General features: G+C 60.1%; 44 protein-coding genes and 1 pseudogene (1 of these 45 only partly in view). 19 read left to right on the top strand and 26 right to left on the bottom strand.

All coding sequences use genetic code 11. The annotated features are described in order from the left end of the window. Nucleotides 1-77: 77 nt before the first annotated feature. The gene (locus ABWQ00_RS04220) at nt 78-455 is read right to left on the bottom strand and encodes a hypothetical protein (RefSeq protein ID WP_353237420.1); all 378 of its coding nucleotides are present in this window, start codon (nt 453-455) and stop codon (nt 78-80) included. A gap of 538 nt (nt 456-993) precedes the next feature. Here ABWQ00_RS04220 and ABWQ00_RS04215 point away from each other — a divergent pair. After that, nucleotides 994-1,122, top strand: a pseudogene (locus tag ABWQ00_RS04215) (cyclic pyranopterin monophosphate synthase MoaC); the annotation flags it as partial. Nucleotides 1,123-1,159: 37 nt separating this feature from the next. Here the strand turns inward: ABWQ00_RS04215 and ABWQ00_RS04210 are convergent. From ABWQ00_RS04210 to ABWQ00_RS04200, 3 genes are all read right to left on the bottom strand, one after another. Further along, nucleotides 1,160-2,416, bottom strand: coding sequence for a serine hydrolase domain-containing protein (locus tag ABWQ00_RS04210; RefSeq protein ID WP_353237419.1), 1,257 nt, complete (start codon nt 2,414-2,416; stop codon nt 1,160-1,162). Nucleotides 2,417-2,485: 69 nt separating this feature from the next. Then, nucleotides 2,486-3,505, bottom strand: coding sequence for a Bug family tripartite tricarboxylate transporter substrate binding protein (locus tag ABWQ00_RS04205; protein WP_502908066.1), 1,020 nt, complete (start codon nt 3,503-3,505; stop codon nt 2,486-2,488). Nucleotides 3,506-3,534: 29 nt separating this feature from the next. Next, nucleotides 3,535-4,407, bottom strand: coding sequence for an isocitrate lyase/PEP mutase family protein (locus tag ABWQ00_RS04200; RefSeq protein ID WP_353237418.1), 873 nt, complete (start codon nt 4,405-4,407; stop codon nt 3,535-3,537). Nucleotides 4,408-4,478: 71 nt separating this feature from the next. Between ABWQ00_RS04200 and ABWQ00_RS04195 the strand changes: the two genes are divergently transcribed. Both ABWQ00_RS04195 and ABWQ00_RS04190 read left to right on the top strand, forming a co-directional pair. After that, complete coding sequence (locus tag ABWQ00_RS04195) at nt 4,479-5,273, top strand: SDR family oxidoreductase (RefSeq protein ID WP_353237417.1); 795 nt, start codon at nt 4,479-4,481, stop codon at nt 5,271-5,273. Beyond that, the gene (locus ABWQ00_RS04190) at nt 5,270-5,818 is read left to right on the top strand and encodes a lipocalin family protein (RefSeq protein WP_353237416.1); all 549 of its coding nucleotides are present in this window, start codon (nt 5,270-5,272) and stop codon (nt 5,816-5,818) included. The genes ABWQ00_RS04195 and ABWQ00_RS04190 overlap by 4 nt, the downstream gene beginning before the upstream one ends. Nucleotides 5,819-5,821: 3 nt before the next feature. Here the strand turns inward: ABWQ00_RS04190 and ABWQ00_RS04185 are convergent, their stop codons facing one another. Next, on the bottom strand, nt 5,822-6,439 hold the full coding sequence (locus ABWQ00_RS04185; RefSeq protein WP_353237415.1) for a hypothetical protein: 618 nt from the start codon (nt 6,437-6,439) through the stop codon (nt 5,822-5,824). A gap of 203 nt (nt 6,440-6,642) precedes the next feature. Between ABWQ00_RS04185 and ABWQ00_RS04180 the strand changes: the two genes are divergently transcribed. After that, nucleotides 6,643-7,656, top strand: coding sequence for an oxygenase MpaB family protein (locus ABWQ00_RS04180; protein WP_353237414.1), 1,014 nt, complete (start codon nt 6,643-6,645; stop codon nt 7,654-7,656). 31 nt (nt 7,657-7,687) lie between these two features. Here ABWQ00_RS04180 and ABWQ00_RS04175 read toward each other — a convergent pair whose 3' ends face one another. The 3 genes from ABWQ00_RS04175 to ABWQ00_RS04165 form a co-directional block, all read right to left on the bottom strand. Beyond that, on the bottom strand, nt 7,688-8,116 hold the full coding sequence (locus ABWQ00_RS04175) for a c-type cytochrome (protein ID WP_353237413.1): 429 nt from the start codon (nt 8,114-8,116) through the stop codon (nt 7,688-7,690). Between the two features lie 156 nt (nt 8,117-8,272). Then, nucleotides 8,273-8,929 carry a pyroglutamyl-peptidase I gene (pcp, locus tag ABWQ00_RS04170; RefSeq protein ID WP_353237412.1) on the bottom strand — a complete coding sequence of 219 codons (657 nt, stop codon included), beginning with the start codon at nt 8,927-8,929 and terminating at the stop codon, nt 8,273-8,275. A gap of 14 nt (nt 8,930-8,943) precedes the next feature. Continuing rightward, nucleotides 8,944-10,380, bottom strand: coding sequence for an NAD-dependent succinate-semialdehyde dehydrogenase (locus ABWQ00_RS04165; RefSeq protein ID WP_353237411.1), 1,437 nt, complete (start codon nt 10,378-10,380; stop codon nt 8,944-8,946). A 162-nt stretch (nt 10,381-10,542) separates the two neighbouring features. Between ABWQ00_RS04165 and ABWQ00_RS04160 the strand changes: the two genes are divergently transcribed. Further along, on the top strand, nt 10,543-11,064 hold the full coding sequence (locus ABWQ00_RS04160; RefSeq protein ID WP_353237410.1) for a dioxygenase family protein: 522 nt from the start codon (nt 10,543-10,545) through the stop codon (nt 11,062-11,064). A 26-nt stretch (nt 11,065-11,090) separates the two neighbouring features. Here the strand turns inward: ABWQ00_RS04160 and argE are convergent, their stop codons facing one another. Next, on the bottom strand, nt 11,091-12,311 hold the full coding sequence (gene argE / locus ABWQ00_RS04155) for an acetylornithine deacetylase (protein WP_353237409.1): 1,221 nt from the start codon (nt 12,309-12,311) through the stop codon (nt 11,091-11,093). Nucleotides 12,312-12,450: 139 nt separating this feature from the next. On the opposite strand from argE, the gene ABWQ00_RS04150 reads away from it, so the two are divergent. Next, nucleotides 12,451-12,768: an NIPSNAP family protein gene (locus tag ABWQ00_RS04150; protein WP_353237408.1), complete on the top strand. Its 318-nt coding sequence runs from the start codon at nt 12,451-12,453 to the stop codon at nt 12,766-12,768. 46 nt (nt 12,769-12,814) lie between these two features. Here ABWQ00_RS04150 and ABWQ00_RS04145 read toward each other — a convergent pair whose 3' ends face one another. The 3 genes from ABWQ00_RS04145 to ABWQ00_RS04135 all read right to left on the bottom strand — a co-directional run bounded on the left by ABWQ00_RS04145 (nt 12,815) and on the right by ABWQ00_RS04135 (nt 15,529). Then, nucleotides 12,815-13,684, bottom strand: coding sequence for a methyltransferase domain-containing protein (locus ABWQ00_RS04145; RefSeq protein ID WP_353237427.1), 870 nt, complete (start codon nt 13,682-13,684; stop codon nt 12,815-12,817). Nucleotides 13,685-13,777: 93 nt separating this feature from the next. Beyond that, nucleotides 13,778-14,767 carry a tripartite tricarboxylate transporter substrate binding protein gene (locus ABWQ00_RS04140; protein WP_353237407.1) on the bottom strand — a complete coding sequence of 330 codons (990 nt, stop codon included), beginning with the start codon at nt 14,765-14,767 and terminating at the stop codon, nt 13,778-13,780. Nucleotides 14,768-14,788: 21 nt separating this feature from the next. Further along, on the bottom strand, nt 14,789-15,529 hold the full coding sequence (locus ABWQ00_RS04135) for a GntR family transcriptional regulator (RefSeq protein WP_353237406.1): 741 nt from the start codon (nt 15,527-15,529) through the stop codon (nt 14,789-14,791). 51 nt (nt 15,530-15,580) lie between these two features. On the opposite strand from ABWQ00_RS04135, the gene ABWQ00_RS04130 reads away from it, so the two are divergent. The 4 genes from ABWQ00_RS04130 (at nt 15,581) to otnK (ending at nt 19,657) form a co-directional block, all read left to right on the top strand. After that, the gene (locus ABWQ00_RS04130) at nt 15,581-16,396 is read left to right on the top strand and encodes an amidohydrolase family protein (protein WP_353237405.1); all 816 of its coding nucleotides are present in this window, start codon (nt 15,581-15,583) and stop codon (nt 16,394-16,396) included. Between the two features lie 69 nt (nt 16,397-16,465). Next, the gene (locus tag ABWQ00_RS04125) at nt 16,466-17,440 is read left to right on the top strand and encodes a Bug family tripartite tricarboxylate transporter substrate binding protein (protein WP_353237404.1); all 975 of its coding nucleotides are present in this window, start codon (nt 16,466-16,468) and stop codon (nt 17,438-17,440) included. Between the two features lie 52 nt (nt 17,441-17,492). Further along, nucleotides 17,493-18,392, top strand: a complete 900-nt coding sequence (ltnD, locus tag ABWQ00_RS04120; protein ID WP_353237403.1) for an L-threonate dehydrogenase — start codon at nt 17,493-17,495, stop codon at nt 18,390-18,392. Further along, complete coding sequence (otnK, locus tag ABWQ00_RS04115) at nt 18,389-19,657, top strand: 3-oxo-tetronate kinase (RefSeq protein WP_353237402.1); 1,269 nt, start codon at nt 18,389-18,391, stop codon at nt 19,655-19,657. Before ltnD ends, otnK begins: the two co-directional genes overlap by 4 nt. 42 nt (nt 19,658-19,699) lie before the next feature. Here otnK and ABWQ00_RS04110 read toward each other — a convergent pair whose 3' ends face one another. The 4 genes from ABWQ00_RS04110 to queC all read right to left on the bottom strand — a co-directional run bounded on the left by ABWQ00_RS04110 (nt 19,700) and on the right by queC (nt 24,554). Next, nucleotides 19,700-20,746 carry a homocysteine S-methyltransferase family protein gene (locus tag ABWQ00_RS04110; protein ID WP_353237401.1) on the bottom strand — a complete coding sequence of 349 codons (1,047 nt, stop codon included), beginning with the start codon at nt 20,744-20,746 and terminating at the stop codon, nt 19,700-19,702. After that, nucleotides 20,743-21,291, bottom strand: coding sequence for a hypothetical protein (locus ABWQ00_RS04105; RefSeq protein ID WP_353237400.1), 549 nt, complete (start codon nt 21,289-21,291; stop codon nt 20,743-20,745). Before ABWQ00_RS04105 ends, ABWQ00_RS04110 begins: the two co-directional genes overlap by 4 nt. Before the next feature lie 86 nt (nt 21,292-21,377). Then, nucleotides 21,378-23,588 carry a catalase/peroxidase HPI gene (gene katG / locus ABWQ00_RS04100; RefSeq protein ID WP_353237399.1) on the bottom strand — a complete coding sequence of 737 codons (2,211 nt, stop codon included), beginning with the start codon at nt 23,586-23,588 and terminating at the stop codon, nt 21,378-21,380. A gap of 228 nt (nt 23,589-23,816) precedes the next feature. Then, entirely contained in the window at nt 23,817-24,554 is a 738-nt protein-coding gene (queC, locus tag ABWQ00_RS04095) for a 7-cyano-7-deazaguanine synthase QueC (protein WP_353237398.1), read from the bottom strand. Nucleotides 24,555-24,949: 395 nt separating this feature from the next. Between queC and recQ the strand changes: the two genes are divergently transcribed. From recQ to ABWQ00_RS04065, 6 genes are all read left to right on the top strand, one after another. After that, the gene (gene recQ / locus ABWQ00_RS04090) at nt 24,950-26,833 is read left to right on the top strand and encodes a DNA helicase RecQ (RefSeq protein ID WP_353237397.1); all 1,884 of its coding nucleotides are present in this window, start codon (nt 24,950-24,952) and stop codon (nt 26,831-26,833) included. A gap of 183 nt (nt 26,834-27,016) precedes the next feature. Further along, the gene (locus ABWQ00_RS04085; RefSeq protein WP_353237396.1) at nt 27,017-27,355 is read left to right on the top strand and encodes an antibiotic biosynthesis monooxygenase family protein; all 339 of its coding nucleotides are present in this window, start codon (nt 27,017-27,019) and stop codon (nt 27,353-27,355) included. A 41-nt stretch (nt 27,356-27,396) separates the two neighbouring features. Continuing rightward, the gene (locus ABWQ00_RS04080; RefSeq protein ID WP_353237395.1) at nt 27,397-27,678 is read left to right on the top strand and encodes a BrnT family toxin; all 282 of its coding nucleotides are present in this window, start codon (nt 27,397-27,399) and stop codon (nt 27,676-27,678) included. After that, nucleotides 27,632-27,931 (top strand): BrnA antitoxin family protein, encoded by a 300-nt coding sequence (locus ABWQ00_RS04075; protein ID WP_353237394.1) that lies wholly within the window; start codon nt 27,632-27,634, stop codon nt 27,929-27,931. Before ABWQ00_RS04080 ends, ABWQ00_RS04075 begins: the two co-directional genes overlap by 47 nt. Nucleotides 27,932-28,316: 385 nt before the next feature. Further along, nucleotides 28,317-29,006, top strand: a complete 690-nt coding sequence (locus ABWQ00_RS04070) for a hypothetical protein (RefSeq protein ID WP_353237393.1) — start codon at nt 28,317-28,319, stop codon at nt 29,004-29,006. Between the two features lie 3 nt (nt 29,007-29,009). Further along, nucleotides 29,010-29,579, top strand: a complete 570-nt coding sequence (locus ABWQ00_RS04065) for a DinB family protein (RefSeq protein ID WP_353237392.1) — start codon at nt 29,010-29,012, stop codon at nt 29,577-29,579. Between the two features lie 337 nt (nt 29,580-29,916). Here ABWQ00_RS04065 and soxA read toward each other — a convergent pair whose 3' ends face one another. Genes soxA through ABWQ00_RS04035 form a run of 6 tightly spaced genes read right to left on the bottom strand, consistent with a single transcriptional unit; the run spans nt 29,917 to nt 34,635 of the window. Next, a complete protein-coding gene (soxA, locus tag ABWQ00_RS04060; protein WP_353237391.1) occupies nt 29,917-30,774 on the bottom strand; it encodes a sulfur oxidation c-type cytochrome SoxA in 858 nt (285 codons plus the stop codon). A 4-nt stretch (nt 30,775-30,778) separates the two neighbouring features. Next, entirely contained in the window at nt 30,779-31,120 is a 342-nt protein-coding gene (soxZ, locus tag ABWQ00_RS04055; protein WP_353237390.1) for a thiosulfate oxidation carrier complex protein SoxZ, read from the bottom strand. Continuing rightward, nucleotides 31,117-31,602 (bottom strand): thiosulfate oxidation carrier protein SoxY, encoded by a 486-nt coding sequence (locus ABWQ00_RS04050; RefSeq protein ID WP_353237389.1) that lies wholly within the window; start codon nt 31,600-31,602, stop codon nt 31,117-31,119. Before ABWQ00_RS04050 ends, soxZ begins: the two co-directional genes overlap by 4 nt. Then, nucleotides 31,599-32,015 carry a sulfur oxidation c-type cytochrome SoxX gene (gene soxX, locus ABWQ00_RS04045; RefSeq protein WP_353237388.1) on the bottom strand — a complete coding sequence of 139 codons (417 nt, stop codon included), beginning with the start codon at nt 32,013-32,015 and terminating at the stop codon, nt 31,599-31,601. Before soxX ends, ABWQ00_RS04050 begins: the two co-directional genes overlap by 4 nt. Further along, nucleotides 32,012-34,180 (bottom strand): xanthine dehydrogenase family protein molybdopterin-binding subunit, encoded by a 2,169-nt coding sequence (locus ABWQ00_RS04040; RefSeq protein ID WP_353237387.1) that lies wholly within the window; start codon nt 34,178-34,180, stop codon nt 32,012-32,014. The genes soxX and ABWQ00_RS04040 overlap by 4 nt, the downstream gene beginning before the upstream one ends. Beyond that, complete coding sequence (locus ABWQ00_RS04035; protein WP_353237386.1) at nt 34,177-34,635, bottom strand: (2Fe-2S)-binding protein; 459 nt, start codon at nt 34,633-34,635, stop codon at nt 34,177-34,179. Before ABWQ00_RS04035 ends, ABWQ00_RS04040 begins: the two co-directional genes overlap by 4 nt. A 378-nt stretch (nt 34,636-35,013) precedes the next feature. On the opposite strand from ABWQ00_RS04035, the gene ABWQ00_RS04030 reads away from it, so the two are divergent. Beyond that, on the top strand, nt 35,014-35,418 hold the full coding sequence (locus ABWQ00_RS04030) for an RcnB family protein (RefSeq protein WP_353237385.1): 405 nt from the start codon (nt 35,014-35,016) through the stop codon (nt 35,416-35,418). Nucleotides 35,419-35,436: 18 nt separating this feature from the next. Here the strand turns inward: ABWQ00_RS04030 and hppD are convergent, their stop codons facing one another. The 4 genes from hppD to ABWQ00_RS04010 all read right to left on the bottom strand — a co-directional run bounded on the left by hppD (nt 35,437) and on the right by ABWQ00_RS04010 (nt 39,918). Beyond that, nucleotides 35,437-36,528: a 4-hydroxyphenylpyruvate dioxygenase gene (hppD, locus tag ABWQ00_RS04025; protein ID WP_353237384.1), complete on the bottom strand. Its 1,092-nt coding sequence runs from the start codon at nt 36,526-36,528 to the stop codon at nt 35,437-35,439. Nucleotides 36,529-36,753: 225 nt separating this feature from the next. Next, nucleotides 36,754-37,734, bottom strand: a complete 981-nt coding sequence (locus tag ABWQ00_RS04020) for a Bug family tripartite tricarboxylate transporter substrate binding protein (protein ID WP_353237383.1) — start codon at nt 37,732-37,734, stop codon at nt 36,754-36,756. 43 nt (nt 37,735-37,777) lie between these two features. Next, on the bottom strand, nt 37,778-38,977 hold the full coding sequence (locus ABWQ00_RS04015) for a CaiB/BaiF CoA transferase family protein (RefSeq protein ID WP_353237382.1): 1,200 nt from the start codon (nt 38,975-38,977) through the stop codon (nt 37,778-37,780). Next, complete coding sequence (locus tag ABWQ00_RS04010; protein WP_353237381.1) at nt 38,974-39,918, bottom strand: hydroxymethylglutaryl-CoA lyase; 945 nt, start codon at nt 39,916-39,918, stop codon at nt 38,974-38,976. Before ABWQ00_RS04010 ends, ABWQ00_RS04015 begins: the two co-directional genes overlap by 4 nt. Before the next feature lie 99 nt (nt 39,919-40,017). Here ABWQ00_RS04010 and ABWQ00_RS04005 point away from each other — a divergent pair, with 99 nt between their 5' ends. Both ABWQ00_RS04005 and ABWQ00_RS04000 read left to right on the top strand, forming a co-directional pair. Further along, nucleotides 40,018-40,923: a LysR family transcriptional regulator gene (locus tag ABWQ00_RS04005; RefSeq protein ID WP_353237380.1), complete on the top strand. Its 906-nt coding sequence runs from the start codon at nt 40,018-40,020 to the stop codon at nt 40,921-40,923. A 9-nt stretch (nt 40,924-40,932) separates the two neighbouring features. Then, on the top strand, nt 40,933-41,613 hold the start of the coding sequence (locus ABWQ00_RS04000) for an aconitase family protein (RefSeq protein ID WP_353237379.1). The gene runs 1,389 nt beyond the window's last position; 681 of the gene's 2,070 nt are visible here — the first part of the coding sequence; it begins with the start codon at nt 40,933-40,935; its stop codon lies off the right edge, out of view.

The following is a 41,613-nucleotide window of genomic DNA, read 5'->3' as shown; positions in this document are numbered from 1 at the left end:
CAGTGGCTCAATATTCGATGCAAACACTGGCTCAGTTTGTCTGGCTAATCAACAAGCAGGCCAATGTCCATGGCCCCTCACTGTTTTTCCAAAGATATGTTGTGTTGCTCTGGGTACTTCCACATAGCCCCTGTCATCAAATCCACAATGCCCAAATCTATGAAAACCGCTCCGGCTACCCCGGCCCCCGTTGCGGAACTCGCAATTTTCAAAGCGAATGTTTTATAGCCTTCTGCCCTACAGTTCACGACGATGTCGTCCTTATCCTTCGAGACTTGAAGAGTATTTTGTGACTGTGAAACTACGCCAAGCTGGCCATCTCCATCGCGCGTGACTACGCAACGCGCTTCCTTTGGCTCAATATTGAAGATCAAAGTCTGAGATGTGCCTTGTGTAATTGATGCACACCCGGTTAAGAAGGTGGCGCCAGTAAGGATTGTCAGGAACGTACGCACGATCACTCCAGTTAATGTTGAGTTAAAAGATCACCATAACTGCAAGAAATGTTTCCGTCAAGTTACGACTCGCCGTTTGAGCAGTTCAAGGTGCAAGGGCAGCGTGTGGGTCCCATCTGCTGGATTCGGGGGGTGGGGGTACGGTGGGGGTCCTGATCGGGAAAAGTCCTAAGGGGGTACGGGGGCCGCTACCGGCATGCCCATCGGCAAAGACCCACGATGCCGCACATCACGTGCACACTACCCTGATGTCCAGCGTTAGACAAAGACCCCCAGATTTTTTGATGATCTGTGCAAAACAGTGATTAGGCTGGTGGGCAGGCTATGCCCTGAAGTTGGCGGGTGGGGGTGCGGTGGGGTGGCCGGTCTAGCGCATTGCTGACCCAGCATCGACCTCGTGTGCGGCTTAGACAGAGTGAATTGAGTACCGTACACTGCCATCGGGCAAGAAATTCCTTGTCCAAATTTTGTCCAACTAAACATGCAGGATGAGGTCGATTGACGGCCTTCAATGCGCGCTAAATTGTTGATTTGTATCGGCCCCCCAATCGCCCTGCTCACCATCTACGACATGTGCAAGGCGGTGGACCGGGGCATGGTCATCACCGATGTGAAGCTGCTGGAAAAGCACGGTGGCAAAAGCGGCAGTTGGACTGCATCACATTGAAACTGCACACGCGCACCCTTGTGTCGCATCTGCCGCATCAGTCGACCTTGCCACCCAGGCTCTTGAGCACACCCTCCCACATCGCCTGTCGGAACTGGTAGGGCCTGGGGTCCTGACGGCCGCTGGGCGCGGTGTGCACCGCCGTCTGCACCATCACGATCTTGGTTTCAGGCTGCACATAAATCGTCTGGCCGTGGATGCCCTGCAAAGCAAAAGTGCGTGTTTTGTAGGGCAACAACCACGTCTGGTATCCATAGCCCATGAACGACGTAGCAACGCGTGGCCTGAAAGCCGGTGGCTGACGTTGCACATCGGTCGCGTCCAGCAGGTATTCGCGCGGAATGATGACATGACCGTCTCGCACCCCATCGTTGGCCAGCAACATGCCAAAGCGGCCATAGTCGCGCAGCGATGCATTGAAGCTCCCCGCAGTACCTTCGGCGCCATCGGTGGTGCTCAAAAGCCAGTGCGCGGGATCCTCTGCACCCATAGGTTGCCACAGCCACTCTTGCGTGAGCTGGGCGATCGACTGCCCGGTCGCGCGCCGCAGTACTCGACCCAGGATTTCAGTCTCAATGGAGGCGTAGTGAAAGCGCTGGCCCTGGTCAATTTCCCGTTGCGTACGAGTCAGCAGGTGTTGCTCAATGCGCCGGGGCTGCCTGGCATTGCTCGGGTGGTAAAGCACCATGCCCCAGACCCAGTTGTCATCGTCTTGTGTCCAGGTGTAGAGCTCGCGAAATGGCACGCCAGAGGACATGCGCAGCAGATTCCGGATGCTGGTCTGGCCATAGGCCGAGACCGCAATTTCGGGCCAGTAATCGGCTGCGCGGTCGTCCAAGGATCTGATCAAACCCTTTTCATGGGCAATCCCCACCAACATGGCGGTAAAGGTCTTGGCCATCGAAAACGAGCGCATGGGCATGCCGGGCTGGCGGCCATACTGGTAGCGCTCGGCCACGACCTGACCCTCCTTGATGATCAGTAATCCGGTGGTCTGGGTGGCGTCCATGTAGTCGTCGACCGACTGACCCCAACGCCATTGGATAGATGGTGGCTCGGGGTGGTCGGGCAGGGGCCAAGGGATATTGGCCGGCTTCACCGCATTGCGCGGCTGGGTGCTCAGCCCCCCGGACCAGGTACCGACACGGCAGCTGGCCTGCTGTAAGGCGGCGATGCAACTGGGATAGTCCTGACTCAGGCCGAGCGCCTGGGCGTTGGGGCCATCCGCACGCATTTTGCGCACGGGTGTATGCGCCTGTGCCAAGGCCATGCACAGACCGCAGGCCAGCGCCATGAGTGGCCATCGGCCCCACAACACCCTCGGCAGGGTCAGCGGAAATCGAAGGGCGCATCGCACAGGGGCTTACTCGGCTTTGATGTTGGCCGATTTGACGACTCCCGCGTAACGCGACAAATCACGCGCCATGTCGCGGCCAAACTTTTCAGGACCGCCGGGGCTGGCGGTGATGCCCAAGGTGTTCAGGCGCTCGCGCACGGCCGGGTCATTGAGCACGGCGTTCAACTCGGTGTTGAGCCTCTCAACGATGGCGCGCGGTGTTTTGGCAGGCGCCAGCAAGCCCACCCAGGAGTTGATGTCGAAATCGTTCAGGCCCGCCTCAATGAAGGTGGGCACATCTGGTAAAGAAGGCGCGCGTTGGGCACTCGAGACCGCCACCGCGTGCAGCTTGCCCGATTTGACGTGAGGGAAAGCACCCGCCACAGCGGTGTACACCAAGGGGATATTGCCGCCCAGCACATCGGTCAAAGCCTGACCACCGCCTTTGTAGGGAATGTGGGTGAGGTTGGCACCGGTGCGCTGCTTGAGCAGTTCACCCGCCAGGTGGGGCGTGCCACCCGTGCCCGAGGTGCCGTACGACAGACCACCCGACTGGGTTTTGGACAGGGCGATCACTTGCTGCAGTGTCTTGGCGGGCACGCCGGGGTGCGACACCAAAATCAGAATGGCGTCGCCGATCTTGCCAATCGGGGCGAAGTCCTTGACGGTGTCAAAACCGACTTTGGGAAACACATGCGGGTTGATCACCATGGTGCCGTCAAAGCCCAACAGCAGGGTGTAACCATCCGGCTCGGCCGTGGCCACCATTTGCGTGCCGATGTTGCCTGAGGCGCCGGGTTTGTTGTCCACGACCACCTGTTGTCCGAGGCGCCTGGACAGCTGCTCGGCGATCAATCGCCCGCTGGTGTCGGTCACGCCGCCAACCGCAAAGGGCACCACCAAACGAATCGGTTTGGCGGGGTAAGCGGCTTGCGCTGCGGCGGTGCTGGCGCTCAGGGTCAGGCCAGCGCCAGTAGCAGCCATCAGGCCGGTGCTCAGAGCCGTCTTGAGCCATTGGCGGCGGGGTGTTGTGCTTTTGTTTTGCATCGTTGTCTCCTGGTGGTTTCTATTGGTCATCAGTCGGTTTCGGCGTAGCGCTTTTCAAACGCCCAAACATCTTCAAAACCCATGAGGCGGGTCAGGTCGGCGAAGTCGTACAGCGGCGTTGGGCCATTGGCCGACGAGCCGGTGTCTTTGAACTGCTGGTACACCTGGGTCATGGCCTGCACACCGGCCAGCAAGGCGGTGACGGGGAAGATGGCGATCTTGTAACCCAGCGCTTCCAGCTCGGGGCGGGTCAACACGGGCGTGCGACCTTTCTCCACCATGTTGGCCACCAGTGGCACGTCAAAGCTCTGGCCGATGCGGCGCATTTCTTCTTCGGACTCGGGCGACTCGACAAACAAAATGTCGGCCCCCGCCTTGGCATAGGCCTCAGCCCGGCGCAGCGCCTCGTCCAGGCCCAGCGTGGTGCGGGCGTCGGTGCGGGCGATGATCAAGAAGTCTTTGGACTCCCGCGAATCCACCGCCACCTGGATCTTGCGCACCATGTCGGCCATGGGGATGACACGGCGGCCCGGCGTGTGGCCGCATTTCTTGGGGAACTCCTGGTCTTCGAGTTGGATGGCGCAAGCGCCTGCGGCTTCGTAGCCCCGGATGGTGTGGCGCATGTTGAGCAAACCGCCATAGCCGGTATCGGCATCGGCCATCAGCGGCGTGCGGGCCATGCCCGCCATGGCCGTGACGCGCCCCACCATGTCGCTGTAGGTGGCCAGACCCGCATCAGGCAAGCCCATGTGCGAAGCCACGGTGCCGTAGCCCGTCATGTACAGCGCATCAAAGCCAAAACTGTCAGCCAAGCGCAGCGACACCATGTCGAACACGCCAGGGGCGACGACCAGGCCGGGTTGGTTCAAACGCGCACGCAGCGCAGAGGTTTTGGAAGTCATGGCGCGAAGTTCTTACAAGAGTGATTAAATCGACAAGATCAGAGTTTTTCATTTCAGCAGAAGAGCGACCCATGGACCTTCACCTTCGCGACACGCACATCCTCATCACCGGCGGCAGCAAAGGCATTGGTCTGGCTTGTGCACAGGGTTTTTTGGCCGAAGGTGCCCGCGTGAGCTTGGTCTCGCGTGACAGAGCCAACCTGGCGCGGGCACAGCAGCAACTGTTGGCCGCCTGCCCCGGCGCACGCATCCACACCGTGGCCGCCAATTTGCGCGATGCATCGGCGGCGCTCGCGGCCCTGGACTCGGCCGAAGCAGCGTTCGGCCCGGTCGACGTGTTGGTCAACTCGGCAGGCGCGGCCAAGCGCACGCCCGCACCCGAACTCACGCCCGAAGCCTTTGCCGATGCGATGCAGGCCAAGTACTTCACCTATGTCCACATGATCACCCCTACCATCCACCGCATGGCTGCACGCGGTCAGGGCGCGGTGGTCAACGTGGTGGGCAATGGCGGCAAAGTCGCCAGCCCCATCCACCTGCCCGGTGGCGCGGCCAATGCGGCGCTGATGCTGGTGAGCGCCGGTCTGGCCGCAGCCTATGGCGCACAAGGCATCCGCGTCAACGCGGTCAACCCTGGCCTGACTTTGACCGACAGACTGCACGAAGGCTTTGCGGCCGATGCCCGCTTGAAGGGCCTGAGCCCCGACGAAGTCATGGCGCAATCGGTGGCCAAAATACCGCTGGGCCGCATGGCCGATCCCGAAGAAATCGCCAACGCGGTGCTGTTTTTGGCCTCGTCCAAAGCCAGCTATGTCACCGGCATTTGCATGAGCATGGACGGGGCTTTGAACCCGATGGTTGTATGAAAGTTTTGACCGCAAGCCGCAGCCTGGCTCTGGCATGGGCCTGTGTGCTCAGCATGCCGGCGCAAGCCGAGTTGGCCCCCCTGAAAACCGTGGCGGCGGTGGATGTGCCCCGCTACATGGGCACCTGGCATGAAATCGCCAAATACCCCAACTGGTTTCAAAAGAAATGCGCCAGCAGCACCCAGGCCACCTACACGCTGCAAACCGACGGCGGGGTGCAGGTGCTGAACCGCTGCAAAACGGCCAAGGGCGAGTGGACCGAAGCCTTGGGGGCCGCACGGCAAATAGGCGGGCCGACATCGGCCCAGCTGAAGGTGCGTTTTGCCCCCGCCTGGCTGTCCTTCATCCCCATAGTGTGGGGGGATTACTGGATCATCGATCTGGACAGCGATTACCAATGGGTGGTCGTGAGCGAACCCAAGCGCGAGTATTTGTGGATCTTGTCACGCACACCCCAAATGCCTGCAGTCACCTACCAAGCCTTGCTGGCCAAGCTGGACCAACTGGGCTTTGACCTGAAACGGATCGAAGCCAGCCAGCCTTGAGCTTCAGTGCGCCGCTTCGGCAACGCGCACCTGCTTGGCCTCGCTGACTTGCAGCCAGCCTTGGCTGGCAGCGTCTTGGGCCAGTTGAGCGATCAAGGCGCGGGCGTCCGCGTTGACCATGGCCACAGGTTGCAAGCGCAAAGCCGCATCCGAAAAGTGGTGCACCACTTCGGCCACGTCATCGGCATCCAGCGCCGTAGGCTTGTAGACCGGCGTGCAACGCACCTTTTGGCCCAGCGCCCGATAAAACACCGCTGCCAAATGGGCCGATGCACCGTACACGCTGCGCAGCTGGCCTGCTGCCGTCACACGCAGGGTGTAACCGTATTTGCCCTTAACGCATTCGGCCTCGGTGATGTCTTTCAAAGCAAAGTGATGCACCACGTTGCCCGTGTCGTTTTCTGAGACCAACAACTGCTGGTCGGTCAACAACCACAGGCCACGCCCTGCCAAGACCACACGGCCCAGCACATACGCCAAGACCCGCTCGGTGGGCTGGATGTGGTCGCGCATTTGGTCCACATCGGATTGCTTGAGCAATTGCGATCCATAAGGGTTTTGGCCCTCGATCAAGAGTTCGCTCAGTTCGTTGCCATTTTTCAAAAAATCCAGCCAAGCCATGGGGTGTCTCCAATTTGAGCTGCGCATGTTCGGGCATGACCCCACATCCAAGCCGGGATCGCCCTGAATGGTCCTGATGGACACATGGTTATTGGTCACCGCCAAGGGCCCAAACCCAGCCTGCGCCAACGGCCTTTCAGGGTGGCCGTGCAACCCATCGAGCGGTGTCACACACTGGCACCTCTTTGAATACCCACGGGCCCATGACACCCCCTTCTTTGATTCAGGCGCTCTTGACTGCCGTACAGCCCCCGCCCCAAAACGCCAGCCCCGCGCCAACGCTCTGCAGCTTGGGCGCACACATGGCCGAGCGGGTGCGCGCGCACCTGTCGTCGCAGCTCAAAGAGCAGCTGGGTCAGCGCGTGCGGGCCATGACCGGAGCCACAGGAGATGCACGGGACTTTTTAGAGCCCGCAGGCGACCCCGGCTTGTTCGGTCCGGACTCGGCCGCATGGCAGGTGCACGCGCACTTTGTGGCGATGATGACCGGGGGCTTGTCCTCGCTGATGCTGCAAGCGCTGCACCCTCAGGCTTTGGGGGCCGTGTGGGACCACTCGCGTTTTCGCACCCAACTGCAGGCGCGGCTGGGGCGCACCGCCTTGTTTGTGGCCACCACCACCTATGGCGGCACGGCTGCGGCTCTGCAAAGCATCGAGCGGGTCAACCGCATCCACGCCCAAATTCGTGGCCACTTGCCAGACGGCACGCCCTACGTGGCCAACGACCCCGAACTGATCCGCTGGGTGCACCTGGGCGAAACCACCAGTTTTTTGCGGGCCTACCAAGACCTGTCGCTGCAGCCCCTGAGCGCATCCCGGCAGGACCAATACTTTGCCGAAATGGCTCAGGTGGGCCACCGCTTGGGCGCACACGGGCTGCCCATGAGCCGGCACCAAGCCTTGACGCAGCTGCAAGCCTTTCGGCCGCAATTGCGGGTCGACGAACGCACACGCGAAACACTGCACCTGATTGAGAACTACCCCTGCGAGCCCCTGGATCGCCCTTTGGTCACAATGATCGTGCGCGCCGCCTTGCAGATGCTGCCCGATTGGGCTCTCGACATGCTGGAGCGCGAACGCCGCTGTGCGCTGGAACAAGCCGCTGTGCGCACAGCCCTGCAAGGCATGGGCGCCTCGCTGGCATGGGCCTTTGCCGACACCGGCGTGGCCGCGCGCGCTCACCAGCGCATGCAGGCACCACCAAAGACCATGGTTTGAGCCACTTGGACAGCCGCAGCCGACGCAGCCGTCACGGGCGCTGAATCGTCTCCAGGTATTTGAGCAAAGACACAATGCGGTTGCGCGCCGACCACTCGGCGATGGTGGCCGAATCGCCCGGCTGCGTCATGGCGCGGGCCTTGAACTCTTGGCCCCACACCGGCATTTCGCGCGATCCGTGGGGCCCGCCATCGCCGGACCAACGGCCGTCGATCACCTCCCACATCAGCTCTTGCGGGAACTTGCCACCATGCCTTTGGGTGATGGTCGTCAAATCGGAAGGCGGCTTCACCAAAAACGACTGCACCGGACCATCGCCTCGACCCGAAGGGCCATGGCAACTGGCACAGTTGTCGCGGTAGTCGGCACGCCCCAAACCCACCGATGTTTGAGCCCAAGCCGTGGCGGTAACACTCAGGACGCTGGCGATGACTGCGCGATGAATGGTGTTGTTTTTCATGAAGGCTCCTGACCTGATGCAAAAGCAACATCATCCGAAAAACAGCACCCAGAGTCTGTGCGTTGGCGCGCCAAACCAGCCGATTAGGTTGCGGTATTTGCAGGCGCTCGACTGCGTTATTGGTGGAGCCCACCCCGTTGGCGAAACGGTGGCGACTCAGTTCAGCGTGCCACCACCGATGGCCGCGTCTGCCAAGCTTAGTTGGCGCTGCGCCAACAGCAAAGCCAGAGCCTGCTGCACCCCGGCCACTTGCAAGTCCAGAGGCCAGCTGGGCAAACTGGGGCCAGGCCAGTGGGCGGCTTGCTCTGGCAACAGGGGCAGGTGCATGAAACCGCTGTGCACGTCCAGGCCCACCAAAGCGTGTTGCAAACCATAAAAGACCTGGTTGCAGACAAAAGTGCCCGCCGTTTGCGACACCGAAGCCGGAAAGCCACTCGCACGCAAACCGGCCACCAAAGACTTGATGGGCAAGGTGCTGAAGTACGCCGCAGGGCCACCCGCGATCACCGGCACGTCAATGGGCTGCGCCCCGGCGTTGTCGGGGATGCGCGCGTCCATCACATTGATGGCCACACGCTCCACCGACAAATCACACCGTCCCTCCGCCTGGCCCAGCGCCAGTACGATGTCAGGGGTGTGCTGCGTCAGCGCTTGCTGCAAAGCGGGCAGCGCCTGTGCAAACACGCAAGGCAGCTGCACCGCCACGACCTGGGCGCCAGGCAAAGGATGACCGTGCAAGGCACGCGCCACCTCCCAGGACGGGTTGAGGCTTTGACCGCCAAAGGGCTCGAAGCCGGTGAGCAGGATGCGCATCAAAGATGCGCCTGTCAGGCGTTGAAGATAGACACCGTCTTGGTGTTGAGGTAAGCCTCCAGCGCCTCGGGGCCACCTTCAGAGCCGTAGCCGGAATCTTTCACGCCGCCAAAGGGCAACTCAGGCCAGGGCGCAGCAGGCTGGTTGACCCAGAGCATGCCCACCTCCAGACGCTGGCTGAGCTGGTGCATGGTTTTCATGGAGTTGGTGAAGGCGTAAGCGGCCAAGCCAAAAGGCAGGCGGTTGGCTTCGGCAATGGCGTCTTCGATCTTCTCGAAGCTGCGGATCGCGGCGATCGGGCCGAAGGGCTCGTTGACCACCACATCCGCGTCGAGCGGCACATGCGACAGCACCGTGGGCGCAAAGAAGTTGCCTTGTGTGCCGATGCGCTCACCACCGGTGAGCACCTTGGCGCCTTTGGCGCGGGCATCTTGCACGATGGACTGCATGGCCGCCAAGCGCCGCTCGTTGGCCAAAGGCCCCATTTGCGTGCCTGCGGCCAGGCCATCGCCCACCTTCAGCGCTTGCGCCTGCGCGGCAAACGCTTCGGCAAAGGCGTCGGCAATGCTGTGGTGCACCAAAAAGCGGGTGGGCGAGATGCAGACCTGGCCCGCATTGCGGAACTTGGCCGCACCGGCGGTCTTCAGGGCCAAGGCGATGTCCGCGTCTTCGGCCAGGATGACCGGGGCGTGGCCGCCCAGCTCCATGGTCACGCGCTTCATGTGCTGGCCAGCCATGGCCGCCAGTTGCTTGCCCACAGGTGTGGAGCCGGTGAAGGTGATCTTGCGGATCAGCGGATGCGCGATCAGGTAATTCGAAATCTCAGCAGGTGTGCCATACACCAGACCAATCACCCCTGCGGGCACACCCGCGTCATGGAAAGCGCGAATCAACTCAGCCGGCGCGGCAGGCGTTTCTTCGGGCGCTTTGACGATGATGGAGCAGCCGGTGGCGAGCGCCGCCGACATTTTGCGCACCGCTTGGTTGACGGGAAAGTTCCAGGGCGTGAACGCAGCGACCGGGCCCAAGGGCTGCTTCAAGACTTGCTGCTGGACCTGAATGTTGCGTGGCGGCACGATGCGGCCATACACGCGGCGGCCTTCTTCGGCAAACCACTCGATGATGTCGGCCGCCGACATGGCTTCGACCTTGGCTTCGGCCAGTGGCTTGCCTTGTTCTTGCGTCAGCAGTTCGGCGATTTGCGGGGCACGCTCACGCATCAGGGCCGCGGCCTTGCGCAAAATGGCGCTGCGCTCGTTGGCCGGCGTATCGCGCCAAATCTCGAAACCCTTTTGAGCGGCTTGCGCAGCACGCTCCAGATCCGGAATGCCGGCATGGGCCAAGCGGCCGATTTCGGTGCCGTTGGCGGGGTTGAACACGGGCAGGGTGCGACCGCCCTCGGCGTCGCACCATTGGCCGTTGATGAAGAGTTGGGTGTTAGGGTAAGTCATGGCGGGTTCCAGAAGTCGCTAGGGTAAGGAAGAAAAAGTGAGGGCTATTGGCCGTAAGCAAATTGTGGACGCATTTCGCGACAATCTGGTCAAACCCGTGACACAAGGGGCTTTGTCCGACCTTTGCCCTACAGTCAAACCCTCTGAAGTCCTCATAAACCCATGCACGCCCACTCATCTGTCTTGTTTGTGCCCCACGGCTCGCCCATGTTTGCCCTGCACCCCGGTGCGGCTGGCGCTGCCATGAGCGCGCTGGTGCCTCAATTGGGCACACCCCGCGCCATCGTGGTGATCAGCCCGCACTGGGAAACGGCCCTACCCAACGTGGGCTTTGCCACCCAACCCGAAACCATCCACGACTTTGGCGGCTTTGACCCTCGCCTTTATGAGATGCAATACCCTGCGGCGGGCAGCCCCGAAGTAGCTGCCATGCACGGCGGCGCCACACCCAGCTATGTGCAGACCTTTGCCGACTGGGTTCACAAGCATTTGGTGGCGCGCGATGTGGCCGGTTTGCTGGACTACCGCCAGCAGCTTTCCGGTCAGCGCGCCCACCCCACAGACGAACACTTGTTGCCGCTGTTCACCGCCTGGGGCGCAGCAGGCGCTGATGCACAGCCTTGCGCTTTTTTCAGGGGCATCAGCGACCATGTGATCGCCATGGATGGCTACGTGTTTCACTGAGGCGCACTGTTGAGCGCCGCACATCGTCAGCCGACACAAACCCGGTCGGCCAAGCGCCGCATGAAGCGCTCGCACCAAGCCAATTGGTCCAACGTGACCCACTCGTTGGGCTGGTGCGCCTGCGCGATGTGGCCGGGGCCGCACACGATGGTGGGCACACCCGCTTGGTGAAACAGCGCTGCTTCGGTGCCAAACGACACCTTGCCTGCGCCACTGGCAGGGTCCAATTCGGCACAGTCAAAACACAACTGGGCAATTTCACTGTCGGCTGCCGTGGCAAAACCAGGAAGGACAGATTTGAGCTCGTGGGTGATGCCGGTGTCTGGGGCCACTGCCTGCATGGCAGGCACCAAGCTCTCGCCAAAAGCCTTGGCCCGTGCAAACAACTCTTCGGGCGTGTTCATGTGGTGATGGCGGATTTCCCAGCTCACCTCGCACTGGCGGGGGATGATGTTGAGCGCGGTGCCACCCGCGATCACGCCGGTGTGGATGGTGGTGTGGGGCACGTCGTAAATCGGGTCAAACGGCCCGTTTTGCACCAACTCGCGGTGCATGCTTTTGAGATTGGCGACAAATTCACAAGCGATCTCGACCGCGTTCACACCCAGCGGTGTGAGCGAAGAATGCGCCTCAAAACCGTGCACCGTGGTTTTGTAAGAATGCTTGCCCTTGTGCGCAATGACCACCTGCATGCCGGTGGGTTCGCCCACGATGCAGCCGGCAGGCTTGAAACCCTGCGCCTGAATGTCGGCAATCATGCGGCGCACACCGATGCAGCCCACTTCTTCGTCGTAACTGAAGGCCAGGTGAATCGGGCGCTTGAGTTTTCTTTTCAGCAACTCGGGCACCATCATCAAACAAATGGCGCCAAAACTCTTCATGTCGGTCACGCCCCGGCCGTACATCTTGTCGCCTTGGATCATGACCTTGAACGGGTCGGTGTCCCAGGGTTGGCCGTCCACAGGCACCACATCGGTGTGGCCGGACAGCACCAAGCCGCCCACTTTGGTTTCGCCGTCGTGTGCAGGCAGTGTGGCCCAGAGGTTGGCCTTCTGGCCGCTGTCGTCATAGGTACGGCTGCAGCTGATGCCCAAATCCTTCAAATAAGCTTCGGTCCAGTCCAGCAAGGCCAGGTTGCTGTCGCGCGAGACGGTGGCAAAGGCGATCCATTTTTCGATCAAGGGCAAAGCGGCAAGGTCTGCGGCTTGCACGTGCGACAAGGCAGCTTGAGAAAGAGGGGCGTTCATAAGATTCCGTCTAAAAAAGCCCCAACAGGGCGTTTTTGATCTTACAGGGGCCATGGCGCACCGGCGTCACCTTGCCGACAGCAAGGCCGATCTTAAGACTCTAAAGTGAATCGTCTTTTCTCAAACCTTTGGAGTTCTCATGGCCATCTATGAACTGCGCACCTACAACGCCATCGTCGGAAAAATGTCCGAGCTTGTCACCTTGTACAAAACCGAAGGCTGGCCCGTGCTGTCCAAGCACCCGCCCAAGCTGGTGGGCTATTTCACAGGGGATGTGGGAGCCTTGAACCAGCTGATCCACATCTGGAAGTTTGACGACGATGCCGACCGCCGTGCGTTTTGGGCCGGGGTTTACGGCGATGCGAACTTCATGGCCTTTGCCGCCAAAATCCGTCCGCTGATTGCCGAGCAGCAAAACAAGCTGATGCTGTCGGCACCCTGGGGACCGCAGCCCTGAAGACGGAAGGGCGTGTATCACCTGCGCATCGAGTGCCAAGCGCAGGTCAGTTGCCCAAGCGCTGGGCGCTGACTTTCACCACCTCGGGCTGTCCCTCCAGCATGCCGTAAGGCGCCACCCACTCGCCCGACATCGTGCCCCCTTGCACCCGGACTTGAACCGCTTGCAATTGCCCGTCTTCTTTGACGAAGCTGAAATGCAAGTCGGCACCGTCGATGCGGACGCCCAGCAAAGGCTGAGCCATATGGCCCAAGGCAGAGCCTCCAGCCAGCGTGCCGCCCACACGCTGGTATCGCTGGGTCAAGGCCAACCGCACCGGACCACGGCGGTCCAGTCCGTGCACCGACCACTGACCCGCCACTTGCGCGGGCACTTTCCAGAAATACCCGGTGTTGCTGCCCACCCGGATCACCTGATCGGGCTCCCAGTCGCCCATGCCAAAGGTGTTGGACACCACGCGCGTGCCTGGCCGCATGCCCAGCAAGGTGGGGCGCAGTTGTTCGTTCAACTCCTCTAATAAATAGAGCGTGACCACACTGGCTCTGGAAAAGTCTTCTTTGAAGATGTCACCCTGCACGATGCGGACCCGGCCTGCCACACCCGCCTTTTCGGCATTGCGCTGCGCCAAGGCGGCCAAGTCTTTGTTGTACTCAATGCCCCAAGCCCGCGCCCCAAATTGCCGTGCCGCCGCGATCGCGATCTTGCCGTCACCGGCGCCCAGGTCCACCACCTCGTCTTCGGGTGAGACCTGCGCCACCGTGAGCATTTGAGTCACCAACTCGTCGCGCGTGGGCAACCACATCACGTCTTTGCCCGATTGACCCAGCTTGGGGGCGTAAGTTGAAGTGGGGGCACTGCTGCAAGCCGACAACAGCAACAAGCCAAAAAGGCTGAACCAGCGGGCCAAAAACTGCATCACGAAGAACCATCCCTAAAAAAGGCGAGCATGCCACGATTTAGGACAGGCCCGTGGCTTGTGGGCAGTTGTGGCCCAAGCCCTGTCACTCACTTATTCAATGGTGATTTTGCGTTCTTTGACCACGCGACCCCAGAGGTTGATTTGTTGCTCAATGAATGCTCTGGCCTGTTCGGGAGAGCCTTTTTGCAACTCACCACCCAGTTGGGCAACGCGAGCTTTCACCTCAGGCGCATCTAAAGCCTGTTGAAACGCTGCTGCCAGCCTTTTCATCACGGGCTCAGGGGTATTGGCAGGGGCAAATACAGCATTCCACTCATAAACTTCTGTGCCTTTCAGGCCAGATTCACTCAGGGTGGGGACATCGGGCAGGATGGGAGAGCGCTTGTCGGACGTCACGGCCAAGGCTTTCAATTTGCCTGACTGAACGTGCTGCAAAGTGGACGCCAGATTGCCAAAGAAAAGGGGCACTTGACCGCCGATCACGTCATTGAGTGCTGGGCCGCCACCCTTGTAAGGGACATGAATCATGTCCACTTTGGCAGCAGATTCAAACAATGCGCCCGCCAAATGTTGCGCGGAACCATTGCCCGATGATGCATAGGACACAGCATCTTTGCTTTTACGGGCAGCTGCCGTGAGTTCGGCAATGTTCTTCGCGGGGAAATTGGCGTTGACCAAGACCACATTCGGGAACAAGGCCACCACGCCTACAGGCTGAAAAGCTTTCAGACTGTCATAGGGCAGCTTTGGATACAGCGAAGGGTTCACGGAAAAAGAGGAGGCATCCAGCATCAAGGTGTAGCCATCCGGGTTGGCTTTGGCAACCGCTGCTGCGCCAATTTGCCCGCTTGCACCAGCCCTGTTTTCGACGACGACCGTTTGGCCAAGTGCTTCACCCATTTTGGGGGCAATCAGTCTGGCCATGGCATCTGCGCCACCCCCTGGCGGGTAAGTCACCACCAAAGTGATCGGCTTGGTGGGGTACGCCGTTTGTGCAAAACCAGATGTCGCTGTCCCGCACAGAGCAGATGTGACAAGCGCAATCCAGCCGATGGATTGGAGTCGGGAAGAACCATTCATGAAATATCTCCTAGGAAGTTGTTATTGCACCTGTGCGGTGTACTTGAAAGAAAACGCGTCGCCACGTGTGGTGCGAAGTTCGACGCAGCGGCCCGCCATATCAAAAGCCTGACGCTCAACCAGAACGCAGGGGTGTGATGCAGCAAGTTTGAGACGCTTAGCTTGTCTGGCATTGAATTGCGAAAAGCTCAGACTGTCTTGTGTTTTTTGAATCACAACCCCGCAGCGTTGCTGGTACATGGGGTAAAGCAAGTCGTCCCACCCATCGGTGTCGGAGTCGGCCAAAGCGCCAAAGAGTGGCAGTGGCAAAACGATGGTTTCCAGCAAGCAGGGTTCAGACTCTAGGCTTCGCAGGCGTTCAATTTGAATAACTTGAGCACCCTTCACCAAACCGAAGGCCTGAATTTCTTGGATGCTGGCACTGCGCAAACGACTGCCCAAAATCTGGGAATGAGGCGTCATGCTGGCCGCATCGTCGGTGCCGCGAAATCTGAAAAATCGCATCATGGAGGCGCCATCAACACCTTTGGTCACAAAGGTGCCTTTGCCATGCCGGCGTTGCAACACGCCATCTTGAACCAGAAGTGACAAAGCTTGCCGAATGGTGCCCAATGCCACACCATAGCTTTGCGCCAAAGCCGATTCGGCAGGAATGACCTCGCCCGGAACCCATTCACCCTGCAGGATTCGATCGCGCAAAGCAGTCGCCAAATTGCCGTATCGACTTTGGCCAAGTGAATGAGTTTTAAAGAGTGTTGTCATGAATTGATTCTAGACATCTAGAGGACTAGAATGTACAGTATGGATTTCAGCATGTCAAAAAATTGGATCGATACCCATTTCCATGTTTTCAACGCAGGGGTTGCCGTTGAAGGCGCCCGTTACGCACCGCAATACAGCGCGAAGCTGTCCGATTGGATGCGCCAGGCCCAAAATGTGGGAGTGGCTCGCGGTGTTTGGGTGCAACCGAGCTTTTTGGGCACAGACAACAGTCTGATGATCGATGCCCTGAAGTCTCACCCTGACAAGCTGCGCGGTATTGCTGTGGTCAGCCCAAGTGTGGCCATTGAAACCTTGAAGACCATGCACCAATCTGGCGTACGGGGCATCCGCTTGAATTTATCGGGTGTCTCCCATGACATCCCAGAATGGACCCTGTCGGACAACATTTGGGAAGCCATCCATACACTGGGTTGGCATCTTGAGATCCACACCGATCAGGGGAAACTGCCCCAAGTGTTGCGCCAAATACCCTCTGACATACCCCTTGTGGTGGACCACATGGCCAAACCCTTGGACGCCCGCGCCTCAGACCCCACTTTGTTGGCATTGAAGAAGCACGCAAGCCTTGCCCCGATCTACGTGAAGTTGAGTGGCGCTTACCGATTGGGGGGCGTCCATCCAGAAACTTTGACTTCTCTTTTATTGAGCGATCTGGGCCCCGGTGCATTGCTGTGGGGAAGCGACTGGCCCTGCACCAACCATGAAGAGTTTGCGAATTTTGAAACACTCATCGCCCAAGCCCATGCGTGGACAGGTGCCGAGTCCTTTGAGCAGATCATGGCTCACAACCCAACCCGCCTTTATTGGGGTGGTGGCCAATCTCAGCATCAGCAGTCACCGCCGTGATCACCCTGATACCAAGCCCATTCAAAATTTGTATGATGACCTGATCAATTAAATCAGGACACAGATCCCATGCAACGTAGAACTTGGACCACGGCCGCTGCCGTTTGGCTGGCCGTCACACCCTTTTTGGCCTCCACCGCTGTGGCTCAGGCTTGGCCCACACGGCCCATCAAGCTGGTGGTGCCCTTTCCGCCAGGTGGCCTGATCGACAACATGGCCCGCTTGGTGGCGCCCAAGTTGGCGCTGGAGCTGGGCCAGCCCATCGTGATTGACAACAAACCGGGTGCCGGTGGCAACCTGGGCGCGGCCGAAGCGGCGCGTGCACCGGCCGACGGCTACACCTTGCTCATGGCCTCGCCCCCGCTGACGATCAGCCCCGCGCTGTACAGCAAGCTGCCTTACAAGCCTGAGCAAATTGCCCCTGTGGCACTGCTGGGCCGCGTGCCCAATGTGCTGGTGGTCAACCCGGCTGCAGGCATCAACACCTTGGCTGACCTCACGGCGCTGGCCAAATCCAAGCCGGGCCAGCTCAACTACGCATCCAACGGCCAAGGCACCTCTTTGCACCTGAGCGCAGAACTGTACAAAAGCCAGTCGGGCGCGTTCGTCACGCACATCCCTTACCGGGGTGCAGCAGCTGGCCTGACGGGCCTGATGGCGGGCGAGGTGAACATGATGTTTGACAACCTGCCCTCGGCGCTGGGCCTGATCAACGGTGGCAAGCTCAAGGCCCTGGCCGTGACCACGCCCCAGCGCAGCAGCGCTTTGCCGGGCGTGCCCACCATGGAAGAAGCGGGCATGAAGGGCTATCAGGTGTTCGCTTGGTTTGGTGTGGCCGCGCCTGCGGGCTTGCCTGCCCCCGTGCTGCAAAAACTGGAACAAGCGCTGGAACGCGTAGCCAGTCAGCCCGAGGTCAAGACCGCCATGCTCAAAGCTGGCGCCGAACCCGCTTGGGCCAATGCCCAAGGTCTGGGCAACTTCATGCAGGCCGACACCGCGCAGTGGAAAAAAGTGGCCGCTTTTGCCAAGATCACTTTGGATTGACCACCGCCTTTTGCAAAGATTTATTTTGAGAACTTGATTCTGGAGAGATGACATGACCACAGTGGGTTTGATCGGTTTGGGGGCCATGGGCTCGGGCATGGCCGCTTCGCTGCGCCGCGCCGGGCACAGCGTGCAGGTGTTTGATGTGCGCCGCGAAGTGGCCGAGGCATTCACCCATGCGGGTGGCACAGCGCACGACACACTGGCCTCTTTGGGTGCGGCGTGCGATGTGGTGGTGTCGGTGGTGGTCAATGCCGCGCAAACCGAAGCCGTGCTGTTTGGCGATGGCACCACCCCCGGTTGCGCCGCCAGCATGAAGCCCGGCAGCGTGTTTGTGATGTGCTCCACCGTGGACCCCAACTGGTCGGTGGCCTTGGAGGCACGCCTGGAGGCCATGGGCCTGCGCTATGTGGACGCGCCCATCTCGGGCGGCGCGGCCAAAGCGGCCAGTGGCCAAATGACCATGATGACCGCCGCCAAGCCCGAGGCCTATGCCCTGGCCGAACCGTTTTTGAACGCCATGGCCGCCAAGGTCTACAAGCTGGGCGACAGCGCGGGCGCAGGCAGCAAGGTCAAGATCATCAACCAATTGCTGGCGGGTGTGCACATCGCCGCAGCGGCCGAAGCCATGGCGCTGGGCCTGCGCGAGGGCGTGGACGCTGCGGCTTTGTACGAGGTGATCACGAACAGCGCGGGCAACAGCTGGATGTTTGAAAACCGCATGGCCCATGTGCTGGCGGCCGATTACACGCCCCTCTCGGCGGTGGACATTTTTGTGAAGGATTTGGGGCTGGTGCTGGACATGGCGCGTGCCAGCAAGTTCCCCTTGCCGCTGTCTTCCACCGCGCACCAGATGTTCATGCAGGCGAGCACAGCGGGCTTTGCCAAAGAAGACGACAGCGCGGTGATCAAGATTTTCCCGGGCATTGAACTGCCGAAAGGCAAGGCATGAGCGCGTTGAAACTGGGTTGCATTGCAGACGACTTCACCGGCGCGACCGATCTGGCCAACAACCTGGTGCGCTCGGGCATGCGGGTGGTGCAGACGATTGGCGTGCCTGCAGCACCGCTGGCGGCAGACGTGGACGCGGTGGTGGTCGCGCTCAAGTCGCGCACCATCCCAGCCGCCGAGGCGATCGCGCAATCGCTCGATGCATTGAAGTGGTTGCAGGCGCAGGGTGCAGAGCAGATCTATTTCAAATACTGCTCGACCTTTGACAGCACACCCGAAGGCAACATCGGCCCGGTGACCGAGGCGCTGATGGACGCACTGGGCACGGACTTCACCATCGCCACGCCCGCCTTTCCGGACAACGGCCGCACGGTGTTCAAGGGCTATCTGTTTGCGGGCAACGTGTTGCTGAACGAGTCGGGCATGCAAAACCACCCGCTCACGCCGATGACGGATGCGAATTTGGTGCGCGTGATGCAAGCGCAAACGAAACGCCCAGTGGGCTTGATCGATTACAAAACCGTGGCCCAAGGCGCGGCGGCCATCCGCGAACGCATCGCTGCGCTGCGCGCCGAGGGTGTGGGTGTGGCCGTGGTGGACGCGACCAGCAACGCCGACCTGCACCTGCTCGGCCCTGCCTTGAAAGGCATGCCGATGGTCACCGCCGGTTCGGGTGTGGCGATTGGCCTGCCCGCCAACTTTGGCCTCAAGCCTTCTGTGCAAGCCAGCCAGTTGCCTGTGGCTTCGGGCCTGCAGGCGGTGGTCTCGGGCAGTTGCTCGGTGGCCACCAACGCCCAGGTAGCGCACTTCAAATCCAGCGGGCGCCCCGCCATAGCCATCGCCCCAGCCAGCTTGATGCATGGCCAAAGCGACGCGGTGGTGCAGCAGGTGCTGGCCTGGGCCGCGCCACTTTTAAAAGACGGCCCGGTGCTGGTGTATTCCACCGCCGAGCCAGATGCCGTCAAAGCCGTACAGGCACAACTGGGCGTGGCTGAAGCAGGGGCTTTGGTCGAACACGCATTGGCCGCCGTAGCGCGTGGCCTGGTGGGCTTGGGCGTGCGGCAGTTGGTGGTCACGGGTGGCGAGACCTCGGGCGCTTGTGTGCAAGCTTTGGGCATCGCGCAGTTGCAAATTGGCCCGCAGATCGACCCGGGTGTGCCGTGGTGCCATGCCCCGTCATCCACTGGCGGTGTTCACATCACCCTCAAGTCGGGGAACTTCGGCACCGAAGACTTTTTCAGCAAAGCTTTCGCCGCGCTAGGCTGACACCTCAGGCACCAGCGGCCTGAGTAGGCTGAATAGGAGCCTTCAGGCCGCTTCTTTGTAGAAGAAACCGCCGTGCACACCACGCGGCGCCAGTGGGCCAACAGCCTTGCTGATCGCGCCGATGTGGTCAGGCGTGGTGCCGCAGCAACCGCCCACGATGTTGACCAGGCCTTCGGCCGCGAACTCGTGCAGCAAACGGCTGGTGACTTCGGGCGTTTCGTCAAAACCGGTATCACTCATGGGGTTGGGCAGGCCGGCGTTGGGGTAGCAGCTGATGAAAGTGTCGCCCGCCACCTTGTTCAATTCTTGAATGTAGGGGCGCATCAGCGTCGCGCCCAAAGCGCAGTTCAGGCCAATGGCCAGGGGCTGGGCGTGGCGCACGCTGTGCCAAAACGCGGTCACGGTCTGGCCGCTCAGGATGCGGCCCGAGGCGTCGGTCACGGTGCCGCTGATGATGAGGGGCAGGCGCTCGCCGCTGGCTTCAAAGAATTCCTCGATGGCAAACAGCGCGGCCTTGGCGTTCAGCGTGTCAAAAATCGTTTCGACCAGCAGCACGTCCGAGCCACCTTCGACCAGGGCTTCGACCTGTTCGTAATAAGCGGCGCGCAGTTCTTCAAAAGTGACATTGCGGGCACCGGCATCGTTCACGTCGGGGCTGATGCTGGCGGTCTTGGGCGTGGGGCCCAAAGCGCCCACCACATAGCGGGGCTTGTCGGGCGTAGAAAACTTGTCGCAAGCGGCGCGGGCCAATTTGGCGGACTGCAGGTTCATCTCGCGGGTCAGGTGCTGCATGTCGTAATCGGCCTGAGCGATGGTGGTCGCGCCAAAGGTGTTGGTCTCGATCATGTCGGCGCCCGCGGCCAAATAGCCTTCGTGGATGTCACGGATCACGTCAGGCCGGGTCAGGCTCAGCAGCTCGTTGTTGCCCTTGACGTCTTTGGGGAAGTCCTTGAAACGCTCACCGCGGTAGTCGGCCTCGGACAGTTTGAAGCGCTGGATCATGGTGCCCATGGCCCCGTCCAGAATGGCGATGCGGTTTTTCAGGATCTCGGGCAGCGCCTGGGCGCGGGTGTAGGTCAGGGATTTCATTCGGTGTCGGCAGAAAAAACAAGGGCTTGCGGTGTCTGACGTTTGGCTTGCCAGGCTTGCAGCGCCTGGGCGCGGGTGGCGTCCGGGTGCTGCGCAAAATAGTCGCGGATGTGCTGATTGAACTGGAATTGTCGCTGAATCGGGGCTGGGCCCTGCTCAAGGCTGCTTCGGTAAACGACCAAGGCCTGCGCCAGCGTCTGCCCTTGAGGTTTTTTGAACAGCTCGCGCAGAGCCTGATTGAAGCAAAACGCAGGGCTGGTGTGCGCCACAAAAAAACCGCGCAACGCCGCGTTGAGCCGCCAGCCGGGGCCGATCACAGTTTGCGGCGTGAGGCTGTCAGGCATGACACCCTTCGCTGCCTTTGAAGCCGCATCGGGCAGTGGCTGCCCCGACAAACCCGCCAGCACGCGTGCCGTCAGGTCTTGTTTGCTGCCACCCGTGGGCCAGTTTTGGGCGCTGCAAAAGTCTTGCAGTTCTTTTTTGAGCCAGTACCAGGCGCTGAACACTTCAGGGCGCAAGTCCGGTGTGAGCAAGGGACGGTTCATGGGCGAAATTTTAAGGACGAGCGACACAAGCCCTTCAACACCAAGCCCCCGAAACCAGGGGGTTCCGGGGGCTGAGAAGGTGGCGATTACACCAAGTCAAAACGGTCCAGGTTCATGACCTTGTTCCAAGCGGCCACGAAGTCCTTGACGAACTTGGCCTGGTTGTCGTCTTGGGCATACACCTCGGACAAGGCGCGCAGCTGCGAGTTAGAGCCGAACACCAGGTCGACGCGGGTGCCGGTCCATTGGATGGCACCGGTCTTGCGGCAACGGGCTTGGAACTCGGTCTCGGCTTCCAATGTGGGCATCCAGGCCACGCCCATGTCGGTCAGGTTGACAAAGAAGTCGTTAGTCAGCTGGCCCACGCGATGGGTGAACACGCCGTGCTTGGAACCCCCGGTGTTGGCGCCCAAAACACGCAAACCACCCACCAGCACGGTCATTTCTGGCGCGCTCAGGTTCAGCAACTGGGCTTTGTCAACCAGCATCTCTTCGGCCGACACGGTGAAGGCCTTCTTCTGGAAGTTGCGGAAGCCATCGGCTTGTGGCTCGAGCACAGCGAACGACTCGGCGTCGGTCTGCTCTGCGCTGGCGTCGGTGCGGCCAGGCGTGAAGGGCACTTGCACGTCAAAGCCTGCTGCCTTGGCTGCCGACTCGACAGCGGCGCAGCCACCCAGCACGATCAGGTCGGCCAGAGAGACTTGCTTGCCGCCTTTGGCGTTGAAAGCCGCTTGCACGCCTTCGAGGGCCGCCATGGCCTTGGCCAGTTGGGCAGGTTGGTTGGCTTCCCAGTCTTTCTGGGGGGCCAAACGCACGCGGGCACCGTTGGCACCGCCGCGCTTGTCCGAGCCGCGGAAGGTGCTGGCCGAGGCCCAGGCTGTGCCCACCAATTCGCTCACGCTCAAGCCGCTGGCCAAGATGCTGGCCTTGAGGGCAGCGATGTCGGCAGCGTCAATGGGCACGCCTTTGGCGGCGGGCACAGGGTCTTGCCAGATCAGGTCTTCGGCAGGCACCTCTGGTCCGAGGTAGTTGACCTTGGGGCCCATGTCGCGGTGGGTCAGCTTGAACCAAGCGCGGCCATAGGCGTCGGCAAATTCCTCGGGGTTGTTCAAGAAGTGACGCGAGACTTTTTCGTAGTCCGGGTCCATGCGCAGCGACAAGTCGGCGGTGGTCATCATGGGCGGGTGCTTCTTGCTCGGGTCGTGCGCGTCGACGACCATGTCCTCGGGCTCGCAGTCTTTGGCGTGCCACTGGATGGCACCGGCTGGGGTGGTCATTTGTACAAATTCATACTTGAACAGCACTTTCAGGTAGCCCATGTCCCAGGTGGTGGGGTTGGGTTTCCAGGCACCATCAAAGCCGCTGGTGGTGGTGTCGCCGCCTTTGCCTGTGCCGTGTTGGTTGATCCAGCCAAAGCCCATTTCGTGCATGGGCGCGCCTTCGGGCTCTGGGCCGACCAGGGCCGCATCGCCCGCGCCGTGCATCTTGCCAAAGGTGTGACCGCCAGCCACCAAGGCCACGGTTTCGTAGTCGTTCATGGCCATGCGAGCGAAGGTCTCGCGCACGTCGTGGGCCGACAGTTTAGGGTCGGGGTTGCCGTCCGGGCCTTGTGGGTTGACGTAAATCAAGCCCATCTGCACCGCAGCCAGAGGGTTGGCCAGCTCACGGTCGCCGCTGTAGCGGCTGTTTTCTTTGTCGCTGGTGGCCAGCCATTCTTTTTCTGCGCCCCAGAAAATGTCTTCTTCAGGTGCCCAGATGTCGGGGCGACCGCCGCCGAAGCCAAAGGTCTTGAAGCCCATGGTTTCCATGGCCACGTTGCCGCACAGGATGAACAGGTCAGCCCAGGAAATCTTGTTGCCGTACTTCTTTTTCAGGGGCCACAACAGGCGACGGGCTTTGTCCAGATTGCCGTTGTCGGGGAAGCTGTTGAGGGGGGCAAAACGCTGGTTGCCGGTGCTGGCACCGCCACGGCCGTCAGCGATGCGGTAGGTGCCCGCTGCGTGCCAAGCCAAACGGATGAACAAACCACCATAGTGACCCCAGTCGGCTGGCCACCAGTCTTGGCTGTCGGTCATCAGATCGGCCATGTCTTTTTTGAGCGCGGCGAAGTCGAGCTTGGCAAACTCTTTGCGGTAGTCGTAGTCGGCGTCCATGGGGTTGGACACGGGCTGGTGCTGGTGCAAGATGGCCAGGTTAAGCTGATTGGGCCACCAATCGGCATTGGAGCGGGTGCCTTGCTTGGCGCGCGCGCCGACGGCGGCGTGAAACGGGCATTGGGATGCGGCGGGTGCAGTCATGTTGTACTCCTGGTTAGAAAAATCCATTCCATCAGAAAAACCATCAGCGTGTTTTGCAAGGTCTTGGCACCCCCCGGGTGGCAACCCTATGCTTTTTCGCTGTGCAAGTGGTCATTCCGAAAAAAATGAACGTTCAGTCTAAAAACCGACGCACCATTTGGCCAATCAATTGAATCAATCCTATCGATAGGTATTTGCCTATGCTGCAAAGCGTTGGAGCCGCACCGCTCAGCCAAGCGTTGAGGGCCGACTCAGGCACCACCGCTCAAAGCCCGAAGCCCGCAGTTGGCACGCCGGGCACTGGCCGCAGCCATAGCCCCAGTCGTGGCGTTGCGTGCGCTCGCCCAGGTAGCAGGTGTGGCTGTGCTCCACGATCAAGTCCACCAAGGCCTGACCGCCTTGCGCCGGGTCGGCTTGCTGACCCAAATCGTGCGCCAATTGCCAAGTTTGGGCCTTGTCGATCCACATGAGCGGGGTTTCGATCAACAGTTTGCGGTCCATGCCCAGCGACAGGGCCACCTGCATGGCTTTCATGGTGTCGTCGCGGCAGTCGGGGTAGCCCGAAAAATCGGTCTCACACACGCCCGTGACGATGACTTGCAAACCCCGGCGGTAGGCCAAAGCTGCGGCCAGCGTGAGAAACAGCAGGTTGCGCCCGGGCACAAAGGTGTTGGGCAGGCCCGAACTTTCCATCTCGATGGTCGTGTCACGGGTCAATGATGTTTCGCTGATCTGGCCGAGGATGCCAGCGTCCAGCAAATGGTCTTCGCCCATCTTGGGGGCCCATTGGGGAAACCGAGCCTTGATCGCGGCCAACACGTTCAAGCGGGCATCCAGCTCGACTTTGTGGCGTTGACCGTAGTCAAAAGCCAGGGTTTCGACACGTTCATAACGGGCCAAAGCGTGGGCCAAACAGGTGGTGGAGTCTTGGCCACCAGAAAACAGGACGAGAGCAGATTTATGCATGGGGAAGGATGGTAACGCTGTCCATGCAGGGGGAGCTGTCAGAGTCTGGGCGCGGCGGAGCGCGTTTGGAAGGGGCCGACGGCGGGCTCCTCATGAGGCGGGGGTACGCCAAAATCGTCGCCCGCCACCGGCCCCTTCCAAACGCTGATGGTGGTCGTCAGTTTTGCTGGCCGTGAGATCTAACCTTAGGGGCAAAGAGCGGCTGTCTTGGGCGTGTTAGCCGCGCAGCCCATGGTCTTGCGTGGGTGGGTGAGGGCGGGCATGGGGTGACGATTTTGGCGTACCCCCGCCTCATGAGGAACCCTGTGCCCGCCCTCACCCACCCACACCACACCCGCAAAACCCAAGCCATCGATAGAGGACAATCAAGCCTTCAAAAAGCCCGTCAAACCCCAGTGTCCCCCCACCTCCCCATCCTGCGCGAAGTTTTTGGCTACGACGCCTTTCGCGGACCGCAGCAAGCCATCATTGACCATGTGGCGGCCGGGGGCGATGCGCTGGTGCTCATGCCCACGGGCGGGGGCAAATCGCTGTGCTACCAAATTCCGGCCATTGCACGCCAACGCGCAGGCCACGGCATCACGGTGGTGGTCTCGCCGCTGATCGCGTTGATGCACGACCAAGTGGGCGCGCTGCACGAAGCGGGCGTGAGCGCCGCCTTCCTCAACTCCACGCTGACCAGCGAAGAAGCGTCTGACATTGAACGCCGCCTGTTGCGCGGCGAAATCACACTGCTGTATGCAGCGCCCGAGCGCGTGACCAATGGGCGCTTTCTGGCACAGATGGACTCGCTGCAAGAGCGCGGGCTGCTCAGCCTGTTTGCCATTGACGAAGCGCATTGCGTGAGCCAGTGGGGCCACGATTTCAGGCCCGAATACCGGGGCCTGACGGTGCTGCACGAGCGCTACCCCAGCGTGCCGCGCGTGGCGCTCACGGCCACGGCCGATGCGCTGACGCGCGCCGACATCATCGAGCGGCTGCAGCTGGAAAACGCCGAACTGTTCATCAGCAGCTTTGACCGGCCCAACATCCGTTACACCATCGTCGAGAAAAAAGAAGCCAGCACTCAGCTGCTGCGCTTCATTGAGCGCGACCACCCCGAAGCCGCAGGTGTGGTTTATTGCCAGTCGCGCAAACGGGTGGAAGAGATTGCGGCGATGCTGTGTGAGGCGGGCGTCCATGCGCTGCCGTATCACGCGGGGCTGCCCGCCGAGATGCGCCAGCGACACCAGAACGAATTTTTGCGCGAAGAGGGCGTGGTGATGGTGGCCACCATCGCATTCGGCATGGGCATCGACAAGCCCGATGTGCGCTTTGTGGCGCACCTGGACATGCCCAAAAACATCGAAGGCTATTACCAAGAGACGGGCCGCGCCGGGCGTGATGGGCTGGCATCGGACGCGTGGATGGCCTATGGCCTGCAAGACGTGGTGAACCAGCGCCGCATGATCGACGAAAGCCCGGCGGGCGAAGAGTTCAAGCAGGTGATGCGCGGCAAGCTCGACGCGCTGCTGGCACTGGCCGAAGCCACCGACTGCCGACGCGTGCGCTTGCTGAGCTACTTTGACGAAACCTACAAAGGCCAAACCGAGAGCGGCCAGGGCGTGTACATGCCGTATTGCGGCAACTGCGACAACTGCCTGAACCCGCCCGAAGTGTGGGACGGCACCGATGCGGCGCGCAAACTGCTGTCCACCGTGTACCGCTGCCACCAGGCCAGCGGCCACAGCTTTGGCGCAGCGCACACCATGAACATCGTGCGCGGCAAAAAAACCGAGAAAGTGGCGCAACGCGGCCACGAGAGCATCAGCACCTTTGGTGTAGGGGCCGAGTACAGCGAGCAACAACTGCGCGCCGTGATGCGCCAGCTGATCGCCATTGGCGCGCTGCATGTGCACACCGAAGAAGGCTTCAGCACCCTGCACCTGACCGAAGCTTCGCGCGCCGTGCTCAAAGGCGATGTGCCGGTGCAGCTGCGCGAGAGCACCAGCCAACGCGCCGACAAACGCACACGCAGCCGCAGCGCCCCATCACCCGCCGCCGCCAACCTGGGGCAAGACGCGATGGTGCGCTACATCAACCTCAAGGCCTGGCGCGCCGAAGTGGCCAAAGAACACAACCTGCCCGCGTATGTGATCTTCCACGACGCCACGCTGGCCGCCATCGCCGAGGCCGCACCCCAAAGCCTGGCGCAACTGCAGGGCATCAGCGGCCTGGGCGTCAAAAAGCTCGAAGCCTACGGCCCGCAAGTGCTGCGGGTGTGCAATGGGGCAGCTTGATCACTTGCGCACAGCCGGGCAAAAAGGCATTGAATTGCATAAAAAAGAATCTAATTAAGTTGTAATTTATGTTTTACAGCATATAGTGCTTACCCAGAATCCAACCGCACAGTTGGGTCTACATCACTTTAGGCCACACAAACGGAAAACTTGTGCGCATCAACGGTTAAAAAGACAAATTTCATGCCTCTTGTCTCCGCATCTGCATCGCCCACCGAGGTTCTGGAAGTTGCACCTCTGTCAGTTCGCTCGGGTCAGGAGTCAGCTTTCGAAGCGGCGTTTGCCAAAGCCCAAGCAATCATCGCGTCAATGCCCGGCTACCTTGGGCATGAACTTGGTCGCTGTCTTGAGCGGCCCAATGAGTTCATTCTTCTTGTCCGCTGGTCAACTCTCGAAGCACATGAAGTCGGCTTTCGGGGTTCACTGCAGTACCTCGAGTGGAAGTCCATCCTTCACCACTTTTACGAGCCCTTCCCGAATGTCTCTCACTACAGTACTGTGCGCGGTGTGGCCTCACGTTAAATTGCACCTTGCGCCCAATTATTTTGTAGATACAATTTGCTATGCTCACATGGGACGAGCCAAAGCGCAAGCTGAACATCAAGAATCACGGGCTTGACTTCGTTGGATGCGATGCAATCTGGGACCACTTCACAGTGACCCGCGAGGACAAGCGGCAAGACTACGGCGAGGAGCGCTTGGTTTGTTTCGGTCTTCTTGAGGCAGATGTGGTTGTGATGGTTTACACCGAGCGCCCGAGAGGGGCTCACGTGATATCGCTGCGAAAGGCAGAAAAGCATGAAGCTCGCTACTACCGCCAAGTTGCCAAAGAAAACCTCGGCTAAGGTCAACGATCCTGACAATCCAGCATGGACTGAAGACATGCTGGGTGCGCCAGTTCTCAAGCGTGGACGCGGGCCTCAAGCTGCGCCCACGAAGGTGCTCACCTCTCTTCGTTTGGATGCTGATATTTTGGAGTTCTTCAAGTCGAAAGGGGCTGGTTATCAGTCGCGCATCAATGCGGCATTGCGCATGGAAGTGGAGCGAAATTTGACGGGTCGTCCAAGAACGACAACGCGCAAGCACGTCGCGGCTTGATCACTTGCGCACAGCCGGGCAAATATGAATTTAATTGAATAAAAAAGAATCGAATTAAGTTGAAATTTATAGTTTTCAACATATAGTGCTTAACCAGAATCCATTCGCGCAGTTGGTTGGGTCAGCGTGTGGAATAAAAAAGGGAGCACCGGGTTTCATGGGAAATTTATACCCGCATGAAATAACAACACACAAGCCCCAAAGCCTTGTTGCACGCCATTTGCCGTAATTTCTTTCACAGGATGTATCGGCTGGGACCGGATGTATCAACCGGGTTTTGCGGTCTACATCACGTTAGGCATCACACAAAATGCATCGCGGCGCACTCAGCTTCAACGCCTCCGTCCGCCCGCCTCCAGAGAACAACGAATAACCAGGAAGCACAGTGACAGTACTCGCTCAAACCTATCTGCATCTAATCGTTGCCCCTTCGGAACGCCAAATCTCTGAAACTCTGGAGTACGTGCAGTATCTCGGAGCAGTTTCAGCAAGAGAACACTTTCAACAAGACGTTGAGCTTGAACTTCGACTCGAACAAGGCTCCTTAAAGGGCTGGCTCACGGTCGTAGGCGGCTTGTATCTCGGACTGAGCAACTATGGTTCACTGCGGGAGGGTATCGACTATGCGGTCAAGGATTCGAGAGAGTTCTCAGCTTGGATCATCGAGAAGTTCAAGAGCGAAGTTCCAATGCCACCGAGTGCACTGTATCGGACAGAGCGCCGGCTGGGGCTGCCGGGAAAAATTCAGCGCCTGTACCCTCTACTCGAAGAGGCCTCGAATCTAATCGGCGGCCGGGACAAGGTCGAGGCGCAAAGACGCCTCAAACAGGTGCAGGATCAACTCACGTCAATTGCTGCCGAGCTATCGGACTCAGGTGAGACACAAGTGTTAGAACGAATCGAAGGGATGATTCCGGCACCGATACGAAATCGACTTCCGCCGCCACAACCGCCAACTCCAGAACATGGCCCACCCCCTATGGCCTTGGGGCCTGAAGGAAGAATTCGCCGTGCGAGTCCGAAGGAAATATTGCTGAATATCGACGAACCACCGAAACCTCCACGGTTCCGCTGAGTGATGCCTGACCCCTCGCTCAAGCGGAGCATCAACGGCAGGCACGCCAATCCACACAGTATCTGCGGCACGACTATGACAATCCTCCACTCTCTCTTTGCGCAGAAGTCCTGGGCGAACAACGAACTGTTCAACGTGCTTGCGACCGTTACGGCAGAAGAACATGCGGAAGTCGTCCACACTGCAGTACGCATGCTCAACCACATATACGTGGTCGATCGCATTTTTCAAGCACACCTGCTTGGTGAGCAGCACGGCTACTCGGCAACCAACACCGATACAACGCCGACACTAGATAACCTGCAGTTCTCGGTAGCTGAAACTGACGCTTGGTACGAAAACTATGCGCGCGATGCCTCAGAAAGTCATTTGGGTGAGAGCATCGCTTTCCGCTTCACTGATGGCGACTCGGGAAGAATGACCCGAGAGGAAATGCTCATGCACGTAATCACGCACGGGTCATACCATCGCGGCAACGTAGGTCAAATGCTCAAGTTTGTCTTTGTCGCTCCGCCACGCGACCTGTACACAAAGTTTTTACATGTCAGTGAGCCATCGCGCAGGCGGGCCTAACCACTCGCACAAGCTGAGCGCCTTCAGCTCGTTGAAGTGATTTGGGAAAGCATCGCTGCCTTTCCTTGCGCCGTTGAGGTCTCGCCCGAGTTAAAAATGAACACGAAGCACGATTGGCCGACTTTGAGAAAAATCCAGAAGCTGGTTATTCATGCAATCAAGTCAAAACACTTTTGAAAACTGGTTCGTGGCGTACCGCTTGAAGTTTTCCGGTCGGGCCGTTCGCGAAATTGACGAAGCTTTCGATTGGTAAGTGAAACAGTGCGAAAGGCTGGGCGTGAAAAAACTCGAGGCTTACGGCGAGCAAGTGCTGCGGGTGTGCAACGGCGCAGCTTTATCACTTGCGCACAGCCGGCACCTCAATGGGCAAGCCCTCACCGCGCCACATCAGGTACAGCGCCAGTTGCCGCATTTCCAAAGCACCCCAAGGCGGGGTTTCGGCGCGAATACCGGCGTAACAACTGCGCAAACGCCGCTCCAGCGAACCGGGTTTTTGCCATTCCAGACGGTACACCGGGTAGCCATTGGGCTGCCCTTGGCTGAGCGGGTCGGTGTACAGGCGTTGTCCAAAATTTTGGTCATGGCATTGGGCGCACGACAAATTCATTTGGCCTTGGCGTTGCGCATACAAGGTGGCCCCCGCTTGCCAGTGGCCGCGCGCCGCACCGCCAATGTCTACCCGCAAAGGCATGCCTTTGGAGGCCTGCGTCACCAGCAAGGTCAAGCCCAGCAAGGCATCGGATTCGGGGGGCATGGCCGCCGCTTGCTGATGGCGCGTGGTGCATTGGTTGATGCGGTCTTCGAGGTTGAACAGTCGCCCACTGGTGGTATCGATGGCGGGGTAACGCGTGGCGACGCCTTTCATGCTGGAAGCAACAGCGCCGTGGCAATTGACGCATGATTTGCCGTTGACGACACTGGGCTGGCCCCAAGCTTGCGCGCCTTGGCTCAGCCAGAGTTGGGCGGGGTTGGCAAATTCATCCGCTTGCAAGGCTTGCACATCCTTGCCCGAGTAATGCAGGCCCGATTTCAGCTGCGACAAAGGCAAGCTGCGCGCGGGTGACGCTGCCGTTTGCGCAGCGGCGTACCCACTGACGGACCATAACGCGAGCAGCATAAAAACCACCCAGCACAACTGGATCACGGTGCGCACACACCAAGCTGCAGGCATCGATGCGAACGCTCTGCTGCTCATGCGATCAGGGGCTGCTCTTGGGCAAAACCGGCAACATTTGCCGCAACTGGCCTTTGACACCCCGGTCATCGATCCACGCCACATGCATTTCGGCTGTTTGTTCTGCTCGCACAAAAAATTCGAACAAAGGGTTGGCCGAAATCCCCGACGAAGGTTCCACACGGAACACCTCTTGTTGGCCCAAAGTGCAAGTCAATGACCGAATCACATTGCGTGGCACCAATTTGCCCAACAGGTCTTGCAGATAACCGGTGTCCATGGGGTGTTGCACCAGCAGACGCACTTTGACCACGTCCCCCGCCAAGACGCGTTCAGGCCATTGGATGCGTGCAAATGCCATGGTCATGAGGCGTCGACGCAAGCCGACTCGGTGATGATGATTTCCATCTGACCATAACGAAACTCACCACTGGACAGGCGCGCCAGAGCGACCACTTGCTGGGTGCCCGCCAAGCGCAGGCGTGTGCTGATTTCGGCGCGTCCGTTCCACGGCCCCAAACGGAAAACCGCCATTTGGGTCACCGGATTGCGCTGAGACAACAGGTACAAATGGGTCACATGGTCTTGGGGCGTCATGGGGCTTTGTACCTGCACCGTGACTGGCACCAAAGTGCCGTTGTCGGCCAACACAGGGGCCACGATCTTCACGTCTTGCTGTAACAAGCGAGCGCCTTGGGTCAGGGGGCTCATCATTTGCGCCAAGCTCAACAACTGGCCCGATGCCATGTCTTGGGCGCGGCTGGGCCACAGCTGAACTGCCAGCCCATAAAGACCGGCCCGCAGTGTCTGGCGCAAGCCCTCGCGACGGGTCCATGTAGGCCAATTCATGGCGTGGCCTTGCTGGGCAAGAACAAGTAACTCAAGATGTCTTCAAGCCCCTGCGCCGTCAAAATGGTTTGCCCCTTGTAGGGGGTCGCCACTTTGTTCAAACCATCGGTACTCAAATAGGCGGGCATGATGGTTTGCGGGTTAAAGCGCCGGGCATCGGCGATGCGCTCGCGGGCTTGAGCCTTTGTGCTGCGCTCGGGCAAACCGACCAAGGACGGGCCGAGTGCGCCACCCACAGGCAAACCCTGCACTTGATGGCAGAGCACACAACCGCTGTCTTGTCTTTGCAAGAGCAAGGCCTTGCCCCGCTCTGGCGAGCCAGCTTGGGGGGCTTCAGGCGTTTGCGCAAGGGCCCAGCCCCAGCCAGCGCTGAACACCAAGGCCCACACCCGCACAAAGCCCAGCACCGTCATGCTCGTGCCAAAGTCAAACCATGGTTTTTCAAGGGCAAGCTGCGGATGCGTTTGCCCAAAGCGGCTGATATGGCGTTGGCCACAGCGGGTGCCAAAGGCGCCTGGGCCGGCTCGCCCACACCACCCCAGAAGCCACCTGTGGGGGCAATCACCACGTCCACCTTGGGCATTTCGTTCAAACGCATCATGCGGTAATCGTGAAAGTTGGATTGCTCCACACGCCCGTCCTTGATGGTGTTTTCACCCCAGAAGATGGCGGTCAAGCCGTGCACCACGCTGCCCTGGAACTGGGCCACAATGTTGTCGGGGTTGACGGCATAACCGGGGTCAATGCCGATCACGATGCGGTGAATCTTGACCTCGTTTTTGGCGTTGATGGAAACATCGCACACGCAAGCCGTCCAGCTGCCATAACCGTCGGTGGCGGCCACGCCCCGGAACACACCCGGCGCAGGCTTTTTGTCCCACCCGGCTGCTTTGGTCACGGCCAACAAAATGGCACGGTCGCGGTTGGCCTTTTCATTGTTGGGCAGCATGGCCAAGCGGTATTGAACCGGGTCTTGCGCTGCCGCCTGGGCCATCTCGTCAATGAAACACTCACGCCCAAACGGGTTTTGTGAATGCCCCACGGTGCGCCAAAAACCCACCGGCACATTGGTGTTGCGCTGGGCATAGTCCACCAAGGTGTTGGGAATGTCATAGGGGTGGTCGTTGAAGCTGGCCACAGCCTGACCGTCCACGCCTCTGGGCAAGGGCAGTTTCAGCAAGGTGGCCAAGATGGATGGCGCACTGACACGGATGTGCAGCGCCTCTGGCTTGCCCGTGGCACTCAAACCTGCTTTGAAACGCATCAAACTGGCTGGGCGGTACAAGCCATGCTGGATTTCTTCTTCACGGGACCACAGCATTTTGATGGGCTTGCCGGGCATGGCCTTGGCAATCGCGACGGCTTGGCGTGTGAAGTCTTGCGGGCTTTTGCGCCCGAGACCGCCACCCAATTGCATGGGGTGCACTTTCACGTTGGCCTGAGGCACGCCCGCAGTCGCAGCCGCCACGGCCAAAGTGGCCTCGGGGTTTTGCGTCGAGCACCACACATCGAGTTGTTCGCCCTGCAACCAAGCGGTGCAGACCATGGGCTCCATGGTGGCGTGCGCCAAATAGGGCGTGAAGTACTCGGCCTCCACCACCTTGGCCGCTTTGCTCAGCGCGTCTGCTGTGTTGCCGTCGTTGCGGGCCACCGCCAGTTCTGGCTGATCCATACCCGCTTTGAAGTGGGACATGATGGCGGCGCTGCTCAGGGTGCCGTGCTCGCCCACATCCCAGTCCACCGCCACATCGCGCAGCGCTTCTTTGGCGCGCCACCAGTTGTCGGCCACCACGGCCACAAAAGTGCCCATGTTCAACACCTTGACGATGCCTCTGCGGCTTTCCACCTTGGAAGCGTCCATGGTTTTGATGGTGCCGTTGAACACCGGACAGGCCGCAATGGCCGCGTGCAGCATGCCGGGCACTTGTGCGTCGATGCCGTACTTGACGCGGCCGGTCACGATATCGGGAATGTCCACACGGGGGATGGACTTGCCGATCAATGTCCAGGCTTTGGGGTCTTTGAGCTTGACGTCTTTGGGGGCCTCCAGTTTGGCAGCCGCAGCCGCCAGTTTGCCGTAGCTGAGCACCCGCTTGCTGGGCACATGGGTGACTTTGCTGAGCGCTGCTTTGCACTCGCTGGCTGGCACGCCCCACTGCTGGGCAGCAGCGGCAATCAGCATCTCGCGCCCGGTGGCACCCGCTTTGCGCAGGTATTCCTGCGAATTGCGGATGGTGCGGCTGCCCACCGAAGCCATGTCGCCATAAGCGCGTTTGGTGCGCAGGTTTTCATGCGCAGTGGCGTATTCGACGCGCACTTTTTTCCAGTCGGCCTCCAGCTCCTCAGCGATCATCATCGGCGCAGATGTCATGCTGCCCTGACCCATTTCTGCACGGGCGTAACGAATGACAATCGTGTCGTTGGGCTCGATTTCGACCCAGACATTGAGCTGTGGCGTTGCGGCCGCTTGTGCGCTTTGTGGCACGAAAAATCCCATCGACAAGCCCGCCGAAGCGGTGCTGGTGATTTTCAAGAAATGGCGGCGATCCATGCTGGAAGTCAGATCTGGGGTGCTCATGCGCGGGTCCCTTTCTTGGCAGCGGCGTGGATGGCGGTGCGGATGCGTGCATAAGTGCCACAACGGCAGATGTTGGTCATCGCGGCATCGATGTCTTCATCGGTGGGTTTTGGCTTTTTCTTGAGCAAGGCCACTGCTGCGAGCATCTGCCCGCCTTGGCAGTAACCGCACTGGGGCACTTGGTGGTCAATCCAGGCTTGCTGCACGGCGTGCAAGCGGCCTTTGTCGGCCAAGCCTTCGATGGTGATGACCTTTTGCCCCGCAGAGGCCGAGACCGGGTAAACACAAGAGCGCACCGGCTCGCCATTGAGCAGCACTGTGCACGACCCGCATTGAGCCACTCCACATCCGAATTTGGGGCCTTTGATGTTCAGTTCATCGCGCAAAGCCCACAACAAGGGCATTTCGGGTTCGACATCCAACGTGTGGGATTTGCCATTGACGTTCAGTTTCATGACGGGAGGCTCCTTGTGTGCTCAGCAACAGCTTTGCACTGTGGCGAGAAGACCCCTTTTGTGCAACCGGGAAACAACCCAAAGCTTGCGAAACAGCCCTTACCAAGTCACATCCGAGACTTTTGCTTCGCGCACGCCTGAACGCCGGGGCTTCGCACGTTTCTTGTCAGCCCACGTCTTGGTAGCCCTTGGCTATTCACGCTCCCGGTTGATGTTGCATGGCGCGACTCTCCAGCTCAACACGCGCAGTGCAAATAATCCCTGTACAAACCCTAGCCACAGGCCTGATCGCGCCTTGTGCGAAACAGTTCACAGACGCGCCGCACACCCGCCCATAAGCTGCCCATGCGCGGATGGTTCCGCAACAAGGAGCAGCTCATGGTTCAGTTTTCAACGGTCTTCAAGGTCTTGCCGCTGCTGTTGCTGGTCTCCGGCGCGCTGGCCGAGCCCCGCGCCGACCACCAGAAACCTGGCAAAGGCGCTTATTTCATGCCGGACCATCACGAGCGCGCACGCCAGTATTTCGAGACGCCCGAACACCGGGGTTTTGTGCCTCCGGGTTTGGCCAAAAAGGGCGGCCTGCCCCCTGGGCAAGCCAAAAAGTGGCAGATCGGTCAACCACTGCCAAGGGGCGTGGTGTTTTATGAACTGCCCAGACCCCTGGCCATCAGCCTAGGACCACCGCCCATCGGCCACAGGTACGTGCGAGTGGCCACGGACATCCTCTTGATCGCCATCGGCACCGGCATCGTGATCGACGCGCTGGAAAATCTAGCGCGGTAATGCTTGGACGGTCACGCCTCAAGCCATCGGTCCGTCCCCTACCACAATCGCCCCCCGCCGAATCTGGTCGCGCTCCAAGCTTTCAAACAGCGCCTTGAAGTTGCCCTCGCCAAAGCCTTCGTCGGCCTTGCGCTGGATGAATTCAAAGAACACCGGGCCCAGCAGGGTTTGGCTGAAGATTTGCAGCAGCAAGCGTTTCTCGCCGTTGGCCGTTGAGCCGTCCATCAAGATGCCACGCGCCTGCAACTCGGCCACCGGCTCGCCGTGGCCCGGCAGGCGCTCTTCGAGCATCTCGTAATAGATGTCGTTGGGTGCCGTCATGAGCGGAATGCCCGCCATCTGCAGCGCATCAACGCTTTTCAAGAGGTCGTCGGTGAGCAGCGCGATGTGCTGGATGCCCTCGCCGTTGAACTGCATCAAGAATTCTTCGATCTGGCCCCCGGTCTTGCCCGACTCTTCGTTCAGCGGAATGCGGATCAAACCGTCTGGGGCCATCATGGCCTGGCTGGTCAGGCCCGTGTATTCGCCCTTGATGTCGAAGTAGCGAATCTCTTGAAAGTTAAAGAGCTTTTCGTAAAAACCGCTCCAGTACGCCATGCGGCCTTTGTAGACGTTGTGCGTCATGTGGTCGATGAGCTTGAGGCCGTGGCCCGGCGGATGGCGGTCCACGCCGTCGATGAACTCAAAGTCGATGTCGTAGATGCTTTTGCCGTCTTCAAAACGGTCGATCAAATACAAAGGCGCGCCGCCAATGCCTTTGATGGCGGGCAGGCGCAACTCCATGGGGCCGGTGGGCACATCCACCGGTTGGGCTCCAAGTTCCAGCGCCCGTGCATAAGCCTTGTGCGAATCCTTCACCCGAAACGCCAGCGCGCAAGCACAAGGGCCGTGCTCTGCAGCAAAGTAGCCGGCCAGGCTTTTAGGCTCACGGTTGACGATGAAGTTGATGTCGCCCTGGCGGTAGAGCACCACGTCTTTGGATCGGTGTTTGGCCACGAGCGAGAAGCCCATTTGCTCAAACAGCGGCTCCAGGGTGTTGGGGGTGGGGGATGCAAACTCGACGAACTCGAAGCCACACAGGCCCATGGGGTTGTCAAACAAATCGGCCATGAAAATCTCCAGTGAAAAGCAGGGCCGCGCTGCAATGTGAGCACGGCCCGAATTGAAATCGGACAAACGAAACAGGGGGTGTTTAAAAACCCTGCGGCGGTGCGCAGGGCTTGCCCCGCGTGCTGCGCGCGAGGTGGATGCCGAAAATCAAAACCTGGATGGACATGCACCGATGGTCGTCGCCTGACCGCCAAATGTCAAGCGACGAGCGATGGGCGATGGGCCTTATTGCGGCTCGATGCCCGCCTTCTTGACCAGCGCAGCAAAGCGCTCCATTTCACTTCGGAAGACGCGCTGAGCTTGCTCGGGCGTGCTGATGGCGATCGTGTTGCCTTGCTTGGCCATGGTTTCCTTGACGGCCGGATCGTTGAAGGCCTGCACCAAGGCATCGTTGACCCTCTTTACATTGGCAGCGCTCATGCCCTTGGGGCCGAGCACACCAAACCAGGCGTCGATCACGTAAGTGGGCAAGCCCTGCTCCACAAAGGTAGGAATGTCTGGCGCAGCGGCGCTTCGCTTGTCGCCACACATGCCCACGGCCTTGAGCGCACCACTTCGGATGTGCTGCTGTACGCTGGGCAAAGCCAAAACTGCAAAGTCAATTTGACCCCCCAACAAATCAGTGACCATGGGGCCTACGCCTTTGTAAGGGATATGGCGCGCCTTGACACCGGCTTCGTCCACAAACATCTCAGCGGCCAGGTGCAAAATCGTTCCCGTGCCACCAGAGCCGAAGTTGTAGCCGTCCGGCTTGGCACGCAGGGCAGCAATGAATTCGCGGCTATTGTTGGAGGGCACTTTTTGGGGGTTCGCCACCAACACCAAGGGCGTGGATCCCAGCACTGCAATCGGTGTGAAATCGGCGGGCATTTCAAACGGCAGGTTTTTGATGACGCTGGGGAAAATCACCACGTTGTTGGACACCACCGACAAGGTGAAGCCATCGGGTGGGTTCTTGGCCATGGCCTGCAAACCGATCACGCCACTGGCACCGGCTTGGTTTTCGACCACCACGTTGGCACCCAAAGCCTTGCCAATCGCAGGCGCTGCTGCGCGTGTGATGGCGTCCACACCCGAACCGGTGGCGTTGGGCAGGATGAATTTGACGGGACGGTCCGCTTGCGCAAAGGACATGCCTGGCAAGGCCGATGCGGCAGCCGATGTCAATACGGCCAAAGTGGCGCGACGTGTGAGGTGTTTTTGCATGGTTTGTCTCTTTCTGTATGTCAAAGGTCGGTCAATAAAATGCTCAGGCCACGGCCTTGAGCGTGCGTAAACGATCAATTTCTGCGGGCTCCAAGCCCAAGCCCCGCAAAAGTTCATCGGTATTTTCACCTTGTTGAGGCGGCTGACGCCGCACACCCAGGCGCTGCCCGTCCATGGTGAATGGAAATAAGGCTGCACGGGCCGTCTGACCCGCTTTCGGGCCGTCGGTCAAGCGCACGTCGACCAGGCCACCGGTGGCGTTCAAGTGTGGGTCATCAAACAGCTCTTCGGGCTTGACGATGGGCGCAAAGGGCAGTCCGGCTTTTTCAAAAATGGCGGTCAGCTCGGCGGCGGTGAAGGCCTCCAGACGGCGACGCAACTCGGGCATCATGACATTGCGCTGAGATACGCGCGCGTTGTTGTCGCTGTATCGGGGGTCGGCCTTGAGGTCGGCAAAGCCCAACACGTCGCAGAAGGTGGCCCACTGCGCATCGCTCACCGCGGCCAAGAAGATTTGCTCGCCGTTTTTGACGGTGAACACGTCGTACACCGCCCAGGCCGAGATGCGGTTGGGCATGGGTTCGGCTGCCTTGCCGGTGATGGCGTACTGCAGCATGTGCTGGCCCACCAAAAACACATTGTTCTCAAACAAGGCCGACTGGATCTCTTGCCCACGCCCGGTGATGCCCCGCTGGATGAGCGCGCCCAGCACGCCAATCGCACCAAACATGCCGCCCATGATGTCGTTCACACTGGTGCCCGCACGCAGCGGATCACCCGGGCGCCCGGTCATGTAGGCCAGGCCCCCCATCATCTGCACCACCTCGTCGAGCGCGGTGCGATGGTCATACGGCCCGGGCAAAAAACCCTTGAGGCTGGCGTAAATGATCTTGGGGTTGCTGGCAGACAAGCTGGCGTAATCCAAGCCGTACTTGGCCATGGAGCCGGGCTTGAAGTTTTCGGCCACCACATCGGCCGTGGCGCACAGGCGCCGCGCCATCTCGGCTCCTTCTGGACTTTGCAGGTTGATCTGGATGCTCTTCTTGTTGCGGTTGAACATCGGAAAAAAGCCGGCGCCCGAACCCAACAAGTGCCTTGTGCGGTCGCCCTCCATGGGCTCAACCTTGATGACTTCAGCGCCCATATCGGCCAGCACCATGCCGCAAGTCGGCCCCATGACCATGTGGGTGAACTCAACGACGCGCAGGCCTTCGAGCGGGAGTTTCTTGTCGGAATTGTTCATGCCATCACTTCTGCATTGCGCAAGGTCTTGGGTAACCCCGCCTGCGCGATCGAACCATGCAGGCATTCGCCTGCGAGCCACTGCGCCACCAGGGCGCGCAAAGCCATGAGCTGACCGAAATCGATGCCGGTGTTGATGCCCATGCTGGCCATCAAATACGTCAGGTCTTCGGTGGCCACATTGCCACTCGCCCCCGGGGCATGTGGGCAGCCGCCGATGCCGGCCAAGCAGGCGTCAAAACGGGTCTCACCGGTTTGTAGCGCAGCCATGGCGTTAGCCAAGCCTAGGCCACGGGTGTCGTGAAAGTGTCCGCAGCCCAGCTTGTCACCCGCCACTTCGCGGGCCTTGGCAAACAAGTCGCCCACTTGGCGCGGATCGGCGTAGCCCACCGTGTCGGCCAAGCCCACGCGGTCCACCCCCAAGTCCAACACAGCTTGGAGCAAACGCAGCACTTCATCGACAGCAACTGGCCCCTGGATCGTGCAACCGAACGCTGTGCTCATCCCCACTTCAATGCGGATGTCGGAACCCTTTGCCCGACGAGCCTCCACGATGGCGCCGATTTCGGCCACCACGTCGTCAGGCGCTTTGCGCAAATTGGCCAGACTGTGCGCATGGCTGGCCGACAAGGGCAACAGCATCCAGTCAGCGCCGCTGTCCATGGCGCGCTCGGCCCCTTTCAGGTTGGGCACCAGCACCGACACGACGAGTCCCGGCAGGGTTTTGGCAAAGGCCACCAACTCGGCCGTATCGGCCAATTGCGGCAGCAGTTTGGGCGGAACGAAAGAGCCGACTTCGATCTCGCGAATGCCCGCGTCGTAGGCGCTTTCAATCCACTGCAGCTTTTGTGCGGTGGGCAATATCCGGGCGATGCTTTGTAAGCCGTCTCGCAAACCGACTTCTCGGATCGTCACGCGCTCGGGCCATTGAAATGCATTCATGCCGGTCGTCCTTGTCTGGTGAAGCTGGGAGTTTAATATTCCCAATGAATCATACAATTCAATTTTGGAAGCTTATTTGTTCCCATTTGGAATAGCTTGATGCGTGACCTCGACCTGACTTCACTGCGCCTGTTCGTGACCGTTTGCGACACCGGCAACATGAGCCGCGCCGCAGAAAAGGCCAACATGGTCGCCTCGGCCGTGAGCAAACGGCTGGCCCAGCTGGAAGCCACCGTGGGCGCCAGTCTGCTGACACGGCGCAAGCATGGTGTGGTGCCCACGCCTGCGGGCGAGACACTGCTGGAACACGCCCGCAGCATGTTGCTGAGCGCCAGCCGCATCGAGCGCGACATGGCCAGCCACGCGGCAGGGATTCAGGGGCGAGTGAACGTGCTGGCCACGGCCTCTGTCATGGCCGAGTCATTGACCGATGAGATCGCTGAGTTCTTGAAAAAACCGGAGCACCAGAACATTCAAATCGATCTGGAAGAACGCATCAGCCCCGAGGTGGTGCGCGGCATTCGTGAGGGCGTAGCCTCGATCGGCATCTGCTGGGATGCGGCCGAAACTGGCCTGCTGCACACCCGCACATACCGCCACGACCACCTGAGCGTGGCCGTCCCCCGGGGTCATCCGCTGTGCGAACTGCCCGCCGTGCGTTTCGCCGACACGCTGGCATTCGAGCATGTGATCATGCCGGTGAATTCAGCGGTAGAGGTGATGCTGCAACGCGAAGCCAGCTTGCTCGGCCAGCGTCTGCAACACCGCGTGATCGTGACCAATTTCGAAGCCGCGCTGCGCGTGGTGCGGGCTGGCCTGGCCATAGCGCTGGTGCCTCGCGAAGTGACCACCTTGTACGCCCAAGCCTATGGGCTTGAGGTATTGCCGCTGCAGGAAAGCTGGTCTCGAAGGCGATTCATTCTGTGCCACCGGGGCGAAGACCAGCTGAGCCCGGCTGCGCAACTTCTGCTGGACAACCTGTCCACCCATCCCACTGAGCACTGAAGACCCACCATGCAACTCACTTCGCCTGACGCCACGGTTTTGACGACCCCCTTGCGCGTGCTGTACCTGAGCCATAACCCGGCACTGATTCGGCAGCAGCTGTGCGGTGAGCGACTGAGTCACGAACAAGCCGTACCGCTGCGCGACGATGTTTCGACCGACGAAATCACGCCCGTGCACATCATGAGCCATTACGACGTCACGCTCGGCGACTTTGCCCACACCGGGCTGCGCTGTGAGTGCGAAGACCCCATCGCACGGCGAGCCCTGCGGCAAGCCGGTTTCCAGGTGCTAGTGGCAGGTCGCCGATACGGCAAGGGCTCGTCTCGCGAACACAGTCCCACCGCCGAAAAACTGGCGGGTGTACAACTGGTGATCGCCGAGAGCTTTGAACGGATTTACCGCCAGAACGCCGACAACATTGGCCTGTTCACCTCCACTGATTTCGCCTTGCTGGCGCGCATCGAGCAGGGTGAAACCATCACTGTGTCCGATCTGGTGCGGGGGCGCGAAGATCTGGCCGCTTCGATCTTGCTGGCTGGTGGACTGCTGCGCTGGGGGCAACAGTTCTTAGCAGCTGCACATCCGCCGGGTGCTGCGAGCAGCTACAAAAATGTCTCGCCATTAAAGGGCCACCAAAGTGGGTCCCCGCGCCAGGATGCTGGTCCACAAACCTTGTTCGAGAAAATC

The organism is Limnohabitans sp. (genome assembly GCF_040400975.1).
In the GTDB taxonomy this organism is placed as follows: Bacteria; Pseudomonadota; Gammaproteobacteria; order Burkholderiales; family Burkholderiaceae_C; genus Limnohabitans_A.
This window is presented reverse-complemented; position numbering and strand designations above follow the sequence as displayed.

Excerpts from the sequence above, each read along its gene's own strand:
- ABWQ00_RS04165 (WP_353237411.1), bottom strand. The coding sequence starts at position 10,380 with ATGACTTACCCTAACACCCAACTCTTCATCAACGGCCAATGGTGCGAC.
- ABWQ00_RS04005 (WP_353237380.1), top strand. The coding sequence starts at position 40,018 with ATGCGTGACCTCGACCTGACTTCACTGCGCCTGTTCGTGACCGTTTGC.
- ABWQ00_RS04010 (WP_353237381.1), bottom strand. The coding sequence starts at position 39,918 with ATGAATGCATTTCAATGGCCCGAGCGCGTGACGATCCGAGAAGTCGGT.
- soxZ (WP_353237390.1), bottom strand. The coding sequence starts at position 31,120 with ATGACCATGGCATTTGCACGCATCCAATGGCCTGAACGCGTCTTGGCG.
- ABWQ00_RS04030 (WP_353237385.1), top strand. The coding sequence starts at position 35,014 with ATGGTTCAGTTTTCAACGGTCTTCAAGGTCTTGCCGCTGCTGTTGCTG.
- argE (WP_353237409.1), bottom strand. The coding sequence starts at position 12,311 with ATGAACGCCCCTCTTTCTCAAGCTGCCTTGTCGCACGTGCAAGCCGCA.
- ABWQ00_RS04050 (WP_353237389.1), bottom strand. The coding sequence starts at position 31,602 with ATGAATTGGCCTACATGGACCCGTCGCGAGGGCTTGCGCCAGACACTG.
- ABWQ00_RS04160 (WP_353237410.1), top strand. The coding sequence starts at position 10,543 with ATGCACGCCCACTCATCTGTCTTGTTTGTGCCCCACGGCTCGCCCATG.
- katG (WP_353237399.1), bottom strand. The coding sequence starts at position 23,588 with ATGACTGCACCCGCCGCATCCCAATGCCCGTTTCACGCCGCCGTCGGC.
- ABWQ00_RS04200 (WP_353237418.1), bottom strand. The coding sequence starts at position 4,407 with ATGACTTCCAAAACCTCTGCGCTGCGTGCGCGTTTGAACCAACCCGGC.
- ABWQ00_RS04085 (WP_353237396.1), top strand. The coding sequence starts at position 27,017 with ATGCCTCTTGTCTCCGCATCTGCATCGCCCACCGAGGTTCTGGAAGTT.
- ABWQ00_RS04015 (WP_353237382.1), bottom strand. The coding sequence starts at position 38,977 with ATGAACAATTCCGACAAGAAACTCCCGCTCGAAGGCCTGCGCGTCGTT.
- ABWQ00_RS04175 (WP_353237413.1), bottom strand. The coding sequence starts at position 8,116 with ATGAAAAACAACACCATTCATCGCGCAGTCATCGCCAGCGTCCTGAGT.
- ABWQ00_RS04040 (WP_353237387.1), bottom strand. The coding sequence starts at position 34,180 with ATGAGCACCCCAGATCTGACTTCCAGCATGGATCGCCGCCATTTCTTG.
- ABWQ00_RS04130 (WP_353237405.1), top strand. The coding sequence starts at position 15,581 with ATGTCAAAAAATTGGATCGATACCCATTTCCATGTTTTCAACGCAGGG.
- ABWQ00_RS04195 (WP_353237417.1), top strand. The coding sequence starts at position 4,479 with ATGGACCTTCACCTTCGCGACACGCACATCCTCATCACCGGCGGCAGC.
- ABWQ00_RS04105 (WP_353237400.1), bottom strand. The coding sequence starts at position 21,291 with ATGAACCGTCCCTTGCTCACACCGGACTTGCGCCCTGAAGTGTTCAGC.
- ABWQ00_RS04080 (WP_353237395.1), top strand. The coding sequence starts at position 27,397 with ATGCTCACATGGGACGAGCCAAAGCGCAAGCTGAACATCAAGAATCAC.
- soxX (WP_353237388.1), bottom strand. The coding sequence starts at position 32,015 with ATGACGGTGCTGGGCTTTGTGCGGGTGTGGGCCTTGGTGTTCAGCGCT.
- ABWQ00_RS04205 (WP_502908066.1), bottom strand. The coding sequence starts at position 3,505 with ATGCAAAACAAAAGCACAACACCCCGCCGCCAATGGCTCAAGACGGCT.
- hppD (WP_353237384.1), bottom strand. The coding sequence starts at position 36,528 with ATGGCCGATTTGTTTGACAACCCCATGGGCCTGTGTGGCTTCGAGTTC.
- ABWQ00_RS04035 (WP_353237386.1), bottom strand. The coding sequence starts at position 34,635 with ATGAAACTGAACGTCAATGGCAAATCCCACACGTTGGATGTCGAACCC.
- ABWQ00_RS04210 (WP_353237419.1), bottom strand. The coding sequence starts at position 2,416 with ATGGCGCTGGCCTGCGGTCTGTGCATGGCCTTGGCACAGGCGCATACA.
- queC (WP_353237398.1), bottom strand. The coding sequence starts at position 24,554 with ATGCATAAATCTGCTCTCGTCCTGTTTTCTGGTGGCCAAGACTCCACC.
- ABWQ00_RS04125 (WP_353237404.1), top strand. The coding sequence starts at position 16,466 with ATGCAACGTAGAACTTGGACCACGGCCGCTGCCGTTTGGCTGGCCGTC.
- ABWQ00_RS04185 (WP_353237415.1), bottom strand. The coding sequence starts at position 6,439 with ATGGCTTGGCTGGATTTTTTGAAAAATGGCAACGAACTGAGCGAACTC.
- ABWQ00_RS04180 (WP_353237414.1), top strand. The coding sequence starts at position 6,643 with ATGACACCCCCTTCTTTGATTCAGGCGCTCTTGACTGCCGTACAGCCC.
- ABWQ00_RS04075 (WP_353237394.1), top strand. The coding sequence starts at position 27,632 with ATGAAGCTCGCTACTACCGCCAAGTTGCCAAAGAAAACCTCGGCTAAG.
- ABWQ00_RS04150 (WP_353237408.1), top strand. The coding sequence starts at position 12,451 with ATGGCCATCTATGAACTGCGCACCTACAACGCCATCGTCGGAAAAATG.
- ABWQ00_RS04145 (WP_353237427.1), bottom strand. The coding sequence starts at position 13,684 with ATGCAGTTTTTGGCCCGCTGGTTCAGCCTTTTTGGCTTGTTGCTGTTG.
- ltnD (WP_353237403.1), top strand. The coding sequence starts at position 17,493 with ATGACCACAGTGGGTTTGATCGGTTTGGGGGCCATGGGCTCGGGCATG.
- ABWQ00_RS04065 (WP_353237392.1), top strand. The coding sequence starts at position 29,010 with ATGCCTGACCCCTCGCTCAAGCGGAGCATCAACGGCAGGCACGCCAAT.
- ABWQ00_RS04190 (WP_353237416.1), top strand. The coding sequence starts at position 5,270 with ATGAAAGTTTTGACCGCAAGCCGCAGCCTGGCTCTGGCATGGGCCTGT.
- ABWQ00_RS04135 (WP_353237406.1), bottom strand. The coding sequence starts at position 15,529 with ATGACAACACTCTTTAAAACTCATTCACTTGGCCAAAGTCGATACGGC.
- otnK (WP_353237402.1), top strand. The coding sequence starts at position 18,389 with ATGAGCGCGTTGAAACTGGGTTGCATTGCAGACGACTTCACCGGCGCG.
- soxA (WP_353237391.1), bottom strand. The coding sequence starts at position 30,774 with ATGAGCAGCAGAGCGTTCGCATCGATGCCTGCAGCTTGGTGTGTGCGC.
- ABWQ00_RS04110 (WP_353237401.1), bottom strand. The coding sequence starts at position 20,746 with ATGAAATCCCTGACCTACACCCGCGCCCAGGCGCTGCCCGAGATCCTG.
- pcp (WP_353237412.1), bottom strand. The coding sequence starts at position 8,929 with ATGCGCATCCTGCTCACCGGCTTCGAGCCCTTTGGCGGTCAAAGCCTC.
- ABWQ00_RS04140 (WP_353237407.1), bottom strand. The coding sequence starts at position 14,767 with ATGAATGGTTCTTCCCGACTCCAATCCATCGGCTGGATTGCGCTTGTC.
- ABWQ00_RS04020 (WP_353237383.1), bottom strand. The coding sequence starts at position 37,734 with ATGCAAAAACACCTCACACGTCGCGCCACTTTGGCCGTATTGACATCG.